Annotated in this window: 46 protein-coding genes (2 of these 46 running past the window's edge); 18 read left to right on the forward strand and 28 right to left on the reverse strand. The window is 61.1% G+C overall.

What is annotated here, in order from left to right; all coding sequences use genetic code 11:
- Positions 1–462, forward strand: partial view of a Glu/Leu/Phe/Val family dehydrogenase gene (locus SSARUM_RS11940; RefSeq protein WP_033648348.1) — the final stretch only. It extends 813 nt beyond the left edge of the window; the window shows 462 of its 1,275 coding nt (coding positions 814–1,275); its start codon lies beyond the left edge, outside the window; it ends in the stop codon at positions 460–462.
- Between the two features lie 39 nt (positions 463–501).
- Here the strand turns inward: SSARUM_RS11940 and SSARUM_RS11945 are convergent, their stop codons facing one another.
- Positions 502–2,040, reverse strand: coding sequence for a long-chain-fatty-acid--CoA ligase (locus tag SSARUM_RS11945; RefSeq protein ID WP_033648349.1), 1,539 nt, complete (start codon positions 2,038–2,040; stop codon positions 502–504).
- 134 nt (positions 2,041–2,174) lie between these two features.
- On the opposite strand from SSARUM_RS11945, the gene SSARUM_RS11950 reads away from it, so the two are divergent.
- The 7 genes from SSARUM_RS11950 (at position 2,175) to SSARUM_RS11980 (ending at position 12,066) form a co-directional block, all read left to right on the forward strand.
- The gene (locus SSARUM_RS11950; protein WP_033634573.1) at positions 2,175–2,744 is read left to right on the forward strand and encodes a DJ-1/PfpI family protein; all 570 of its coding nucleotides are present in this window, start codon (positions 2,175–2,177) and stop codon (positions 2,742–2,744) included.
- A 155-nt stretch (positions 2,745–2,899) separates the two neighbouring features.
- Positions 2,900–4,060, forward strand: a complete 1,161-nt coding sequence (locus tag SSARUM_RS11955) for an efflux RND transporter periplasmic adaptor subunit (protein ID WP_272952115.1) — start codon at positions 2,900–2,902, stop codon at positions 4,058–4,060.
- Positions 4,057–7,215: an efflux RND transporter permease subunit gene (locus tag SSARUM_RS11960; protein WP_060430088.1), complete on the forward strand. Its 3,159-nt coding sequence runs from the start codon at positions 4,057–4,059 to the stop codon at positions 7,213–7,215. The genes SSARUM_RS11955 and SSARUM_RS11960 overlap by 4 nt, the downstream gene beginning before the upstream one ends.
- On the forward strand, positions 7,215–8,693 hold the full coding sequence (locus SSARUM_RS11965; RefSeq protein ID WP_060430089.1) for an efflux transporter outer membrane subunit: 1,479 nt from the start codon (positions 7,215–7,217) through the stop codon (positions 8,691–8,693). Before SSARUM_RS11960 ends, SSARUM_RS11965 begins: the two co-directional genes overlap by 1 nt.
- 62 nt (positions 8,694–8,755) lie before the next feature.
- The gene (locus SSARUM_RS11970; protein ID WP_060430092.1) at positions 8,756–11,311 is read left to right on the forward strand and encodes a heavy metal translocating P-type ATPase; all 2,556 of its coding nucleotides are present in this window, start codon (positions 8,756–8,758) and stop codon (positions 11,309–11,311) included.
- 12 nt (positions 11,312–11,323) lie between these two features.
- Positions 11,324–11,794: a Cu(I)-responsive transcriptional regulator gene (gene cueR / locus SSARUM_RS11975; protein ID WP_049212188.1), complete on the forward strand. Its 471-nt coding sequence runs from the start codon at positions 11,324–11,326 to the stop codon at positions 11,792–11,794.
- A 74-nt stretch (positions 11,795–11,868) separates the two neighbouring features.
- The gene (locus tag SSARUM_RS11980) at positions 11,869–12,066 is read left to right on the forward strand and encodes a heavy-metal-associated domain-containing protein (RefSeq protein WP_170310378.1); all 198 of its coding nucleotides are present in this window, start codon (positions 11,869–11,871) and stop codon (positions 12,064–12,066) included.
- 8 nt (positions 12,067–12,074) lie between these two features.
- Here SSARUM_RS11980 and SSARUM_RS11985 read toward each other — a convergent pair whose 3' ends face one another.
- From SSARUM_RS11985 to SSARUM_RS12010, 6 genes are all read right to left on the reverse strand, one after another.
- A complete protein-coding gene (locus SSARUM_RS11985) occupies positions 12,075–12,434 on the reverse strand; it encodes a DUF1493 family protein (protein WP_060430094.1) in 360 nt (119 codons plus the stop codon).
- 157 nt (positions 12,435–12,591) lie between these two features.
- Positions 12,592–14,034, reverse strand: a complete 1,443-nt coding sequence (locus SSARUM_RS11990; RefSeq protein WP_033634579.1) for an efflux transporter outer membrane subunit — start codon at positions 14,032–14,034, stop codon at positions 12,592–12,594.
- Between the two features lies 1 nt (position 14,035).
- Complete coding sequence (locus tag SSARUM_RS11995; RefSeq protein ID WP_060428050.1) at positions 14,036–17,173, reverse strand: efflux RND transporter permease subunit; 3,138 nt, start codon at positions 17,171–17,173, stop codon at positions 14,036–14,038.
- A gap of 1 nt (position 17,174) precedes the next feature.
- Positions 17,175–18,317, reverse strand: a complete 1,143-nt coding sequence (locus tag SSARUM_RS12000) for an efflux RND transporter periplasmic adaptor subunit (protein WP_060430096.1) — start codon at positions 18,315–18,317, stop codon at positions 17,175–17,177.
- Between the two features lie 215 nt (positions 18,318–18,532).
- The gene (locus SSARUM_RS12005) at positions 18,533–19,213 is read right to left on the reverse strand and encodes a class I SAM-dependent methyltransferase (RefSeq protein WP_033634582.1); all 681 of its coding nucleotides are present in this window, start codon (positions 19,211–19,213) and stop codon (positions 18,533–18,535) included.
- An 85-nt stretch (positions 19,214–19,298) separates the two neighbouring features.
- Positions 19,299–20,429, reverse strand: coding sequence for an agmatine deiminase family protein (locus SSARUM_RS12010; RefSeq protein WP_043147488.1), 1,131 nt, complete (start codon positions 20,427–20,429; stop codon positions 19,299–19,301).
- A 143-nt stretch (positions 20,430–20,572) separates the two neighbouring features.
- On the opposite strand from SSARUM_RS12010, the gene SSARUM_RS12015 reads away from it, so the two are divergent.
- Together SSARUM_RS12015 and ggt are read left to right on the forward strand one after the other, a co-directional pair.
- Positions 20,573–21,436 carry a LysR substrate-binding domain-containing protein gene (locus tag SSARUM_RS12015; RefSeq protein ID WP_033634584.1) on the forward strand — a complete coding sequence of 288 codons (864 nt, stop codon included), beginning with the start codon at positions 20,573–20,575 and terminating at the stop codon, positions 21,434–21,436.
- A 161-nt stretch (positions 21,437–21,597) separates the two neighbouring features.
- Entirely contained in the window at positions 21,598–23,271 is a 1,674-nt protein-coding gene (gene ggt, locus SSARUM_RS12020) for a gamma-glutamyltransferase (protein ID WP_043147489.1), read from the forward strand.
- Positions 23,272–23,443: 172 nt separating this feature from the next.
- Here ggt and SSARUM_RS12025 read toward each other — a convergent pair whose 3' ends face one another.
- Both SSARUM_RS12025 and SSARUM_RS12030 read right to left on the reverse strand, forming a co-directional pair.
- On the reverse strand, positions 23,444–25,369 hold the full coding sequence (locus SSARUM_RS12025; RefSeq protein ID WP_033648359.1) for a DUF3857 domain-containing protein: 1,926 nt from the start codon (positions 25,367–25,369) through the stop codon (positions 23,444–23,446).
- Positions 25,370–25,492: 123 nt separating this feature from the next.
- Positions 25,493–26,062 carry a helix-turn-helix domain-containing protein gene (locus tag SSARUM_RS12030; protein WP_060430098.1) on the reverse strand — a complete coding sequence of 190 codons (570 nt, stop codon included), beginning with the start codon at positions 26,060–26,062 and terminating at the stop codon, positions 25,493–25,495.
- Between the two features lie 129 nt (positions 26,063–26,191).
- Between SSARUM_RS12030 and SSARUM_RS12035 the strand changes: the two genes are divergently transcribed.
- A complete protein-coding gene (locus SSARUM_RS12035; protein WP_039566050.1) occupies positions 26,192–27,085 on the forward strand; it encodes a DMT family transporter in 894 nt (297 codons plus the stop codon).
- 209 nt (positions 27,086–27,294) lie between these two features.
- Here the strand turns inward: SSARUM_RS12035 and SSARUM_RS12040 are convergent, their stop codons facing one another.
- From SSARUM_RS12040 to SSARUM_RS12055, 4 genes are all read right to left on the reverse strand, one after another.
- On the reverse strand, positions 27,295–27,900 hold the full coding sequence (locus tag SSARUM_RS12040; protein WP_060421153.1) for a nitroreductase family protein: 606 nt from the start codon (positions 27,898–27,900) through the stop codon (positions 27,295–27,297).
- Positions 27,901–27,969: 69 nt separating this feature from the next.
- Positions 27,970–29,268, reverse strand: a complete 1,299-nt coding sequence (locus SSARUM_RS12045; RefSeq protein ID WP_060430101.1) for a c-type cytochrome — start codon at positions 29,266–29,268, stop codon at positions 27,970–27,972.
- A gap of 27 nt (positions 29,269–29,295) precedes the next feature.
- The gene (locus SSARUM_RS12050; protein WP_048321597.1) at positions 29,296–31,554 is read right to left on the reverse strand and encodes a xanthine dehydrogenase family protein molybdopterin-binding subunit; all 2,259 of its coding nucleotides are present in this window, start codon (positions 31,552–31,554) and stop codon (positions 29,296–29,298) included.
- The gene (locus tag SSARUM_RS12055; protein ID WP_033634592.1) at positions 31,551–32,024 is read right to left on the reverse strand and encodes a (2Fe-2S)-binding protein; all 474 of its coding nucleotides are present in this window, start codon (positions 32,022–32,024) and stop codon (positions 31,551–31,553) included. The genes SSARUM_RS12050 and SSARUM_RS12055 overlap by 4 nt, the downstream gene beginning before the upstream one ends.
- A gap of 486 nt (positions 32,025–32,510) precedes the next feature.
- Between SSARUM_RS12055 and SSARUM_RS12060 the strand changes: the two genes are divergently transcribed.
- Positions 32,511–33,245 carry a MurR/RpiR family transcriptional regulator gene (locus SSARUM_RS12060; RefSeq protein ID WP_033648369.1) on the forward strand — a complete coding sequence of 245 codons (735 nt, stop codon included), beginning with the start codon at positions 32,511–32,513 and terminating at the stop codon, positions 33,243–33,245.
- A gap of 130 nt (positions 33,246–33,375) precedes the next feature.
- Positions 33,376–34,812: a 6-phospho-beta-glucosidase gene (locus SSARUM_RS12065; protein WP_089185395.1), complete on the forward strand. Its 1,437-nt coding sequence runs from the start codon at positions 33,376–33,378 to the stop codon at positions 34,810–34,812.
- A gap of 70 nt (positions 34,813–34,882) precedes the next feature.
- Here SSARUM_RS12065 and SSARUM_RS12070 read toward each other — a convergent pair whose 3' ends face one another.
- The 3 genes from SSARUM_RS12070 to SSARUM_RS12080 all read right to left on the reverse strand — a co-directional run bounded on the left by SSARUM_RS12070 (position 34,883) and on the right by SSARUM_RS12080 (position 39,150).
- Positions 34,883–36,061 carry a 4-hydroxybenzoate 3-monooxygenase gene (locus SSARUM_RS12070; RefSeq protein WP_060430103.1) on the reverse strand — a complete coding sequence of 393 codons (1,179 nt, stop codon included), beginning with the start codon at positions 36,059–36,061 and terminating at the stop codon, positions 34,883–34,885.
- Positions 36,062–36,065: 4 nt separating this feature from the next.
- The gene (locus SSARUM_RS12075; RefSeq protein WP_043147495.1) at positions 36,066–37,421 is read right to left on the reverse strand and encodes an MFS transporter; all 1,356 of its coding nucleotides are present in this window, start codon (positions 37,419–37,421) and stop codon (positions 36,066–36,068) included.
- A 385-nt stretch (positions 37,422–37,806) separates the two neighbouring features.
- Positions 37,807–39,150: a D-serine ammonia-lyase gene (locus tag SSARUM_RS12080; protein WP_060430105.1), complete on the reverse strand. Its 1,344-nt coding sequence runs from the start codon at positions 39,148–39,150 to the stop codon at positions 37,807–37,809.
- 83 nt (positions 39,151–39,233) lie between these two features.
- Between SSARUM_RS12080 and SSARUM_RS12085 the strand changes: the two genes are divergently transcribed.
- Positions 39,234–39,416 carry a hypothetical protein gene (locus SSARUM_RS12085; protein WP_154611269.1) on the forward strand — a complete coding sequence of 61 codons (183 nt, stop codon included), beginning with the start codon at positions 39,234–39,236 and terminating at the stop codon, positions 39,414–39,416.
- On the opposite strand, the gene SSARUM_RS12090 is transcribed toward SSARUM_RS12085, so the two are convergent.
- The 8 genes from SSARUM_RS12090 to SSARUM_RS12125 form a co-directional block, all read right to left on the reverse strand.
- Positions 39,413–39,886: a VOC family protein gene (locus SSARUM_RS12090; RefSeq protein WP_033634598.1), complete on the reverse strand. Its 474-nt coding sequence runs from the start codon at positions 39,884–39,886 to the stop codon at positions 39,413–39,415. The two genes, SSARUM_RS12085 and SSARUM_RS12090, sit on opposite strands and share 4 nt — an antisense overlap.
- A 10-nt stretch (positions 39,887–39,896) precedes the next feature.
- On the reverse strand, positions 39,897–40,247 hold the full coding sequence (locus SSARUM_RS12095; RefSeq protein WP_033634599.1) for a DUF1428 domain-containing protein: 351 nt from the start codon (positions 40,245–40,247) through the stop codon (positions 39,897–39,899).
- Between the two features lie 104 nt (positions 40,248–40,351).
- On the reverse strand, positions 40,352–41,794 hold the full coding sequence (locus tag SSARUM_RS12100; protein ID WP_033648375.1) for a GGDEF domain-containing protein: 1,443 nt from the start codon (positions 41,792–41,794) through the stop codon (positions 40,352–40,354).
- 433 nt (positions 41,795–42,227) lie between these two features.
- Positions 42,228–43,547 carry an NAD(P)/FAD-dependent oxidoreductase gene (locus SSARUM_RS12105; RefSeq protein ID WP_060430107.1) on the reverse strand — a complete coding sequence of 440 codons (1,320 nt, stop codon included), beginning with the start codon at positions 43,545–43,547 and terminating at the stop codon, positions 42,228–42,230.
- Positions 43,548–43,796: 249 nt separating this feature from the next.
- Entirely contained in the window at positions 43,797–44,486 is a 690-nt protein-coding gene (locus SSARUM_RS12110) for a GntR family transcriptional regulator (RefSeq protein WP_033648377.1), read from the reverse strand.
- 96 nt (positions 44,487–44,582) lie between these two features.
- Positions 44,583–44,888: a hypothetical protein gene (locus SSARUM_RS12115; RefSeq protein ID WP_049196879.1), complete on the reverse strand. Its 306-nt coding sequence runs from the start codon at positions 44,886–44,888 to the stop codon at positions 44,583–44,585.
- Positions 44,866–46,368 (reverse strand): aldehyde dehydrogenase, encoded by a 1,503-nt coding sequence (locus SSARUM_RS12120; protein WP_049212235.1) that lies wholly within the window; start codon positions 46,366–46,368, stop codon positions 44,866–44,868. The genes SSARUM_RS12115 and SSARUM_RS12120 overlap by 23 nt, the downstream gene beginning before the upstream one ends.
- A gap of 9 nt (positions 46,369–46,377) precedes the next feature.
- Entirely contained in the window at positions 46,378–47,280 is a 903-nt protein-coding gene (locus SSARUM_RS12125; RefSeq protein WP_089185396.1) for a dihydrodipicolinate synthase family protein, read from the reverse strand.
- 384 nt (positions 47,281–47,664) lie between these two features.
- On the opposite strand from SSARUM_RS12125, the gene yddG reads away from it, so the two are divergent.
- Together yddG and SSARUM_RS12135 are read left to right on the forward strand one after the other, a co-directional pair.
- The gene (gene yddG, locus SSARUM_RS12130; RefSeq protein ID WP_049233237.1) at positions 47,665–48,582 is read left to right on the forward strand and encodes an aromatic amino acid DMT transporter YddG; all 918 of its coding nucleotides are present in this window, start codon (positions 47,665–47,667) and stop codon (positions 48,580–48,582) included.
- Between the two features lie 216 nt (positions 48,583–48,798).
- Positions 48,799–50,184, forward strand: a complete 1,386-nt coding sequence (locus SSARUM_RS12135; protein ID WP_039566025.1) for an MFS transporter — start codon at positions 48,799–48,801, stop codon at positions 50,182–50,184.
- Between the two features lie 30 nt (positions 50,185–50,214).
- On the opposite strand, the gene SSARUM_RS12140 is transcribed toward SSARUM_RS12135, so the two are convergent.
- Entirely contained in the window at positions 50,215–51,234 is a 1,020-nt protein-coding gene (locus SSARUM_RS12140; RefSeq protein ID WP_043147502.1) for a GlxA family transcriptional regulator, read from the reverse strand.
- Positions 51,235–51,673: 439 nt separating this feature from the next.
- Between SSARUM_RS12140 and SSARUM_RS12145 the strand changes: the two genes are divergently transcribed.
- Entirely contained in the window at positions 51,674–51,841 is a 168-nt protein-coding gene (locus SSARUM_RS12145) for a hypothetical protein (protein WP_223181989.1), read from the forward strand.
- Positions 51,842–51,889: 48 nt separating this feature from the next.
- Here SSARUM_RS12145 and SSARUM_RS12150 read toward each other — a convergent pair whose 3' ends face one another.
- Positions 51,890–54,319, reverse strand: coding sequence for a DUF3772 domain-containing protein (locus SSARUM_RS12150; protein ID WP_048322081.1), 2,430 nt, complete (start codon positions 54,317–54,319; stop codon positions 51,890–51,892).
- A 450-nt stretch (positions 54,320–54,769) separates the two neighbouring features.
- Here SSARUM_RS12150 and SSARUM_RS12155 point away from each other — a divergent pair, with 450 nt between their 5' ends.
- Positions 54,770–56,500: an ABC-F family ATP-binding cassette domain-containing protein gene (locus SSARUM_RS12155; RefSeq protein WP_060430109.1), complete on the forward strand. Its 1,731-nt coding sequence runs from the start codon at positions 54,770–54,772 to the stop codon at positions 56,498–56,500.
- 188 nt (positions 56,501–56,688) lie between these two features.
- Here the strand turns inward: SSARUM_RS12155 and SSARUM_RS12160 are convergent, their stop codons facing one another.
- The gene (locus tag SSARUM_RS12160; protein WP_033634603.1) at positions 56,689–57,321 is read right to left on the reverse strand and encodes a TetR/AcrR family transcriptional regulator; all 633 of its coding nucleotides are present in this window, start codon (positions 57,319–57,321) and stop codon (positions 56,689–56,691) included.
- A gap of 22 nt (positions 57,322–57,343) precedes the next feature.
- Positions 57,344–57,671: the 3' portion of an efflux RND transporter permease subunit gene (locus SSARUM_RS12165; RefSeq protein ID WP_060430111.1), read on the reverse strand. Its footprint extends 2,777 nt past the window's final position; 328 of the gene's 3,105 nt are visible here — the last part of the coding sequence; the start codon falls outside the window, past its right edge; it ends in the stop codon at positions 57,344–57,346.

Raw genomic sequence — 57,671 nt, forward strand, 5'->3', positions numbered from 1 at the left:
CACAAGCAGATCGCCGGCTTCCCTGGCGCCAGCGAGATCGAAAGCGAAGCGTTCTGGTCGGTCGACATGGACATCCTGATCCCTGCGGCGCTGGAAGGCCAAATCACCCGTGAGCGTGCCGAGATCCTCAGCGCCAAACTGGTGCTGGAAGGCGCTAACGGCCCGACCTTCCCAGAGGCGGACGACATTCTGCGCTCCCGTAACATCACCGTGGTTCCGGACGTTATCTGTAACGCCGGCGGCGTAACGGTCAGTTACTTCGAGTGGGTGCAGGACATGGCGAGCTACTTCTGGAGCGAGTCCGAGATCAACGAGCGTATGGACAAGATCATGACCGACGCCATGGTCCACGTCTGGAACAAGGCCGCAGAGAAAGAGTGCAGCCTGCGCACCGCCGCTTATATCGTGGCCTGTGAGCGCATCCTGACCGCACGTAAAGAGCGCGGCATCTACCCAGGTTGATGCCCGTATCCCGGCCTGCCCCGGCAGGCCGGGTTTTCCTCAGCGCAAACAGCGCTTCAACACCTTACCGGTGCTGGTCATCGGCAAACGCTCGACGAACTCGACGATGCGCGGATACTTGTACGCCGCCAGCCGTTCCCGGCTCCAGGCGATCAGCGTTTCTTCCTCGATCGGCTCCTCCGTCTCTTTCAACACCACCACCGCTTTGATCTCTTCGCCCAGCGACGGATGTTCGACGCCGATCACCGCCACCAACGACACCGCCGGGTGGCGAATCAGCGCCTCTTCAATCTCGCGCGGGTAGACGTTGAACCCGCCGCGAATGATCATGTCCTTGGCCCGATCGACGATGAAATAGAAGCCGTCGGCGTCGCGGCGCGCCAGATCGCCGGTGCGGAACCAGCCGTTTTCCAGCACCTCCGCCGTCGCCTCGGGGCGATTCAGATAGCCTTTCATGATGTTGTAGCCGCGCACCGCGATCTCCCCCACCTGATCGACAGCGTCGATCGGCTGCCCGGTGGCGTCGAGCAGGCGCACCTCCACGCCCCAGATCGGCTGGCCGATGGAGCCGGGCTTGGTCAGGCGGTGAGGATGGTTAAAGGTGGCGACCGGGCTGGTCTCAGACAGCCCGTATCCTTCGAGAATGTTGACGCCGAAGCGGCGCGAAAAATCCTCCAGGATCTGCACCGGCAGGCTGGCGCCGCCGGACACTGCCATACGCAGCGTGCTGCGCAAGCTTTCGATATCCGTGTGTTCATCCAGCGCATTCAACAGCGCCCAATACATGGTCGGCACCCCGGCGAAAAAGGTGATGCCGTGCCGTTGCATCAGCGCGATGGCCTGCGCGGCGTCGAAGCGCTCGACCAGCACCAGAGTGGCGGCGGAAGCGAACCCGGCGTTCATCTGCACCGTCGAACCAAAAGTGTGGAATAGCGGCAAGGTCACCAGGTGACGATCGGGGATCGTCTCCGAACCGTCGAACAGCCGCACCGATCCCAAGGCGTTAAGCACCAGATTGGCGTGGGTCAACTCCGCCCCTTTGGCGCGGCCGGTGGTGCCGCTGGTATACAGCACCACCGCGGTGTCGCTTTCGAGCGTCGCGGCCGAAGCGAATTCGGTAGCCTGTGCGGCTATCGCCGCGCTGAAACGTTCCCCCTCGAGCGGCAACCGATCGCCGATGATAAACACCTCACGGCACTGTTCCGCGTTCGCCGCCGCCCGCAGCGCTTCCTCCCCCAGCGGCAGGCCGCTGCTGCCTTCGAAACAAAACAGCGCCACCGCCGCCGAATCCGCCAGGTAATAGTCGAACTCCGCGCTCTTAAGCAGAATATTGAGCGGCACCACCACCGCGCCGCTTTTGAGAATGCCGTAATAGACAGCCGGAAACTCCGGCCGGTTCGGACAGGCCAGCGCCACCCGTTCACCGCGCCGCACGCCGCGCGCGACCAACAGATTTGCCACCCGGTTGGCCATGTCGTTCAGCGCCCGATAGCTGAGCGGTACATCGTCCTGTATCACCGCCGGCCGTTCCGGCCAGGTGCGCGCACTCTCTTCAAGCAAGGTAGCCAGATTCAGCATCGGGGATCCTCCCTGGGTTGAGCGGCGAGAAAAGCGCCGCAGTATCACGAGTATAGATAGGCGCTTCCCGGTTCGCATTCCCAGGGCCGCTGGGCTATACCTTAGGCAATCCCCATCCCGCAGGAGTTGTGATCATGAGCAAGAAAAAGATCCTGATGCTGGTCGGTGACTATGCCGAAGATTACGAAACCATGGTGCCGTTTCAGGCGTTGCAGATGATCGGCCATTGGGTGGACGCCGTGTGTCCCGGCAAAGCCGTCGGCGACTACATCATGACCGCGATCCACGATTTTGACGGCGCGCAAACCTACAGCGAGAAACCCGGCCACCGTTTCACCCTGAACGCCGACTTCGCCACCGCCAAAGAAGAGCACTACGATGCGCTCTTGATCCCCGGCGGCCGGGCGCCGGAATACCTGCGCCTGAATCCCGACGTGATCGCGCTGGTGCAGGCGTTTGACGCCGCGAAAAAGCCGATCGCCGCCGTTTGCCACGGCCCGCAGCTGCTGGCGGCGGCCGGGGTGTTGCAAGGCCGCACCTGCAGCGCCTACCCGGCCTGTGCGCCGGAGGTGCGGCTGGGCGGCGGCCATTATGCGGAGATCGGCATCGATCAGGCGCACGTCGACGGCAATCTGGTCACCGCCCCGGCCTGGCCGGCGCATCCGCAGTGGCTGGCGAAGTTCGTCGAGGTGCTGCAGAAATAGCCGTTCAGGGGATCGCACCAGATAGCGACGACGCGGCATCCCCTTTGCAATAAACCAAAAATCGCTTGACCTTCCCAACGTTGGAAGTCGGATAACGCGGGATGAACTGCTTCCACGCAGTGAATTCCACTGTCGACTTCGGTAGGAAAGGTCAAATGATGAAAGCCAAAACCATAATCCTGATCGCAGCGGCGATAAACGGCGCTTTCGCCGTTGCCGGCTGCAAAGAAAACCCGTCTTCGGCGACACCTGCGCCGCCTCCCCGTGTTCCTGTGGCTGATGTTTTAGTCCGCCCGATAACACCCTTTGCCGAATTCACCGGTTCGCTGGCCGCGGTCAAGCACGTTGAGTTGCGGCCTCGGGTCGCCGGTTATGTGCTGGCAGTAAATGTGCCGGAAGGTCGCCTGATAGAAAAAGGCCACCCGCTCTTTCTCATCGATCCGCGGCCATTTCAAGCCGCGCTGAACGAGGCGACGGCGCGTTTGCAAGAAGCGGAAGCCGCCTCAACGCTAGCCCAGGCCGACTATGTGCGCGCTAAGACGTTGTTCAATAAAAACGTTATCGCCCGCGATCGGTTTGATTCGGCCATCGCCATGATGAAAGCGAGCAATGCGCAGGTCAACGCAGCGAAAGCGGCGCGGGAGGCGGCAAAGTTGGATCTGGAGTTCACCCGCGTCACCGCGCCGATTGCCGGACGCGTAGGCCAGACGCTCGTCACCGAAGGCAACTATGTCACCGGCGGCGTCACGCCGCTCACCACGCTGGTCTCGGTCGATCCACTCCACGTCTATTTCGATGTGGATGAACGCACCTATTTGCAATCGTTGACCGCGTGGCGCAATAAAACGGCGCCACCTGACATTCGGGTATCGGTGGCGTTACTTGCAGACAAAACCTATTCCCGGCGCGGGCGCGTCGATTTCCAGTCCAATACCGCCGACCGCACGACGGGAACGGTGCGCCTGCGCGCGGTGATCGATAACCCGGATGGGCGACTGTCACCTGGGTTGTTCGCCAGAGTCAAGCTGGAAACCGGCGCGCCGCAGGCCAAGATCCTGATCGCCGACCAATCGATTGGCACCGATCAAAACCGGCGCTATGTCCTGGTCGTCGATGAGAATGACAAAACCGAATACCGCCCCGTTGAACTTGGCCCGGTCGTTGAAGGACTGCGCGTGATAGAGCACGGCCTGCGGCCGGGAGAACGCATCGTCGTGAAAGGGCTGGTGCGCCCCGGCATGTCAATCACGCCGCAGCCCGCCGAGATTGACGGCGCGCCTATCGAGCAATTGAACGCTGCGGGAGACGCGACATGACTTTCCCTCGTTTCTTCATTAAACGCCCGATCTTCGCCATCGTGCTCTCGATCTTGACGCTGATCGCCGGCACCGTGGCGTTATTCCAGTTGCCGCTCAGCGAATACCCTGCGGTTACGCCGCCTACCGTACAAGTGACGGCGTCTTATCCCGGCGCCAACCCGAAAGTGATCGCGGAAACGGTGGCCGCACCGCTTGAGCAAGCCATCACCGGCGTCGAAGGCATGCTTTACATGTCTTCACAGGCGGCGACCGACGGCCGAATGACGTTGACCGTCACCTTTGCCCAGGGAACGAATGCCGACATGGCGCAGATCCAGGTGCAAAATCGGGTCGCGCGCGCGTTACCCCGCTTGCCTGCAGAGGTACAGCACCAGGGCGTGGTGACGCAGAAAACCTCGCCGGACATCCTGATGGTGGTGCATCTCCTGTCGCCTGACCAATGCTACGATCCGCTTTATATCTCGAATTACGCTTATCTGCAGGTTCGTGATGAACTGTCCCGCATTCCGGGCGTCAGCGATGTCCAGGTCTGGGGAGCCGGCGAATACAGCATGCGGCTCTGGCTGGATCCGGATCTGATCGCCGCGCGCGGGCTAACCGCCGGCGATGTGATCGCTGCGGTGCGCGAGCAAAACGTTCAGGTGGCGGCCGGTTCCGTCGGTCAGGCGCCCGATTCCAATGCCGCATTTCAGGTTACGGTCAATACCCTCGGCCGTCTGGCCGATGAGAAACAGTTTGGCGATATCATCATCCGCACCGGCAGCGACGGCCGGGTGACCCGCTTGCGCGACGTCGCCCGTATAGAAATGGGCGCCGATGCGTATGCGCTGCGCAGCCTGCTCGACGGCGAGCCGGCCGTCGCGCTGCAAATCATTCAGAGCCCGGGCGCCAACGCGCTGGACGTCGCTCAGGCGGTCAGAGCGACCGTCAAGCGCCTGGAGGGCAACTTTCCTGCCGGACTCAGTTCACGGATCGCCTACGATCCCACGGTTTTCGTGCGGGCATCGCTCGAGTCGGTTGTGACGACCCTGCTGGAAGCGATCCTGCTGGTGGTGATCGTGGTAGTGGTGTTCCTGCGCAGCTGGCGAGCCTCGCTGATTCCGCTGCTCGCGGTGCCGGTTTCGCTGGTCGGCACGTTCGCCATCATGTACTTGATGGGCTTCTCTCTCAATACGCTGTCCCTGTTCGGTTTGGTATTGTCTATCGGCATCGTCGTCGATGACGCGATCGTGGTGGTGGAAAACGTCGAACGACACATCGAAAACGGCAAAACGCCGCAGCAAGCCGCGCGACTCGCCATGGATGAAGTCACCGGGCCGATCGTCGCCATCACCTCGGTGCTGGCCGCGGTTTTCGTTCCAACAGCGTTCCTGAACGGTTTACAGGGCGAGTTTTACCGGCAGTTCGCGCTGACCATCGCCATTTCAACCCTGCTGTCGGCGCTCAATTCGCTTACGCTCAGCCCGGCGCTGGCGGGCATGTTGCTGCGGCCTCATCCGGCGAAACCTCGCGCTCCCGGCCGCATTGGGCGCGTCTTGCAAGCCGCTGTCCGGCCTTTCCAACGCGCGCCGGACGCGTATGCCAATGCCGTGCGTAAAACGGTGCGCGTCCGCGGGATGGCGCTGGCTATTTACGGCGGGCTGCTCGTTCTGACGTTTTTCAGCTTCCAGGCCGTTCCGCCGGGCTTCGTGCCCATGCAGGATAAGTACTATCTGGTCGGCATCGCCCAACTGCCCAATTCGGCCTCGCTGGATCGCACCGATGCGGTCGTTAAACAGATGTCGAAGATCGCGCTGGCGGAACCCGGGGTGGAAAGCGTCGTGGCCTTTCCGGGGCTGTCGATTAACGGCTTCGTCAATGTGCCGAACGCCGCCGTGATGTTCGTCATGCTCGATCCGTTTAAAGATCGCGCCACGCCCGATCTGGCCGCCTCCGCCATAGCCGGTCGGCTGCAGGCGAAATTCGCCGACATTCCCGATGGTTTCCTCGGCGTATTTCCGCCACCGCCCGTTCCCGGTCTCGGCGCTACCGGCGGATTCAAGATGCAGGTGGAGGATCGCAGCGGCGCGGGGCTTGAGTCCCTGGTTGAGCACACGCGGATCCTGATGATGAAAGCCACCGAATCGGGCCAGGTCGCCGGTCTGATGACCAGTCTGGATATCAACGCGCCGCAACTCGATGTGGTTATCGACCGCACTCAGGCGCAAAGTCAGGGTGTCAGCCTGGCGGATGTGTTCGAGTCGCTGCAAATCTACCTCGGCTCGCTTTACATCAACGATTTCAACCGATTCGGCCGCACCTACAAAGTCACCGCTCAGGCCGATGCCGCCCATCGCATGCAGGCCGAAGCTATCGGCCGGCTGCAGGTGCGCAACGCGGCCGGCGACATGCTGCCGCTGTCTTCCTTTGTCACCGTTACGCCCGGCTCCGGCCCGGATCGCATCATTCGTTACAACGGCTATCCATCGGCTGATATTTCGGGCGGTGCGGCGATGGGCGTCAGTTCCGGTCAGGCGGCTGCATTGATGGAGCGCTTGGCGAAAGAGACGCTGCCGGAAGGCATGACCGTCGAATGGACCGATCTCACCTATCAGCAAAAGCTCGCGGGCGACGCGGCGCTGTTCATTTTTCCGCTGTGCGTGCTGCTCGCCTATCTCATTCTGGCCACGCAATACAACAGCTGGCTACTGCCTTTGGCCGTGCTGCTGATCGTGCCGATGTGTCTGTTGAGCGCCATGATTGGCGTCTGGCTGCTGGGCGGCGACAACAACGTTTTCGTGCAAATAGGCCTCATTGTGCTGGTCGGCCTGGCCGCCAAAAACGCCATTCTGATCGTCGAGTTCGCCCGCAGCCTGGAGGATGAAGGCGCCAACGCGCTCGAGGCGGTGATTAAGGCCTGCCGGCTGCGATTAAGACCGATAGTGATGACTTCAATCGCGTTTATCGCCGGCGTTATTCCGTTGATCTTCGCCAGCGACGCGGGGGCGGAAATGCGCCATGCCATGGGGGTGGCGGTCTTCGCCGGCATGCTGGGCGTGACCTTGTTCGGCCTGTTCCTGACGCCGGTCTTTTATGTCGTGATTCGCGGCCTGGCGACCCGATTCGAGCAATATCGTGCCAAAGCCAAAGCCAGCCGTAAGGAGCGAGTCTGATGAAAAATCTTCGTAGAACCTTGTTATTGCCGCTGAGCGCGCTCGCCTTGCTAACCGGATGTGCGGCGGTGGGCCCCGATTACTCGCCGCCCGTCGCCCGTCACCCTGCCGGCTTCGGCAAACCACCGGCTGGGTTGAGTGCCGGAAATGTCGAGCTAGCATGGTGGCGCCTCTTTGACGATCCTGCTCTCACGGATTTGGTTCAGCGCGCGTTGGCGGCGAACCATGATGTCGGCATCGCCGTCGCCCGAGTAGACGAAGCCAGAGCCCTGTTGCGTGAACAGCGGCAGGATTTCCTGCCGCGCGCCGGTGCCGCGCTGAGTTATGAGACGCGTCGACTGGGTGAAGCGGAGAAGCTGGCCGCCCAGCCACGCCATACGCAAACCTATCGCGGTGCGATTGATTCGACATGGGAAATCGATCTCTTTGGACACGTTCGGCGCTCGATTGAGGCCGCTCAGGCGCTGGCGGGAAGCCGCGAAGCGTTGCTGCGTGGCGTTCAGGCGGGCGTCGCTGCGGAAGTGGCCGCCACCTGGCTAGAACTGCGAGGTTTAGACGCCGAACTTAAGATGGTCGCCGAAATTAGCCACAGCCAGCGTGAAAGTTTGGTGCTGGTAAAAAAACAAATGAGCGCCGGCGCCGCCAGCGAATTCGACCGATTGCGCGCCGAGGCGCTATTGCGCAACGTCGAAGCGGCGACGCCAGAGCTGGAACGCCGCCGAGCCGCCGCCGTCAACGCATTGGCGACGCTGCTTGGCGAAATGCCCCAGACATTCCGCCCTCCTTCCGCCGAATGGGGAAGCCAGCCGCCAGTGCTGCGGACGATCGCCGTGGGCACGCCCGGCGCCCTGCTCGCCCGGCGCGCCGACATTGTGGCGGCTGAACGGGCACTTGCGGCAGCCACCGCCATGATTGGCGTGGAAACGGCGGCGCTCTACCCGCGCATCGAAGCGCGAGGTTCGATCGGGCTGGTCGCCGGCAACCTCGATGCGCTGACTGGCGCCGGTGCGTTCTCCGGTGTGATCAGCCCAGTGATTCGCTGGGCATTTCTCGATATCGGGCGCGTACGCGCCCGGATCGCCGCCAGCGAGGCGCGAACACAACAGGCGCTGTTGATTTACGAGCGGACGGTGCTGAGCGCGCTGCGCGAAACGGACGATGCTTTCAAAACCTATGCTGAGGCGGTCAGCACGTTGGATCTGCGGTTACTTGAGGCGGCGGCGAATCGCGAAGCGGCCCGGCTCGCCCAGACGCGTTTTGCCGCGGGCGAAGGCATTTATCTGGAGGTGCTCGAGGCAGAACGGGCCGACTTCGCCAGCCGGCGCGCATTGACGCAGGCCGGCACGCGTCAGCGGCTTGCCGTGGTGGGCATCTACAAAGCGCTCGGCGGCGGCTGGGAGACGTGCGCGGCGGCAAAAAACGATTGCCGCGGCGCGACCGGTTCGTTCATGACGGCAAAAATCGGCGATGCACCTTGACCTTCCCCCGATGGGAAGCTCTAGCCTTGCTGATACCAGCCACTCCTTTAAGGGCACATAACATGAATTCATCCAATGCCAACTTCCCCCAGCCTTCGTCCGCGCGTCTGAGTCTGCCGGTTGAAGGCATGACCTGCGCCTCCTGCGTCGGTCGCGTCGAGCGGGCCTTGACGGCGGTTCCCGGCGTGCAGGCGGCAACGGTCAATCTCGCCACCGAACGCGCCGATATCACGTTTACCGGCCAGGCGAATCCGCAGGCGGCGGCCCGCGCCATCGAAGGCGCCGGCTATACCGTGCGAGAAGAAACCACTGAGCTGGCGATCGAAAATATGACCTGCGCCTCCTGTGTCGGGCGGGTGGAGAAAGCGTTGAGCCAGGTCGCCGGCGTTACCGAAGCCAATGTCAATCTGGCGACCGAACGCGCGCGGGTGCGCTATCTGGCCGGCACCGTATCCCTGGAAGACCTCGCCGCTGCCGTCACCCGCGCCGGTTATACGCCTCGCCGCCTGACGGCGGATAGCCCCAGCGCGGACGACCAGGCCGCCGAACGGCGCGAAAATGAGTCACGCGCGTTGCGGCGCGCCCTGTTCGGCGCCGCCCTGTTCACCCTGCCGGTATTCCTGTTGGAAATGGGGTCGCACCTCATTCCCGCCATACATGAGTGGGTCATGGAGGGGTTGGGCGTGCAGACAAGCTGGTATATCCAGTTTGTCCTCACCACCTTGGTCTTATTTGGCCCCGGCCTGCGCTTCTTCCGCAAAGGCGTTCCTGCGCTGCTGCGCGGCGCCCCCGACATGAACTCGCTGGTTGCGGTCGGCACGGCGGCGGCCTACGGTTATTCGCTGGTCGCCACCTTCGCCCCCGGGGTGTTGCCGCAGGGCACCGCCAACGTCTATTTCGAAGCCGCCGCCGTGATCGTCACGCTGATCCTGCTCGGACGCGTGCTGGAGGCGCGCGCCAAGGGGCGCACCTCACAGGCCATCAAACGGCTCGTCGGCCTTCAACCCAAGGTCGCACGCGTTGAACGGCATGGCGAAACGGTTGAAATCCCTCTCGAACAGGTGGTTGCCGGTGATGTGGTCTTCGTCCGGCCGGGGGAGAAAATCGCGGTGGATGGCGAAGTTCTGGAAGGCGCGTCTTATGTCGATGAAAGCATGATCACCGGTGAACCGGTGCCGGTCGAGAAAACCGTGGGGGCCGATGTGGTCGGCGGAACCATCAACAAAACCGGCGCGTTCAGTTTCCGGGCGACAAAAGTCGGCGCGAATACCGTCCTGGCGCAAATCATTCGATTGGTGGAGGAAGCGCAGGGTTCCAAACTGCCGATTCAGGCGTTGGTCGATAAGGTGACGATGTGGTTTGTTCCGGCCGTCATGGCGGCGGCGGTACTGACCTTTCTGGTTTGGCTGTTCTTCGGGCCGTCGCCCGCGCTGACCTTCGCGCTGGTGAATGCGGTCGCCGTGTTGATTATTGCCTGCCCTTGCGCCATGGGCCTGGCGACGCCAACCTCTATCATGGTCGGCACCGGGCGCGCCGCCGAGCTGGGCGTGCTGTTTCGCAAGGGCGAAGCGTTGCAGGCCCTGCGCGATGTAGGCGTTATCGCCCTCGACAAAACCGGCACGCTGACCAAAGGCCGCCCCGAGTTGACCGATCTGGTGCCCGCTGACGGTTTCGAATACCACGAAGTACTGGCCTTGGTCGCTGCGGTCGAGACACGGTCCGAACACCCCATCGCCGAAGCTATCGTCGCGGCGGCAAGAGAGCAGAATCTTACGCTCGCCGCTGTCGACAGTTTCGACGCCACACCCGGTTTCGGCGTAACGGCGCGCATCGGCCAACGCCGGATCTCCGTTGGCGCAGATCGCTTCATGACCAGGCTCGGGCTTGATGTGACACGTTTTCAGCCCGTCGCCGAGCGCCTCGGCGCCCAGGGGAAAAGCCCGCTTTATGCCGCCATTGATGGCCGTTTGGCTGCGGTGATCGCCGTTGCCGATCCGATTAAGGAAACAACGCCGGAAGCTATCGCTGCGCTGCATGCGCTTGGGCTCAAGGTTGCGATGATCACCGGCGACAATGCCGCGACGGCGGCGGCGATCGCCCGGCAATTGGGGATTGACGAAGTCGCGGCCGAAGTGCTTCCCGAAGGCAAGGTGGCGGCGTTGAAATCCTTCCGCAACAGCGGCGCGAAAGTCGCCTTCGTCGGCGACGGCATCAACGATGCGCCGGCACTGGCGGAGGCGGACGTTGGGCTGGCTATCGGTACAGGCACCGATGTGGCGATAGAAGCGGCCGATGTGGTGCTGATGTCGGGCGACCTGCGCGGCGTAGCCAACGCCATTGCGCTCAGTCAGGCGACGATCCGCAACATCAAGCAGAACCTGTTTTGGGCCTTCGCCTATAACGCCGTCCTGATCCCAGTGGCAGCCGGCGCGCTTTATCCCCTGAACGGCACGCTGCTTTCGCCTATTTTCGCCGCGGCCGCGATGGCGCTTTCCAGCGTTTTCGTCCTTGGCAATGCGCTGCGGCTCAAACGTTTCCAGGCGCCGATGGCCGTCGAGAGCCGCGCTGAAGCGGCGGCGGCAACCGCGCAACCCGGCGGAATATCGGCATCATCGTAACAGGAGGACAGGATGAACATCGGACAAGCAGCCCGGTTATCCGGCGTTTCGGCGAAGATGATTCGCTATTACGAGCAAATAGGCCTGATCCCGAGAGCGGCTCGCTCCGATGCGGGATACCGCCACTACGGCATGTCGGACGTGCATGGCCTGCGTTTTATCCGGCGCTCACGCGACCTGGGTTTTTCCGTTGAGCAGATATCTGCGTTGCTGATGCTGTGGCACGACCGCGAACGCGCCAGCGCCGATGTTAAAGCCGTAGCGCTATCCCATATCGCCGTGCTGAAAGCCAAGATTGCGGAACTGCAGACGATGGCGCAAACGCTGGAACGCCTTGCCGGCCATTGCCACGGCAATACGCGCCCCGACTGCCCTATTCTGGCGGGTTTAGCGCAACCGGTGGCGCTCATCGCGCCGCGCCAAACGCCGCATTTCGGGGTGATGCGCGAGCCGAAACCACGACGACCGCGTGAATCGTCATAAAAAGAGTTTGACCCTGTCACGCTGGCAAGCTTTACCGTTATCAAACACCGTAATCGACGAGGAGAGTAAAAATGATTCGTTTTCATATTCCAGCCATGACCTGCGGCGGCTGCGCCAGTTCCGTCACCCGGGCGTTGCTGAACGTTGACCCGCAGGCGCGTATTCAAACCGATCCGGCCAGGCGGGAAGTGCTCATCGACAGTGCGTTGCACAGCGATGCCTTCGGCGCCGCGCTGGACGAAGCCGGTTTTCCTCCGGCCGAGCCGGATTAAGCGGCGCGTCAGGCCTGGCGCAGCTGTTCGATAAGAAAGTGGATATCGTACAGCCAGCGTTTGGCGCGCGCGGAACGCACCAGCATCGACACGCACAGCGGCCGGGGGTGTTCTTTGCAGGCGGAGGGGGAAAACCAGCGGCCGGTGTTGACCGGCGGTTGGAAATACAGCTCGTGGTTATAGTTGCCGCTGTCGACGCCGAAGGTATCGAAGTAGCGGCGCATCAGCGTATTGGAATCGCTGAACGACAGGTTGAGCGCGGTGTTGATCTCGGTTTCCGGGGTGATGACCACGCCCTTCTTCAGCCGCCCTGCTGCGTTGAAGGTGGCGATAAGCGCGATGACCTGTTGCTGAATGTCTTCTGCCATGACGACCTCGAGCCGGTATGAATAAAAGAGGAATGCGGTTCTCTGTCTGACTCTGCCTGCCCCGGCGAGTTCTGGCCGCCGGCCGGGTTTTCCGTTTCTTTACACTTTCCATAAAAAAACCGCGCGCAGCCACACTCCCGGCGCGCGCGGTTGACGGTTAGCGGCTGAGCGTCGTCTTGTCGGCGATGACGCCGTCCCCCTGCCGCTCGGCGGCAACGCCGCCGCCCAACACTTTATACAGGGTGGCCTGATTGTCATACGCGGTCTGCTGCGCGGCGATCAGCGCCTGCTGCGCCGTGTACAGCGTGCGCTGCGCGTCCAGCAGCGTCAGGTAGCTGTCAACGCCCTGGCGGTAACGCAGCTCGGCCAGGCGATAATATTGCTGCGCCGCCGCCACATAGCCGGTCTGCGCCGCCAGCTGTTCCTGCAGCGTGGCCTTGCGCGCCAGCGCGTCGGCGGTTTCCTGAAATGCCGTCTGCACCGCTTTCTCATAGGTGGCGACATACAGGTCTTTCTGCGCCTGGGTGTAGTTCAACTGAGCCGTGTTATAGCCGCCGCTGAAGATCGGCAGGCTGATGCTCGGTGCGAACGACCAGACGCCGGCGCCGTGGCTGAACAACGAGGAGAGTTCACCGCTGCCCACCCCGCCGCTGGCGGTCAGGCTGATCGACGGGAAGAACGCCGCCCGCGCCGAGCCGATATTGGCGTTGGCGGATTTCAGGTTATGCTCGGCCTGCAGCACGTCCGGCCGCTTCAGCAACACTTGCGAAGAGACGCCGGCCGGCAGATCGCGCATGATCCCGCCGAGCGCCTCGATGCCGCTCGGCAGCAGGCTTTCCGGCACGCTTTGCCCCACCGCCAAATCCAGCGCGTTTTTCGCCTGCGCGGCGCTGGTAGCGTAGCTGGCGGCGTCCGATCGCGCCTGCTGATAGACGGTTTCCGCCGACGCCACGTCAACCAGCGACGCAATCCCGTGCTGTTGATTGTTGCGCGTGACGTCCAGCGACCGTTTGGCGCTCGCCATCGTCTGCTGCGCCACCGCCAGATTGCTGCGCTCGGCCGCCACCGCCACCCAGTCGGTGACGATATCGGCGATCAGCGTCAGGCGGGTGCTTTTCGCCGCCTCCGAGTTCGCCAGATAGGTTTCGAACGCCGCGCGCGACAGGCTGGCGTTTTTGCCGAACAGATCCAACTCGAATGCGCTGACGCCGGCCGCAGCTTCGTAGCTTTGGCTCAGCGCGGTGGCGTTGCCGCTGCCGGTCAGTGCCCGCCCGCGGCTGCCGTCGGCGGTGGCATTGATTGTCGGGAACAGCGCCGAGCGCTGCTCGCCGTACAGGGCGCGCGCCGACGCGATATTGGCGATCGCCTCGCGCAGATCGCGGCTGCCGTTCAGCCCCAGCGCCACCACCTGGCGCAGCCGGGCGTCCTGGACATAGTCGCGCCAGGCGACGTCCGGGTAGCTCAGCGCCCGGTTGCCGCCGGCCTCGCCCTGCGGCAGGTTGGCGGGCACCGGCGCCGCCGGGCGCTGGTAGTGCGGATCCAGCGACAGACAGCCGGTCAGCAGCAGCGGTAAAGTTAACATCATGACTCGTTGCAACACGTTATTCTCCTGCCTGTGACGGCGGGTTGGCGGGCCGACGGGTAAACATGCGGCGCACCAACACATAAAACAGCGGGACGAAAAAGATCGCCAAGGCGGTGGCGGTGATGGTGCCGCCGATGATGCCGGTGCCGATGGCGATGCGGCTGTTGGCGCCGGCGCCGCTGGATACCGCCAGCGGCAGCACCCCGGCGGTGAACGCCAGCGAGGTCATCAGGATCGGCCGCAGGCGCATGCGCGCCGCGTGGACCGCCGCGCCAATCAGCGTTTCGCCCCGCTGGTGCATCTCCTCGGCGAACTCGACGATCAAAATGGCGTTCTTCGCCGACAGGCCGATGATGGTGAGCAGCGCCACCTGGAAGTAGATGTCGTTTTCCAGCCCGCGCAGGGTGATCGCCAGCAGCGATCCCACCACGCCCATCGGCACCACCAACATCACCGCGAACGGAATCGACCAGCTCTCATACAGCGCCGCCAGGCACAGGAACACCACGATCAGCGAAATGGCGTACAGCGACGACGCCTGGCCGCTGGTCAGCCGCTCCTGATAGGACAGCCCGCTCCAGGAGTAGCTGCTGCCGGCGGAGAATGTTGCCGCCAGCTTCTCCATCTCGCTCATCGCCGTACCGGAGCTGACGCCGGTGGCGCCCTGCCCGGTGATCTCGAACGACGACAGCCCGTTATAGCGCGACAGGTTTTCCGGCCCGTAGATCCAGTGCGAAGACGCGAAGGCGGAGAACGGCGTCATGCTGCTGGCGCCCGACGCGTTGGTGCCGCGCACAAACCAGCGGTCGAGATCTTCCGGCTTGGCGCGGTACTGCACATCGCCCTGCATATAGACTTTTTTCACCCGGTTGCGATCGATAAAGTCGTTGATGTAGGTACTGCCGAACGCGCTGCTGAGGGTGCTGTTGACGTCGGCGGCGCTCAGGCCGAGCGCCTGCAGCTTGCCGTTGTCGATCTCCACCTGCAGCTGCGGGGTATCCGGCAAGGTGTTGGCGCGCACCGCCAGCAGCGATGGATTGCCGGCGGCGGCGGCAACGATCTGGTCGCGCATCGCCTGCAGCTCGGCGCGGGTGGTCGCCCCTTTGGCCTGCAGCTCGAAGGTGAAGCCGTCGGACTGGCCGAAACCGTCGATCGCCGGCGGGCTCATGGAGAAGACCTGGGCGTCGCGCAGCGTGGCGAAGTGCGCCATGGCGCGTTTGGCGATGGCGTCGGCGGTGTTCTCGCTGCCGCTGCGCTGGCTCCAGTCTTTGAGGCTGACGAACGCCATGCCGGCGTTTTGCCCGCTGCCGCTGAAGCCGAAACCGTTAATGGTGAAAATGGTGCTGACGTTGGCCTTTTCCTGGTCGAGGAAATAGGCGGTCACCGCCTCGCTCACCGCCGAGGTGCGCGCGTTGGTGGCGCCGGCCGGCAAGGTGTACTGCACCATCACCGTGCCCTGATCCTCGTTGGGCAGAAAGCCGGTCGGCAAGCGCAGGTACATCACGGCCGCGGCGATCAACAGCAGGCCGTACAGCAGCAGATAGCGCGTCGGCCGGTGGATCACCCCGCCGACCTTGTCGGCGTACTTCTCCTGCAGCCGGTCATAGCCGCGGTTGAATTTGCCCAGCCAGCCCTTGTCGGTCTGCGCGTCGTGCGCTGGCTTCAGCAGCGTGGCGCACAATGCCGGCGCCAGTGTCAACGCCAGCACCACCGACAGCACCATCGAGGAGACGACGGTGATCGAAAACTGGCGATAGATCACCCCGGTGGAGCCGCCGAAGAACGCCATCGGCAGAAACACCGCCGACAGCACCTGCGCAATGCCGACCAATGCGCCGGTGATTTCACGCATCGATTTCTCCGTCGCTTCGCGCGGCGGCAGCTTATCCTCCCGCATCACGCGCTCGACGTTTTCCACCACCACGATGGCGTCGTCCACCAACAGCCCGATCGCCAACACCATGCCGAACAGCGTCAGGGTATTGATTGAATAGCCGAACGCCGCCAGCACGCCGAAGGTGCCCAGCAACACTACCGGCACGGTGATGGTCGGGATCAGCGTGGTGCGCAGGTTTTGCAGGAACACGAACATCACCACCACCACTAACGCCACCGCTTCGAACAGCGTTTTCACCACCTCCTCGATCGAGATATTGATAAAGTCGGTGCTGTCTTTCGGGTAGGCCACCTTGTAGCCCTGCGGCATCGCGCTTTGGTATTCCGCCACCTTGGCCTTCACCAGCTTGGCGGTGTTGAGGGCGTTGGCGCCCGCCGCCAGCTTGACCGCGATCCCCGCCGCCGGGTGGCCGTTGAGGTGCGCGCTGGCGGAGTAGTCCTCGTTGCCCAGCTCAATTCGCGCCACGTCGCCCAGCCGCACCAGCGCGCCGCTGCTGTCGCTTTTCAGGATGATATTGCGAAACTGTTCCGGCGTTTGCAGCCGCGACTGCGCCTTTACCGTGGCGGTCAGCTGCTGATCGGCGGCGGCCGGCAGATCGCCGATCTTGCCGGCGGACACCTGGGTGTTTTGCGCTTCGATCGCCGTCTGCACGTCGGAAGGCATCAGCGCATAGCTCGCCAGCTTGGTCGGATCCAGCCAGATGCGCATCGCGTATTCCGAGCCGAACACCTGCACGTCCCCCACGCCCTCGATGCGCGACAGCGGATCCTGCAGGTTGCTGACCAGATAGTCGGAGATATCGGCCATCGTCGCCTTGTCGCTTTCGTCATACAGCCCGACGATCAGCAAGAAGCTGCTCTGGGATTTCTTGACCGTCACGCCCTGCGCGGTAACCGCGCTCGGCAAACGGCTTTCCGCCTGCTGCACCTTGTTTTGCACCTGCACCTGAGCGATATCCGGATCGGTGCCCTGATCAAAGGTGACGTTGATGCTGACCGAGCCGCTGGAGCTGCTGGTCGAAGAAAAATACAGCAGGCCGTCCAGGCCGGTGAGCTGCTGCTCAATCACCTGCGTGACGCTGTTTTCCAGCGTTTCCGCGTCCGCGCCCGGGTAGGTGGCGGAGATGGAGATCTGCGGCGGCGAGACGTCCGGGTACTGCGAAACGGGCAACGAATTGATCGACATCAGGCCGCACAGCATGATGATGATGGCGATCACCCAGGCGAATACCGGCCGCCGGATAAAGAACTGCGCCATATCACTGCTCCCCGAGTTGGGTTTTGTCGACCGAAACCTCAACCGGCTTCACCGCGGCGCCGATCGTCACCTTGCTGGTGCCTTCGACGATCAGGCGATCGCCTTCGTTCAGCCCGCTGCCGATCAGCCAATTGCTGCCCACCACCCGTTCGGCGCTGACGGTGCGCTGCGCCACTTTGTTCTGTTCGTCCACCACCAACGCGGTGGCTTCCCCTTTGGCATTGCGGGTTATGCCCTGCTGCGGCGCCAGAATGGCTTTGGGATCGACGCCGTTAGCCACCGTGGCGTGGACATACATACCGGGCAACAATTCATGTTCGGGGTTGGGGAACACCGCGCGCAGCGTGACCGAACCGGTGGCTTCGTCCACCGCCACCTCGGTCAGCTCGAGCTTGCCGGCGTGAGCATAAGGCGTGCCGTCCTCCAGCTTGATGGCGACCGGCGTGACCGCGCCGCGCTGTAACGCCGCCTGCTGGCGCCGCAGTTTAAGCAGCTGGGCGCTGGACTGGGTCAGATCGACATAGATCGGGTCGAGCGCGCGGATGGTGGCTAAAGCATCGCTCTGGCTGGCGGTGACCAGCGCGCCCGGCGTCACCGACGAGATGCCGATACGCCCGGCGATCGGCGCCCGCACCTGGGTATAGGCGAGGTTGATGCGCGCCGTCTCCAGCGCCGCCTGATATTGGGCCACCGACGCCACGGCCGCCAGATAGGCGGCTTTGGCATCGTCCGCATCCTGCTGAGAAACGCCGTTCTCTTTCACCAGCGCCGCATAGCGCTGCGATTTGAGCCGGGTGGATTGCACCGTGGCCTGGGCGTTTTTCAGCTGGGCCGCGGCCTGATCGTAGCTGGCCTGATAGCTGGCAGGGTCAATTTGATACAATACCTGCCCGGCCTTGACCTCGGCCCCTTCGGTAAACAGCCGCTGCTTGATGATGCCGTCGACCTGCGGCCGCACGTCGGATGTCATGGTGGCGTTGACCCGGCCGGTCAACTCGCTGCTCAGGGTCACTGACTGGCCGCGCAGCGTGACCACGCCGACCTCCTGTTCTGCGCCCGCGCCGGCTGGCGCACCGGCGTTTTGCCCATCGCAGGCGGCCAACAACAGCGACAGCCCGAGCACCAAAAGCGTTTTCCTCTGCATTGCAATACGATCCTGTTGAGAATGACTATTCTCAATATATCGAATGCCGACATTCGCTTCTGAAAGGGTTGCGTAAGGATTCGGTAAAATCTTGTCGAAGCGGGAAACGGTGGAGCAATATCGCTTCAGCGTGGTTTCAGCAAACTGGCGCAGCGGTTTTTAGCCAATGCAAGAAAGCGCTCCACTTCAGCTTGGGGCTGCGCCACGTAGGATTTTTAGGGTTTAACCAGCCTGAACACCGTTTTGGTGTGCCAATAGTAGTCGATTGCCGCTGCGATATCCGGCATCCACCCGTCCGGCTCATAGGGCACGAAGCCGGAAAAGCCCAGCCTGCGGGCAGAGACCTGGAACCCCGCGGCGGAGAAAATGCGCGCATAGTCGGCCAGCGACCGATCCTGCACCACGGTATGGGTATCTGCAGCCACCCGTTCACGCCACTGCGGCCACAGCGGGTTGCCGGTGTGGCAACCGGTCACCGCATAGTAAACGCCGCCCGGCTTCAGCACCCGCAGTATATCGGCAGCATGCTGGGCAATATCGTCGATCAGATAGATGACTTCATGACTGAAGGCGATATCGAAATGGTCGTCCCAGCCGTTCAGCCGCGTATCGGTTTGATAAACCACCGGCAGATGCCCTTTCAGCCGGTTGGCTTCATCGACGGACCGGCGAGCGATATCAACGCCAAGCCCCTGCTGAAATGGGCGGAGCTGGTACAGCAGGCGCAGAAAACCGCCCTGATTGCAGCCGAAATCCAGCACCTTCACGCCGGACAGTTCGTTTTCCGGCACCAGGCCGATAAGATGCCGCCAGATGGGCGCATGGCCATCGGCCATGGCCTCTTCCGCGCGCGGATCCCGATACCAGGTGGGAATGGTCGAGGGTGAATCGGTCATGATTTTCTCCTTGTGTCAGCGCTAAGCCAACCACAGCCGATCGTGACAAACAACCCGGTGCGCATTTTTTGAACATTGCGCGGTATTACCGGCCATGCCTTGGCAGTTGGCTGGTCACGCAGTGAATGCCGCCGCCGCCGGCGGCGATGGCGTCGATCTCCAACTGCACCACCTTGCGCTGCGGATAGAGCGCCGTCAGCAGCGCTAGCGCCGCCCGATCCGCCTGCGGATCGCCAAACTCCGGGGCGATCACCGCGCCGTTGATGACGAAATAGTTGATGTAGCCCGCCGCAAAATCCGGGTTGTTGCGGCTGAATCGGCTGTCGCGCGGCGCCAGCGGCGGCGAAAGCGTATGCACCTGCAGCCGGCGGCCGTCGGCGTCGGTCGCCGCCTTGAGGATCGCCAGATGTTGCTGGGTAACCGCATGGTCATAAGAGGCCGGATCGGTGTCCAGATTGGCCACTACCACGCCCGGCCGCACGAAGCGGGCGTAAAAATCGACGTGGGCGTCGGTGATGTCCCGGCCTTTAATGCCCGGCAGCCAGATAATTTTGCGCAGGCCGAGCATCGCTTTCAGCTCCTGCTCCACCCGGTCCCGGCTCCAGCCCGGATTACGGTTCGCATTCACCCAGCTGCTTTCGGTCATGATGCCGGTGCCGTGCCCGTCTACTTCGATACCGCCGCCTTCGCCTGTCAGTGCGCTGCGGCGCAGTTGGGCGGCACCGTAGCGGTTGGCGGCAAACGCCGCCAGGCGCGCATCCCTGGCATGCCGCTGTTTATTGCCCCAGCCGTTGAAGTTGAAATCCACCGCCCCGAGTTCGCCGGCGCCGTTGACGACGAAATTGGCGCCGAAATCGCGCACCCAGATGTCATCCAGCTCGGTGACGACATAGCTGACGTTGTGACTGCCGCAGGTGGCCTCGGCCAATTGCCGTTCATTGCCGCGGCAAAATACCGTCACCGGCTGAAACTCGGCGATGGCGCGGGCGATACGCCCCTGCGCCGCCTGCACATCCGCCGTGAATTCGCCCCAGATGGCCCGCTGCGCGCCGAAGGCGAGAAACGCCCGCTGCTGCGGTTCCCCTTCGTCGGGCATCCGCCAGGCCGGATTAAGCGCAGCTTCTGCGTGACTGCGTAACGGAATGCCTAACGAGGCCGTCAAACCGACCCCGGCAACGGCGGAAAGCTGTTTAATAAACACGCGACGAGTTGACATTAAAGACCTCTTTTAATCATTTATAATTCAAAAGGTTAAACGAATAATTCACGTTTATTCGGTTGAATCTTATGCTAGTCTTCCCCTGGCACCGCGACAAACGATATATTTAGCGGATATCTGATTAGACAGGCTTATCGATAATGTTAAAACACTGGCCCCCTTTGAGCGCGCTGCGCGGTTTCGAAGCGGCGGCGCGCCTGGGCAGTTTTCATCAGGCTGCCGAAGAGCTGCACCTTACCCAGTCGGCCATCAGCCAGCAGATCCGCAGCCTCGAAGCGTTTCTGGAGCAGCCGCTGTTCTTCCGCACCGGCCGCAGCGTGGCGCTGACCGACGCCGGCCACGATCTGTTCAGCACCGCGCAGGTGATGCTGCAACAGCTGGCGGTCGGCATTCGCCGTTTGGATCAGTACCGCAAACCCAACCAGCTGATCGTCAACACCACCCCGGCTTTCGCCCGCCACTGGCTGACGCCGCGGCTGGGCGACTTCAATCGGCAGCATCCGCAGGTCGACCTGTGGCTGTTCACCAGCTTTGAACCGCCGAATATGGCGACGGACAGTATCGATCTGGCGATCCGCGACGATCTCAGCGCGCAGGCGGACTGCACCTTTAACCTGCTCTGCAGCGACCGGCTTTATCCCGCCTGCCACCCCAGCCTGCTGGCGTTGGCGGCGGAGCAGCGCGTGACCCTGCACGGCGAACGGGAGATGGACTGGAGCCACTGGACGGTGGCGGGCGGCGCGCACGTCGGCCAGCGCGACAGCGGGCTGAACTTCTCCGATCCCGGTCTGCTGCTGGACGCCGCCTGCAATGGCCTCGGCATCGCGTTGGTCAGCCAACTGCTGGCGCAGCACGCGCACGACGCCGGGCTGCTGCAACCGTTAACCGAGCAACGCGTGCGCGGCGCCAACTGGGCGTGGCTGCTGCACCGCGACAGCGAACACAACCCGCTCGCCCGCCACTTCTGCCAATGGCTGCAGTCGGCGCTGCCCGCCGGCGCATAACGCGCCACGTCACGATTCGCCACTCTGGTCAGGCGGCCCCGCCTGACCGCTGCTACCTTCAATAAAGCGCCGCAACAGCCCGAAGAAAACGCGCTAACCTGCTGTTTCAAAATAATTAGTTGAATTCACCTGATAACTGAACATCGCTAAAAGGATCGTCTATGTCTGCCGGTTTATTGAAAATGATAGCTCTGAGCGTGGCCCTGGCCTGCCCCCTTCCCGCCGCCTTTGCCGCCGATCTCACCGCCGGTGCGGTCGCCGCCCCGGATCGGTATGGCGCTAACGTCGCCGCGCAGATTCTGCGGGGCGGCGGCAATGCGGTTGACGCAGCGGTCGCCACCGCCTTTACCCTGGCGGTCACCTACCCTGAAGCCGGCAATATCGGCGGCGGCGGCTTTATGACGCTGTACGTCGACGGCAAACCCTATTTCCTCGACTACCGCGAAGTGGCGCCCAAGGCCGCCGGCAAAACTATGTATCTGAACGAGAAAGGCGAAGTGATCGAAAATCTAAGCCTGGTGGGCAGCCGCGCCGCCGGCGTGCCGGGCACCGTGCTGGGGTTGTGGGAAGCGCATAAACGCTTCGGCAAGCTGCCGTGGGCCGAACTGCTGACGCCGGCGATCGGCTACGCCCGGCAAGGTTTCACCGTGGCGGATCAGCAGTATCAGTACCGTGAAGACGCCAACAAGCTGTTCGCCGGTAAAACCAACTTCGGCGACTATTTCGGCGCCATGAAGCCCGGCGCGGTGTTCAAACAGCCGGAGCTGGCGGCCACGCTCGAGCGCATCGCCAAGTCGGGCGCCGACGATTTTTATCACGGCGAAACCGCGCGCCTGCTGGTGGCGCAAATGCAGCGCGACAATGGGCTGATCGGCGCGGCGGATTTGGCCGACTATCGGGTGAAATGGCGTGAACCGATGCGCATCAGCTGGCGCGGCAACACCGTCTATACCGCCCCGCTGCCCAGCTCCGGCGGCATTGCGCTGGCGCAGCTGCTGGGGATAAAAGAGGATCGCGCCGCCGATTTCAAGGGGGTGCCGCTGAACTCGGCGCGCTATATCCACCTGCTGGCGGAAATCGAAAAACGCGTGTTCGCCGATCGCGCCGACTACCTCGGCGACCCGGATTTCACTCACGTGCCGGAAGCGCAGCTGATCGCCCCCGACTATCTGAAGAAACGCGCCGCCGAGATCAACCCGACGGCGATCTCGCCGACCGAACGGGTGCGGCCGGGGCTGGAAACCCACCAAACCACCCACTTCTCGATCGTCGATGCCGCCGGCAACGCGGTCAGCAACACCTATACGCTCAACTGGGACTTCGGCAGCGGCGTGGTGGTCAAAGGCGCCGGCTTCCTGCTCAACGACGAGATGGACGACTTCAGCGCCAAACCCGGCGTCGCCAATGCCTTCGGCGTGGTGGGCAGCGACGCTAACGCCATCGAGCCGGGCAAACGCATGCTCTCCTCGATGAGCCCGACCATCATCACCCGCGACGGCGAGGTCAGCCTGGTGATCGGCACGCCGGGCGGATCGCGCATCTTCACATCGATCTTCCAGGTGATCAACAACCTCTACGATTACCATCTGCCGCTGGCGCAGGCGGTGGCCGCCCAGCGTGTGCACCATCAGCTGTTGCCGAAGGACACCCTGTACTATGACAGCTTTGCGCCGCTGACCGGCAAACCGGCGGACGAGCTGAAAGCCATGGGCTACACCCTCGAAGACCAGGGCTGGAACATGGGGGATATTCAGGCCATCCGCATCGATGGCCGCACGCCGGAAACCGCGTCCGATCCGCGCGGCCGCGGCGTCGGCCTGGTGGTGAACAAGTAACGCCCCGGCGGCCCGCCTCCGGTTAGACGGGCTACGACTAATCGGTGCCGATCCGCGTGATGCTGAGATCCAAAGAGGTACGCGCGGTCAACATCGCCTAGCAGGAACGCTACGGGCCCCCAAACTCTTGTCTGGTTGGGGGCCATTTTTTTATCCAGCTACGGGCAGCGGCTTACTTGCCGGTGGCCAATTCGCCGTACACCACTTGGCCGCGGAAACCGCGCCGCACCTGCTGGAACAGCTCGCGGAACGCCGGGTAATCCTGCGCCTGGCACAGCGCCTCCTTGCCGCGAATGGCGTTCACCTGCAGCTGATGATTGACGATCACCTGCTGCCCGTCGCGCCGCCACGCCACGCGATAGTCGCCCGCCGCATTGCGGAACTGCCTGTCTTGCGGAATGGCGATGATCGGCACGTTGGCCGGCAGCTGCAGACGGTAGGTTTCGTCGTAGCGCTGCGCGCTGCAGTAGAACGGCGTTTCGTTGCCCGGCGCCGCCGTGGTGGTGTACAGCGTGCGGAACGATTTGCCGCCGGGCGGATTGGGCAGCGTCATGCCACCCACCACGCCGAAATCGACGTAGTCGTCCGCCTTGAAGCGGAAGCGGTAACCGAACTGTTTTTTGAGATCCAGCGGATCGCTGTTCATCGCCACCTCGCCGCTGCCGTCGATGCCGGAGGCGGACATGATCGACGCTTCGGCCTGCGCCCGGTTCTGCCGGTTGATCTGCGAGAAGTAGCCCCGCAGGTCAATCTCTTCCACTTCGCTCAGCCGACGCTCGGTTTGCCCGTGCAGATTACCCGCTTTGTCGAACACGAAATCGACGCTCAGCGCGCTCTTGACCGGCTGCTCGTCGCTGCCCGGCGTGCGCGCCAGCTTGGCGTCGCGCGTCAGCAGCACCGGCGCCCCCAGATCGCCTTCCGGCAGTTGCCCGAAGCGCGCCCACGGATTGGTGGAATCCAGGTACAGTTTGAATTCCGGCACGTAGGTGATGGCGTGATTAAAGCGGCTGAGCAGCGGCACTTTAGGCAGTATCGGGCCTTCGTCCATGCCGATCAGCACCGGCGAGCTTGCAATGCCTTTGGCGGCGAGCAGCGCCTCCAGGATCACCACGTGATCCTTGCAGTCGCCGTAGTGGTTGTCGAGAATGCTCTGCGCCGAATTCGGCTCCAGCCCGCCGTTGCCCAGATACACCGCCACGTAACGAATGTTTTGCGCCACCCAGCGATAGAGGGCCTCCGCCTGCTCGCGCCGATCGCTGATGCCGGCGGTGATGTTGTCCGCCAACGCCTGGATGCCCGGCGTCACCTTCGCCGCCGCGCCGGCCTTCAGCTGGTAGGCCTTGGCCAACTGCGGCCACTCGCGGTAGGTGCTGGCCATGATGGTCGGGCTGAAGGTCCAGCTGTCCGCCGCCCAGTTTTGCGATTTCATCGGCGCGCTGCGTGAATAATGCCAGCGCCAGTGCGCCTGCCCGTCGCGGATCTGCGGCTTGTCTCCGCCCGCCACGCCGCGCGTGAAAATATGCATCGGCAGCTTGGCGGGCGCCTGCAGGGTCACTTCGGCATCGTCGAACTGATCGAAAACGCTGAACGTCTCCCACAGGCCGAAATAGTCGGGGAAATACGGGGTGTTTTGCGTGCGGCGCAGCTCATACACCACGCGCGATCCCGGCGCCAGGTTGGAGAACACGATGACGCGCACTTTGCGGTCGGCATACAGCGGCGCCGTGGCGCTGGAGTAACTCTCCTGGGTATAGATGCGATCGGGCGCCACGTCGTGGCGCTGGCCGTCGGCGGTCAGCGTATAAGCGGCGACCACCTCCAGCGTTTCCATTTTTTCGCTGTAGCTCAGGCGGATCTGGCTGAATTTCTCGACCGCCGCCTTGGTCTTCAGCAGCACTTCGTAGCTTTCCGTCTTCACGTTGGTGGCGTTGGCGTTGACGCGGTAATCCGCGCGATAGCGTACGAAGCTGAAATCGTTGTTGGCCGTGTCGTTCTGGCCCTGATCCGCTGCGGCGGGCGGTGCGACGGCCAACACGGTGGCCGGGTGCGTCGCCGTCAAACCGGCGAATAACAGCAGGGAAGGAATAGCGATTTTCATCTTCGGTCCTTGAAGGGCAATAAACGGCGACGCCGGGCTACGCGCCCGTCCCGGCGTCAAAACAGGCGGGCACACTAATATAATTGAGAATCATTTTCAATAAACGAACCGTCAACGCCCAGGTTAGCCCTGTTCGATCAGCATCACGGCGGTGGTATCCGGCTCCAGCGCTTCGAAAACGTGCTCGCGATCGGCGGAATAGCTGATGTAATCGCCGGCGCTCAGCTCCTGCGGCTGGTCTGCCGGCCCCAGGCGCGCGCGCCCGCTGCTGATAATCACATGCTCGACGGTGCCGGGAGGATGCGGCCGGGAAAGCTTGGCTTCTCCGGGCTGCACCCGCAGCCGGTAAATGTCGCGCTGCGCCCCCGGCGGGCAGGTGGCCAGCAGCGTGGCGGCGTAGTTGCCCTGCTCCGACAGTGTCGGCGTTCCCTCATGGGCGCGGATCACCTGCACCTGCCTGCTCGGCTGTGAAATCAGCCGGCTGACCGGCACATCCAGCGCCATCGCCAGCGCCCATAGCGTTTCCAGGCTGGGATTGCCACTGCCGGCTTCCAGCTGCGACAGCGTGGACTTGGCGATGCCCGCGCGCTTCGCCAGTTCGGTGACGGACAGGTTCACTCGCTCCCGCTCACGGCGGATCGCCGCCGACAAGAGGCCGATTGGCGTGATGTTCTGCATTAGGCTATCGCTCATTGTTCGCTATACCATCCATTTGTTCGACTTGACGAACACTCGTATTCATGTTCATCATAATGTTCGATTGTTCATTTTAATGATTGCACCGCTTTGCCGCAAGTGCGGGCAGGCAACGAGGGAAACCACATGAAAACGAAAACGCGCGGCGCAGTGCAAATGATCCTCGCCATGACCATCTCCGGTACCGTGGGGTGGCCGGTGCTCGTTTTAGGGCAGCCGCCCGCGACGGTGGTGTTTTGGCGCTGCGCGTTCGGCGCGCTGGCCATGCTGGCGACCTGCGCCGCACTCGGTCAGCTGAAATCAGGCGCGATCAACCGGCGCCAGCTGAGCTTCGCCATTCTGGGGGGAATCGCCCTGGTGCTCAACTGGACGCTGCTGTTTGCCGCCTATGCGCATGCCTCGATCGCGGTCGCCACCGTTACCTACCACGTTCAGCCGTTCATGTTGGTGGCGCTGGGGGCGCTGCTGTTCGGCGAAAAGCTGACGGCTAATCGGCTGGGCTGGCTTCTGCTGGCGTTCGCGGGAATGGTGTTGATCGTCACCGGCCGGCAAAACGGCGGCGGCGATGACTATCTGCTCGGCGTGGCGCTGGCGTTGGGCGCGGCCCTGATGTACGCCATTGCGGCGGCGATCGTCAAACAGCTGGCCGCGCTGCCGCCGCAGCTGATCGTGTTGATTCAGCTTACCGTCGGCGCGCTGGTGATGGCGCCGTTCGCCGGCCTGGCCACGCCGCCTGCGGCCCCGATCGACTGGCTGCTGCTGGCGACCCTCGGCCTGGTGCATACCGGCTTGATGTCCACGCTGCTGTACGGCGCCATTCAGAAGATCCCCACCTCTCTGGTCGGCGCCCTGTCGTTCATCTACCCGGCGGTGGCGATCGTGGTGGACTGGGCGGCGTTCGGCCACCGCCTCAGTCTGTTACAGCTGCTGGGCACGCTGGCGATCCTGGGCGCCGCGGCGGGCATGAACTTCGGCTGGCGGCTCTCGCCGGTCGCCCGGCGGGCTGATAAAACCGGTTAATCCCGTCCGGCGGGCAAGCTATGCACAATAAGGCATTCGTCTTGCGCCCGGCGCGGTGTTATTTATTTACACCGTGTAGGGTAGAAGGAGTTGGCCATGTGGTATCACCGCCTGCAACGGCGCATCCGTTTCAGCTACTGGAACGAACTGTGCGTCGCAAAAAAATAAGGGAAGGCGCAAGCCTTCCCTTTTGTCATTCACCGCTCAGCTCAGAAACGATCGGTTTTCACCACCTCGTCGAACGGCAGTTTGCCGATGCGCGGATAAGGCTGCCCCGCCGCCTTGCCGATGGCGACCATCAGCGCGATCTGATAGTGCGCCGGTTTGTTGATGATCTCTCCCACGGCGTCGAAATCAAACCCGTCCATCGGGCAAGAGTCGTAGCCCTGCGCCTTGGCCGCCAGCATCAGCGTCTGGGCGAAGATACCGCTGCTGCGCATCACTTCGTCGCGCTGCACCTGCGGCTTACCGCGATAATACTGATCGACGGCCGGGATCATGAACTGCTGTACCGGCTCCGCCGCCTCGGCCCAGACGTTTTTTACCTGTGACTCCCAGCTCGACAGATCGCCGCACAGCACGACCAGCATCGACGCGTCGGTGACCTGTGCCTGCCCCCACGCCGCTTCGCGAATTTTCTCGCGCTGGGCGCGATCTTCGATCAGCAGCGGGCGCCAGTGCTGCAGGTTAAAAGCGCTGGGTGCGCCCTGCAGCGCGATAGTCAGCAACGCTTTTTTCTCTTCGAGCGTCATCACGTGCTGCGCATCAAACTGTTTGGTGGCGCGGCGCTGGCTGATTGCGTCTAACGTATTCATTTTACTGCCCCTGTCCATGTGAAAGATCCTATTGTCGCCAACGCGACGCGGCTGTCCAGCCCCCGACGGCTATTTCTGCGCGGTTTCGGCGCGCAAACGGCTGACCTGCGCGGTCAGCTCGGGCCACGGCGCCTGACCGGCGTAGTGCTGCCGCAGATAGTTGAGCAGGATGGCTATCTGCGCGTCATCCAGGTTATGGCGGAAGCCCGGCATATAGCCCAGTTCGGCGTTGGCCGGCCGCTGTATGCCATCCAGCACCACGCGAATGGCGTTGTCCGGCGCCTCGGCGAACAGGTTGGTGTTCAGCGCCAGAGAAGGCCGCACCCCCGCCATCTGCGCGCCCTTTTCCTGCGCATGACAAGCCATGCAGGCGCCGGAAAACAGCCGCGCGCCTTGCGAGCTCAGGGGCTCGACCTGCCGCTTCGCCTTAGCGTTCAACGTGGCCGCCGTCGCGCCCGCCGCCGTTTCAGGATGATAGCTGCGCAGATAGACGGCGATCGCCTGCAGATCCGCCTGCGGCAAGCGGGACAACCCTTCTTCGATCACCGGCGCCATTGGGCCGGCGGCCACGCCGTGGTTGGCCGAGTAGCCGGTACGCATGAAATCGACCAGATCCTGCTGCGTCCAATCGAGCGGCGCGGGCGAGCGGCCGGTCAACGCCGGCGCCGTCCAGCCTTCCGCCACGCCGCCGGCCAGGTGGTCGCTACCGGTTTTCTCGCCGAACAACACGTTGCGCGGCGAGTGGCAGGCACTGCAATGCCCCAGCCCTTCGGCCAGATAAGCGCCGCGGTTCCAGGCGGCGCTTTGGGCCGGGTTTTCCTGCATCGCGCCCGGCGTCAGGAACAGCAGGTTCCAGGCGAAGATGCCCTGGCGGATATTGAACGGAAAGTGCAGATCGGTGGCCGGCGGCCGATAGTTGACCGGCGGTTGCGACATCAGGTAGGCGTACAGCGCCTGCAGATCGTCGTCACTCGTGCGGGTAAAGGCGGTATAGGGAAACGCCGGATAAAGGTAGCGGCCCTGGCGATCGACGCCGTGGCGCATGGCGCGTTCAAACGCCGCGTAACTCCAGCTGCCGATGCCGGTTTCCACGTCCGGCGTGATGTTGGTGCTGTAAATGGTGCCGAAGGGGATCGCCATCGCCAGCCCGCCGGCGTTGCGCTCGCCGCCTGAGCGGGTGTGGCACACCGCGCAATCGCCGAGATCGGCCAGCGTTTTGCCGCGCGCAATCTGCGCCTCGCTAAAACTGTGCGTCGCGTCGGCGGCGAGCGGCGCGATTTCCGGTTGCCAGCTGGCGACAACGCCGGCCACCACCACGGCGAGCACCGTAACCCCGCCCCACCCGGCGATCTTTTTCATCTTACTCATCTTTGCTGTCCTTGATCGTGACGGGGATTAATGGCCGGCCTGGGCGCGCAGCGCGGCAAGCACCCGCGCCGGCGTAAACGGCACCTCGCGCAGCCGCACGCCGAGCGCGTCAAACAGCGCGTTGCCGATCGCCGCCGCGCTCGGCACCGAGGCGGATTCTCCGGCGCCCATCGGCGCTTCCTCCGGGCGATCGATCAGCTGGATATCGATCTGCGGCAGCTCGTCGAAACGCAGGATCGGATAGCCGCCCCAGTCCAATGACGTCACCCCCGTCTTGTTGAAGGTCACGAACTCTTTCAGCACCCGGCTGGCGGACTGGATGACGTTGCCGTGCACCTGATGGCGCACCCCGGCCGGGTTGATCATGCGGCCGCAGTCATGCGCCACGAAGATTTTATCGAGCGTGATCTGCCCGGAGCGGCGGTTGACGCTGAGATCGCACACCCAGGCCGCCCAGGCGGCGCCGAAGCCGGGGAATTTGCTGTGAAAATAGCGCGCATAGGCGAAGCCGCGGCCGCTCACCACTTCGGCGCCGGCGGCGCGCGAGCGGTGCGCCGGGCCGTCTTGCCAGTTCGCCTGCCGTTTCAGCGCTTCAATCAACGCCACCGCGCGCGGATCGTTCAGATAGCGCAAACGAAACGCGATCGGATCCTCGCCGGCGCGCCAGGCCAGCTCGTCGATCCAGGACTCATGGGCGAACACGTTGGGCAGCGCCGAAACGCCGCGCATCCACGAAGCCCGCACGATCGGCGCGGCGTCCTGACAGACCACCCGCATGTGCGGATACTCGTATTGCGGAATGGCGGTGCGATCGCCCATTTGCTGCACGTCGCCCCGGTTGGCCACTTTGCCGGTCAACACCAGCGGCAAGGTCACGGCATTGTTGGAGGGGTAGCTGGTTTTCAATTCGTAGGCCGCCACCCGGTTTTGCGCGTCGAGGCCACCGCGCACCCGAATCAGCTGGCCGGTGCCCTTCGGCTCCCAGCCGGATTCCTGTTCGCGCATCAGCTGCACGCGCACCGGCCGGCCGGTGGCCCGCGCCAGCAGCGCCGCGTCCGCCGAGACGTCGTCGGCGCAGTTGCGGCCATAGCAGCCGGAGGCCTCCATGCGGGTGATGTGCACCTGCCCAGGCGGCAGCTCGAGCAGCCTGGCGATGTCTTTGCGCAGATCGTGCGGGTTTTGCGTGCCGGACCACACCTGCGCCCGCCCGTCTTTGACTTCCGCCACCGCGCAGGAAGGGCCGATCGAGGCGTGCTGATGGTAAGGCCAGACATAGTCGGCCTGCACTGCGGTATGCAGCAATGCCAGCGCGGCATCAGTGCCCGCGTCGTCGCGCAGCACGCGGTCGGTTTTCGGATTGGCCTCCAGCGCGGCGGGCAGCGCTTCCGGCGACAGATCCGGCAACCCGGCCCAGGGTTTCCATTCGGTTTTCAGTTGGCGCATGGCGGCGATCGCCTGCTCCTCGCGCTCGGCCACGATGCCGATGAAATCGTTGATCACCACCAGTTTCACGATGCCCGGCAGGTGCGCGATCGAGCTTTCATCCACCGACAGCAGGCCGCCGCCCAACGGCGCGCTGCTGTCGGCGCCTACGTATGGCGGGCGCACCACGCGGCCATGCAGCATGCCGGGCAAGCGCAGGTCGTGGACGTAGGTCAGCCCACCGCTGACCTTGGCCGGAATATCGACCCGGGGCACGGCGCGGCCCACGTAGTGGTTCTGCCGTTCGCTGTTCAGCTGCACGTTTTTATCCAGCATCACGTGCAGATTTTGCCCACTCGCCAGCTGCGCATAGCTCAGCGAGCGCCCTGGGTTCCTGGTCACAAATACCTGCCCCGCCGCCGCCGTCAGCTGTTCGGCCGGCAGTTCGAAGGCTTTGGCCGCCAGCGCCGTCAGCAGGTGCCGCACCTGCGCCGCCGCCTGCCGCAGCGGCACTGAGGTCACCTGAAGGGTGGCGCTGGCGATGGTCGGCCCCTGATCCGGCGTGCGTTGCGTATCGCCAAGGATCATCGTGACGTGATCAAACGGCACGCAAATTTCATCGGCGACGATCTGCGCCAGCGCGGTGCGAATGCCGGTGCCCAGATCGACGTGGCCGTTGAACGCCGTCACCCGGCCGTCGGCGGTGAGGCTGATAAAGCTGTCCACCCGATCCAGCGGCAGATCGGCGGGCGATGCAACCGACTCGGCGGCGAAGGCGCTCAATGGCGCAGGCAGCAGGCTGCTGACCATCACCACACCGCCGGCCTGCAGCAGCTGGCGGCGGGTCAGTTCGAGGCGGCTCATGCTTGCCTCCGCGCGGCCAGCAGATCGCGGGCGCGCTCGGCGGCGTGCAAGATCTCGATATGCGTGCCGCAGCGGCACAGGTTGTAAGCCAATTCTTTCTTGATGGTTTGTTCGTCGGCCTGCGGCTCGCGTTCGAACAGCGCGACCAGCGTCATGATCATGCCGTTGGCGCAGTAACCGCACTGCGCCGCCTGCTCATCGATAAACCCTTGCTGTACCGGATGCGGCGCTTCCGCGGTGCCCAGGCCTTCCAGCGTGGTGACGGATTTGTTTCCTACGGCGGACAGCGGCATTGAGCAGGAGCGTGCGGCGACGCCGTCGATCAGCACCGTGCAGGCGCCGCACTCCCCCAGGCCGCAGCCGTATTTGGGGCCGTTCAATTGCAGATCGTTGCGTAAAACATACAGCAGCGGGGTCTCGGGCGAGATATCGCCGAGTGGAACCACCCGGCCGTTAACATTGATTTCCATGGTGAAACTATCCCTTAAGCAAACGGATTTAATCCGTAACATCACTGCGATGAATAATTTCGCAGCGTGCTAATAATTATCATCAAAAGACTTGATAATGTTAAGGGAATGTGGCCGTCATGGCTTTAACGAAAAATGGGTATTTTCTATAAATTTCCTATAGATAAGCCCGGTTTTATGATTGCGCGCCGCGATTATTGGCGTTCGTCAACGCGGCCTCGGCGCCATAACTTTGCCGATCTTTCACTTTAGAAAGCAGAAACCGGCATTTTGCCGCCGGGATCCGCTGACTTATGCTAACCCGGTGTGATGAAACGCGTTTTCATGGCATGTCTTCCGGAACGTTTTGCTTTATTTGTTCGTCGTGAACCCTGGGCCGCGCCTGACTGGTGCGGCTTTTCTTTTTGCCCGGCAGTGCCAGCGGCGGTGAATTTTGCTATGTTAAGCCGCAGATAAGCTTCCCGTTTTCAGCCGCCGGACCGACTCATGTTTACCCATAAAGCAATCGCCGAGCTCAACGCCCTGGAGCTGATGGTTTATAACTACGTCAGCAAACACAAGAATCAAGTGATGTACATGACCATCCGCGAGCTGGCCGAGGCCGCCGGCGTGTCCACCACTACCGTGCTGCGGTTTTGCAAGAAAATGGGCTGTGACGGCTATTCGGAATTTCGCATCCGTTTCAAGCTGTATCTCGAACAGAGCGATGCGCCGCCGGTCGATTCCGGCATCGGCGAAATCCTCAGCTTTTTTAAAAGCGTCAGCAACGATGAGTTTAATCAGCTGATCGATCAGGCGGTGCAGCATATCGCCGCCGCCGAGCGAATTATTTTCGTCGGCATCAGCACCTCAGGCGCATTGGGGAAATATGGCGCGCGTTTTTTTTCCAACGTCGGGAAATTCAGTACCCACATCGACGATCCTTATTATCCCGTCAACAGCGACATGTATAAAAACGCGGTGGCGATCGTGCTGTCGGTTACCGGCGAAACCGAAGAGATCCTGCGGCTGGCCAGCCAGTTCAGCCTGCACCACTGCAAGATCATCAGCATTACCAACAACGAAACCTCTTCGCTGGCGCGGCTGGCGGACTTCAACCTCTCCTACCACGTTCCGCAGCATTTGATCGGCGGGCATCACAATATCACCACGCAGATCCCCGTGCTTTACATTATTGAAACCATCGGCAAACGGCTTGGGCATATTAATTCGGCCAAATAAAACAGGCTGTTTTTTTATTGTGACAAATCACTTTCCACGGTGATTTGTTATATCGTGACATTTCTTTCGCTCTTGCTACTCTATTCTCAACGCAGCGTTATTACCCTTCATTAAATAAACCGATGAGACATTGACGATGAAACAGTTGCCGAAGGATTTTCTGTGGGGGGGCGCGGTCGCCGCGCACCAGGTTGAAGGCGGTTGGGATCGGGGCGGCAAAGGGCCCAGCATCGCCGACGTGCTGTCCGGTGGTTCGCACGGCGTGGATCGCGTGATGACCGACGGCGTGCTCGACGGCTATCGCTACCCCAACCACGAAGCGGTGGATTTCTACGGCCACTATAAGCAGGACGTGGCGCTGTTCGCCGAGATGGGCTTCAAATGCTTCCGCACCTCGATCGCCTGGACGCGCATCTTCCCGAACGGCGACGAAGCGGCGCCGAACGAAGCCGGCCTGCAGTTTTACGACGACCTGTTCGACGAACTGCTGAAATACGGCATCCAGCCGGTGATCACCCTGTCCCACTTCGAAATGCCTTACCATCTGGTGAAGGCCTACGGCGGCTGGAAAAATCGCCGGGTGGTGGAGTTCTTCGTGCGCTTCAGCGAGGTGGTGATGCGCCGCTACCGCGAAAAAGTGAAGTACTGGATGACCTTCAACGAGATCAACAACCAGAGCAACTACCGCTATCCGCTGTTCGGCTACTGCTGCTCCGGCGTGGATTACACCCGGGAAGACAACCCGGAACAGGCGCTGTATCAGGTGCTGCACCACCAGTTCGTCGCCAGCGCGCAGGTGGTCAAACTCGGCCATCAGATCAACCCGGAATTCAAGATCGGCTGCATGCTGGCCTGCGTGCCGTTCTACCCCTATTCCTGCAAGCCGGACGACGTGATGTACGCCGTCGAGGCGATGCACCAGCGCTATCTGTATACCGACGTGCAGATGCGCGGTTACTATCCAAGCTACCTGCTGCGCGATTGGGAACGCAAAGGGCTGAAGATCGAGATGCAGCCGCAGGACGCGCAGATCCTACGCGAGGGCTGCACCGACTACATCGGCTTCAGTTATTACATGAGCAACGCCCTGCAGGCTAACGCGGTGGACGGCAGCGACGGCATGTTCGGTTTCCCGGGCAACGTGCCGAACCCGCATGTCAAGGCCTCCGACTGGGGCTGGCAGATCGATCCGGTCGGGCTGCGCTATTCGCTGAACGTGCTGTATGAGCGCTATCAGAAGCCGCTGTTTATCGTGGAGAACGGCTTCGGCGCCTTCGACAAGGTGGAAGCGGACGGTCAGATCAACGATGACTACCGCATCGACTATCTGCGCGCCCATATCGAAGAGATGAAAAAAGCGGTGATTGAAGACGGCGTAGACCTGATCGGCTACACGCCGTGGGGCTGCATCGACTGCGTGTCGTTCACCACCGGCGAGTACAGCAAACGCTACGGCTTCATCTACGTCGACAAACACGACGACGGCACCGGCACGCTCGAGCGCTCGCGCAAGAAGAGCTTCGACTGGTATCGCCGGGTGATCGCCAGCAACGGCGAACAGCTGTAACCGCACGCAGGCAATCAGGGGACCCTGCTCGCCGCACGCCGCCCATGCCTCACGGCATGGGCATTTTCGCTTATAGTGCCGGGAATGGCGCCCCGACATAATTCTCCGCCAGCATCGTCATGGCGCTGCGCGATTTCACCGTGTACTGCAATTCTGACAGTTGCAGCCGATGCTCGAAAGGCGTCCCGTCCCGACGGGTATGCAGCATGTGGGTCATCCACCAGGAAAAATGCTCTGCGCGCCAGACCCGCTGCAAAGCGGTGTCGCTGTACTCGTCCAGCCGTTGCCAGTCGCCTCGCCGGTAAAACGTCTCCAGCGCCTGGGACAACAGGCAGACATCGGCCATCGCCAGATTCAGCCCTTTGGCTCCGGTCGGCGGCACGATATGCGCCGCGTCGCCCGCCAGCAGCAGGCGTCTGTAGCGCATCGGTTCTGTAACGAAGCTGCGCATGCCGACCACGTTTTTCTGGAAGATACGGCCCTTTTTCAGCGCCCAGCCTTCATGGTTTTCCAGCCGCTGTTCCAGTTCGTGCCAGATGCGATCGTCCGACCATTGATCGACCTGTTCCGCCGGATGGCACTGAAAATACATGCGCTGTACGCCGGCCGAACGGGTGCTGATCAGCGCAAAGCCGCGCGGATGGCTGGCGTAGATCAGCTCGTCGCTGGAGGGCGGCGCTTCGACCAGAATGCCGAACCAGCCGAACGGATAGATGCGGGTGTAATCCTGCCGCAGCCCGCCGGGCATCGCCGCGCGGCTGATGCCGTGGAATCCGTCGCATCCGATGACGAAGTCGCAGCGGAGCTGGCGCGGCTGGTCTGCGTGACGGTAGTGAACCTCGGGCTGCGCGCTGTCCAGCGCCTTCAATTCAACCTGCTCCACTTCGAAAAACAGTTGCCCCTGCGCCGCCACACGCGCGGCGATCAGGTCTTTCAAGACTTCGTGCTGGGCATAAACGGTGACGGCGCGGTCGGTCAATCCCGCCAGATCGATGCGGTGCTGGCGGCCACCGAATGCCAGCCGGATGCCCTGATGCCGCGCCCCTTCCCGCCGCATCCGCTCTCCCAATCCGACCTGGTTGAGCAGATCGACCGTCCCTTGTTCGAGCACCCCGGCGCGAATGGTCGATTCCACCGCCGCCCGGCTGCGCGTTTCCAACACCACCGATTCCACGCCATGCAGATGCAGCAGATGAGACAACATCAAGCCGGCCGGGCCGGCGCCGATTATCGCAACCTGTGTGCGCATAGTATTATTCCCTCACAGCATTTTTATTGAGCGGCGCCGGCAGCACCGGGTAGCCGGAAAGGTGCTTGGCGATCAACGCCAGCGCCGCGATCAGCGCCGGGATGGCCAGCAGTGTGAATATGGTGCTGAACGACAGCTGCATCTGCATCAGCGCACCACCGCTCATCGCCCCCAGAATGCCGCCAAAACGCCCGAGACCGAGCATCCATGCCACGCCGGTCGCCCGGCTCTGGGTGGGATAAAATCCGGCCGCCAGGGCCGGCATGGATGACTGCGCGCCGTTCATGCAGGTGCCGGCGATGAACACCGTGATCGCCATCAGCGGCGGGTAGCTATAGACAAAGCCGATGATGCCGACGAACAGGCCGGTGAGCAAATAGCCGACGGCCACCACCTTGTGCGGGTTCATGCGATCCATCAACCAACCGATAATCAATACGCCGAGCCCCCCGCCGAGCGGAAACAGCGCGGTGATCAGCGACGCCTGCGTGACGGAAGCGCCGGTTTCACGGATCAACAGGGGCAGCCAACTGGTCAGCAGATAGAAAATCATCAACCCCATAAAGTAAGTCAGGCACAGCATCAAGGTGCCCAGCAGATAGCGACGGGAAAAAATCATCCCCAGCGGCGAGGCCGCCTTTATCTGCCCCTCTTCCTGCAACATGAAATGCGGCGTCTTTGGCAGTGGCGCAATGCGCTTCAACACTTTGGCGATGCGTTCTGCGGCATAGCCGCGCGCAACCATAAAGCGCGCGGATTCAGGCAAGGCGGCGATCAAGACCAGCGCCAGCAGCAGCGGCATGACGCCACCCAGCACCATCACGCTCTGCCATCCGAAATGCGGGATCAGCCAGGCGGAAGAAAAGCCGCCCAGCGATGAGCCGAGAGGAAAACCGCAAAACATCAGATTCACCATCAGAGCCCGGCAGCGCTGAGGCGCATATTCCGACATCAGCGTGGCGGCATTGGGCATGGCCGCCCCCAATCCCAGCCCCGTCAGGAAACGCAACAGCGTCAGCGTTGACAGCGAGCCGGCGAAGGCGGTCAGCAAACTGAAGCCGCCGAACAGCAGCAGCGAGATCACCAGCACTTTCTTGCGCCCGATACGATCCGCCAACGGCCCGGCGGCCAACGCGCCCACCGCCAGGCCGACCAAAGCAGCGCTCATCACCGGCCCCAGAGAGGTTTTTTCTATTCCCCACTCCTGCACCAGCGACGTGGCAATGAAACCGATAATGGCGGTATCGAAGCCGTCCAGCGCTACCGCCAAGAAACACAAAACCAGTATCAACCACTGGTAGCGAGAAAATGGCTGGTCATCGATAAACCCTCGGATTTCTACGTTGTTATCGTGTGGCATGGCTTGCTCCTCAGGGGGTGCGGCAACCCTCACCGCACAGAACAGCCGGCTGCGTACCGGCAAGAGGGTTAATTTGTGCGATTATCGGAACATAGTTCGTTAATCGACAATTAAATCAAACCACCCCACGGCGAATGCTTCAATATTGTTAAAACAATAAGCGTGCGATAAACGAACATCAGAGGACGGTAAATAAAATAATTTTATTTACTATTAATGGGATGGGGTTGTTTTTTCCGTTACCACAGAATGAGGGTTTGTGATTCAATTAACATTTTAGAAACATTGGCGCTACCCTGTTTGGCGCTGACCATCGGCCTGAAGGCACAGACGCTTTTCGAACGGCGCTCGCCCTCTAAAAAGGGAGCGAGCGCAAGAAACGCCCTTATTGACTCAGAGACGCCTGCCCGGCGGCGAGGTACTTCGCCATTTCCGCCGGCGGCACCATGCCGCCACCGGTCGCCCACACCAGGTGCGTCGCCTGCGTCAGGCTCTCTGTGCTCACGCCTTGCTCGCTGAGCTGCCGCGCCTGGGCCGCAACGCGCCACGGCCCGGCCATGCCAGCCAGCGCGGACGGCTCCAGCTGGATATGCTCGTGCTTGTCCAACAGCCCGAGCAGCGCAAACATCTCTTCGTCGCTCAGGGTGTAAAATGCGCTCAACAGGCGCTCCATCGCCCGGCCGACAAAGCCGGAGGCGCGTCCCACCGCCAGCCCGTCCGCCGCGGTGCGGTTATCGATGCCAAGATCCTGCACCGCAATGCCGTCGTGCAGCCCGCTGTAAACGCCGAGCAACATGCAGGGCGAATGGGTCGGCTCGGCGAAAACGCAGTGAACATGGTCGCCGAAGGCCAGCTTGAGGCCAAACGCCACGCCGCCCGGCCCACCGCCGACGCCGCACGGCAGATACACGAACAGCGGATGCTGTGCGTCCACCACGATGCCCTGTTGGTCAAACTGCCGCTTCAGGCGGCCGCCGGCCACCGCGTAGCCGAGAAACAGGGTTTGCGAGTTTTCATCATCGATAAAGAAACAGCGCGGATCGCTCGCCGCCTGCTTGCGCCCCTGCTCGACCGCCACGCCGTAATCTTCGGCGTACTCCACCACCGTGACGCCGTTGTCGCGCAGCTTTTGCTTCTTCCACGCCCGCGCGTCCGCCGACATGTGGACGCTGACGTCAAACCCCAGTCGGGCGCTGATGATGCCGATAGAGAGCCCCAGGTTGCCGGTCGAACCGACGGCGATGCGGTACTGGCGGAAGAATTGGCGAAACTCGTCGGAAAACAGCCGGGCGTAGTCGTCGCCGATCTGCAGCAGCCCCGCCTCCAGCGCCAGCTTCTCCGCGTGCGTCAGCACCTCGTAGATGCCGCCGCGCGCCTTGATTGAGCCGGAGATCGGCAGATGGCTGTCCTTTTTCAGCAGCAGCTTCCCGCCAAGCCGCAGCCCATAGCGCCGCTCCAACGCCTGCTGCATGGCGGGGATCGCCACCAGCTCGGATTCGATGATCCCCTTTGTCGGCCGGGTTTCCGGGAAGGCCACGGCGAGATAAGGCGCAAAGCGCGCTAGGCGCTGCTCCGCGGCGGCGACGTCGGCGGCGGTCAGGCCGACATGGGGCAAGCCTGCGGCCAGCGTTGTCGCGCGCGGATTGAACCAGGTGATAGGCTCGAGGGCGACCATTCGTTGCAACAGCGGGTGCTGCGCAACCCACGGTTGAATCTGTGATTTTTGCATAAGTGTCCCTGACTCTGATTTGGCGTTGCCGTCACCATGCCGCGAACGCCGGCGGCTGACAAATGATAAATACTGAGCTTGAGATGCAACAGATTGATGCAAGCGCGGCGCTACCCGGCCGCGACGCCAAACCAGATCAGAATACCCGCCACGCCCGGCAAAATCGGCGCACCGCCGGTTTTCGCGGCGGTGCCGCCAGGAATGCCGAGGGAAACCAGCGCCGATGCGTTAAGTGCTGCGCTCTCGATGCATCTTTTATCCGCTAACCCCGCGCCGCCGCTTCCAGGCCGGCGATGTCGATTTTGCCCATCAGCAGCATCGCTTCCGTGACCCGCCGCACGCGCGCGGCGTCGGGATCGTTCATCAGCTCGGTCAGGCGCCGCGGCACGATCTGCCAGCACAACCCCCAGCGATCGCGCAGCCAGCCGCACTGCTCCGCCTCGCCGCCCACGCACAACGCATCCCACAGCCGGTCGACCTCCGCCTGATCGTCGCATTCCACCATCACGGAGAAGCTGTGGTTGAACGGATCCAACGGCCCGGCTTCGATCGCCGCATAGCGCTGGTCGCCCAGGGTGAAGGAAGCCAGCTTCACGCTGCCGGCCGGGCCGCTCGGCGTATCCGCCGGCAGATCGGAAAACCAGTTCACGGACGAACCGGGGATCAGCGCGACATAGCAATTCAGCGCCGCCTCCATGTCTTTTTCAAACCACAGATGTTGCGTAATTCTGGCCATCTGCGCCTCCTTAGGTATCGAGGATCGGCGCGAACCCGCCAAAGATCATGCGCTTGCCGTCAAACGGCATCTCGCCCAGCGCCTTCATGCGCGGATCGTTCATCATTTTCTCGTTGGCGGCGTCGCGCACCGCCTTGGAGGGGTACTCTATCCAGCTGAACACCACCACTTCGCCTTCCTGCGCCTTCACCGCGCCGCGAAAGTCGGTAAGTTTGCCGTCGGGCACATCATCGCCCCAGCACTCCACGACGCGCGTGGCGCCAAACTCTTTAAACAGCGGCGCCGCTGCGGCCGCCAACCGGTGATATGCCTCCTTATTGGCGGCCGGCACCGCCACCACAAACCCGTCTACGTATTTCATTCTGATATCCTCTTGTCTGATTAAGGACAGTCGGTTCAGCGCGGGCAAAGTAGTCCGCGCCCCCTACCAGTTTAGACGGCGGGCGTGCGGCACGGATCGGAAGTTCAGCGGTCAGGATCGTTCGGCGGGCAAGATTCCGGCGTGGCGACCCGGTTACGGCCGGCGTTTTTCGCTTTGTATACCGCCAGATCCGCCAGTTTGAGCAGGTCGGCCAGGCTGTGGCCGGAACCGCCCGGGCAGGTTACCATGCCGATGCTGACGGTGATCTGCAGCGGATGGCCGGCCGGCATGGTGATCGATTCCGCCTCAATGCGTTGCCGCAGCCGTTCGGCCAGCTGCACCCCCTGCTGCGGCTGGCCGAGCGTCGAGACGATGGCGAACTCTTCCCCGCCCATGCGGCCGAACAGATCATCGACGCTCAGATCGGCGGCAATCGCACGGGTAAACGCCATCAGCGCCTGATCGCCACCGGCGTGGCCGAAACGGTCATTGATCGATTTGAAGTAATCGATGTCGAGCATCATGACGCACACCAGCTCGCCTTTCTGGTCTATCACTCGCTCGCCGCGCTGCATAAACGCATTGCGCGTCAGCACGTGGGTCAACGCATCGTGACTCGCCACGTGCTCCAGCGTGCGCAACAGCGCGTTGCGCGCATAGTTCATGCTGGCGACGGCAATCGGCCCCAGCGCCAGCAGCGCGATGCCCAAACGCATCGATACCGTGTTCTGCAGCACCTTCATGTCGAGCGTGGTGCTCAGTAACCCGAAATCGATCGCCAGATGGCACCACAGCACATAAACCAGCACCGCGATCATGGTGCTGAACAGCGAAAAGGACATCGCCAGCCACAGCAGCACCGGCATGGGAAAGATCACCGCGCCGGGGCCGCCGATCAGCACGCTGCAGACCGCCGCCAGCGCCAGCAGCGCCAACACCGCCATTTTCCGCCCCGCCTGCGGCCATTGGCTGCGCTGCGTCAACATGGCGCAGGCCACGCGCAGGCGATAGCGCCAATCAGCGGGAAACACCAGAATAAACGGCATCAGCGTGACGTAGTTGGTGAATTCGGACGAGAACCACAGCGCCAGCGAGGTTAAATAGGGCCTGCCGAACAGCCACTGCGAGACTCCCGCGCCCACTACACCGGTCGCGGCGGCGGCGGCCAGGCAAATACCGAACAGGTACATACTGGAGGCGCCGCGCTGTAGCATGCGCGCCGGCGGCGACAGCCGCATGAACAGCAGATACCCCACCACCACGCCGGTCAGATTGGCAGCGTTCAGCAGCAACGCCTTTTGCAGCGAGCTGCCGGTCAGCAGATCCGCCGCCAGATACCCCAGCACCGCCATGCCCCAGCCGGCGCGCGTAGCCCACTGCGGGCAGCGCACCAGAACCGCCAGCAGTACGGCGTTGACCGGCCAGAATACCGCCAAAAATCCGACGGGACGGCTGACGATGCCCAGCAGGCAAGCCGCGAACACCAACAAAAAGACGGTGAGTGCGGGCCAGATTTTCCGGGTATCGGACAACGAGGTGGTTTGCATCTTGGATCCAGAGACTTCTGCTGTGTAAGGTGACAATCTGTTCGTGTCACAACCGTCGACGATGAGGAGAAGATAAGCGGCCGACCCGCCTATTATTGCCAGTTTTAGCGGCCCGAGCACCTGTTTATTCATCAAGGGAAAATATATTTGTGTATCAATGTATTGACGGCAGTTGCTCGTCTGGCGCAGAAACTGCTGAAGCAGCCGCGCCCCAGACGGCCTGACACCGGCAAAAACCGCCGTCTTGTTCCTAAAAAGTAAAATAAGATTGGGCGATGTGCGGAGATTTTTTCCCCCCACGTCAAAGCGCCTTGCGGTACATCACAAAACCGGGGCGCTCCGCCATCTGGTCATACAGCCGCATGGCGGTCTGGTTGGTTTCGTGGGCATTCCAGTAAACGCGCGGCAACGATGATGGTTCGGGTGAGAAAGACTAAACTTCTGAACCTGCTCTATATTGCCCCCATTTCAGTACTGAATTAACGCCGATGGAGAGGAACGGCTCCGGCGGGGTTTTATTCGGGCCCGGTGACGCCACAAGGAAGTCGATCAACTCATTGCGCTCACCGGCAATCATATCCGCCAGCAGTTTGCCGGTAGCCGTGCCGCGCGTGATACCCAACCCGTTGCAGCACAGCGCGCCGTACACGTTGGGTGCCAGCTGGCCGAAGAAACCCTCATGATTCTCCGACAGACAAATAGCCCCACTCCAGGAATAGGCGAAATCAACCTGGTCAAGCGTCGGAAAACGGCGCTCAAAGGATTTACGGTGGTTAGCGATAAAGTTCTTCAGATGGTGCTCGCGCGGACGACCATCTGGGTGGAAGCTGAAGCTGTTGCGTACCAGTATGCGGTTATCTACCGTCCGGCGTACGGTGCTGCCAAACGGATGCGCGGGGATAACGCCCCAGACCGGTTTGCCGCCCAGCCGGGTCTGCTCATCGGCGGTCAGCGGGCGGGTCAGGCTACCGTACAGGAAGGTCGGCAGCAGGCGTCCGCGCAGGAAGCCAAAGTGCGCCGCAAATGCGTTGTTCGCCAGAATCAACTTATCTGCCGTGATGCTGCCTTTGTCATGCACCAGCGTCACTTTGTCGCCATAATTAATAGCCGTGATCGGCGTATACTCGTAAAGCGTCACGTTCGATGGCAGATTGTTCGCCAGCCCTTTCACCAGCGCCGACGGTTGCAGCAGGATGGTGCCGGGAATATAAAGCGCCTGTTTGTAGTAACGGGTGCCGATGTGGTCAGGTAGATCCTTGCCCGTTATCATCTGCGTTTCGCGGCCAATCTTCTCTAGCCCGCGGCGGTAGGCCTCAAGAATCGCCACGCCCTGCTCGCCCACGGCAGCTTGATATTTCCCGGATTCTGACATCTGACACTCAATTCCGTGCTCCTGCACAATAGCACGCAGATAGTTCTGCCCCAGCGTATTGAGCTGCAGGATAAGCCTGGCGGTTTTGACATCGCCGATGTAGTCCCTGGCGCCGATATCGTGCGGCACATCAATGGCAAAACCCGCATTGCGCCCGGCAGGGCCATAGCCCACTTCCTGCGCTTCAATCAGTACAATTTCATCGTCAGGAAAGTGGATCGCCATCTGGCGGGCGGCTGCCAGCCCGGTTAACCCGGCCCCCACAATGGCCCAGCGAGCGTGTTTTTGCCCCACGTGAGCAGGCCGCGGGGGGCGAGATGGGCTGGTGTGATACCACCCTGGCAGGGCGTCATCAGCAGGGAGAGAAGTGATCTTTTGCACGCTGTTTACTCCGGTTCGCTGTTATTTTTCTTTTGCGCTTAGCAGGTCAGTAAGCGCGGTATGAACTCATGTTATCCATGTCGAAAAAATGAATACGTGATGAATATCTCATGTATACAACAAGTATAAAAATAGTTAAATCCAGGTTAATTTGGACGTGGAAAAGCCCCGAGCGAGTAACGCTCAGGGCGTGTTACGATTTGAAAGTAGCCCCCAAGCGAATGCCTGGGAGCACGCCATCAGGTGGGGTTATTCAGGTGACTGGATGCGCTCATCGGCCTTAAGTCCCTGCGGCGCAATAAAGATCTCCATGTTTTCCCGGGAGAGTTCCCAGTGTTCGAACACCAGATCCACTACCGCCTGCTCATCGTGCGCTTCCAGTGCGACGATAAACGCATCGTGATGATCGGCAGCCAGTTGTAAACGCCGTTCCATGTCATCATTACGTGGACGGAAAAAGGTGTGACCGATACGGCAGTGATCGATCAGCAAGCGTCCGAGGCTCGGTTGCAAATAGGGGTTAGCCGCCATTTCCCCCATGATCTCGTGAAAGCGGTTGTTCTCCAGAGCCAACGCTTCGACATCATGGCTCTGAACCGCTTTGCGAAAGCGCTTTTGAGTTTCTTTTAGCGCCTTCAACTGCGCGGGTTTGTAGTGCTGAGCTGCAAGGCGCCCGGTGGCCGCATAGATCATCGGTGCCACCAGAAAAAAGTTGCGCAGCGTGGCATGGCTCATGGGAATCACGCGTACGCCACGCTTTTCAACGATCTCGAGATACCCTTCACCTGCCAGGCGCTGAAACACTTCGCGCACCGGTGTCCGTGACAGGCCGTACTGAGCGGTCAGACTGGCTTCATCCAACAGCTCATCCGGGTCGAGTTCCATCGTTAAGATAAGCCGCTTGAGATCCTCGTACAGCGCTGTCTTACCCGTTCTCATTACCGCCTCCTGAAAATCGACCCGTGATGCTTAACTATGATGCTGCTTAACCTACAGATAAAGGTAAGCTACGGCAAAATTTATCCGCAACGGCGATCACGTTCTGTGCATTTTACTGGCTGTCCGGTAAATCAGCATCAGAACCGGTTCCGGGTCCCGATCGGGCGAATGACGCAGGATCTCCCCACGCAGCCAGACAATTTCACTGTCGGCGCACTGATGGAAAGATCCCATCTCCCGAGCATTCTTTAGCCATTTAATAATAAAGGCATTTTTTTGCCGGTTGGAGGTAATGCGTCCCAGCTTCTTCGACAGCCCCACCGCCACCAGAAGACAGAAATAGAAATGGATTCTGTCTTCCAGGCCACGAAGCACGGCTTCAGGCGTCGTCTTCAGCAACATCAACCCAGATGGTCTTCAGCTCGGTGTACTGGTCAAGCGCAAACACTGATTTATCGCGACCGCCAAAACCGGACTGCCTGTAGCCGCCAAACGGCGTGGTTGCGTCCCCCTCTCCGAAGCAGTTCACGGTCACTGTTCCGGCGCGAATAGCGCGAGAAACGCGGATGGCGCGATTAAGCTTGCCGGTATAAACCGACGCCGCCAGGCCGTATGGGGTGTCGTTGGCCAGCGCGATGGCCTCGCCTTCGGTTTTAAACGTGGTGACGCACAGCACCGGGCCGAAAATCTCCTCCCGGAACAGCGCGCTTTCCGGCGTCACGCCATCGATGAGGGTCGGCTGCACGTAAGCCCCCTGCTTCGTGTTACCTCCGTGCAGAATAGGTAACCCTTCCTGGCGCGCGATATCAAGATAGCGGCTCACCTTACTAAAGTGCTCAGGAGAGATCATCGCACCCAGCCGATTGCGCGGATCGAACGGGTTACCCATCGTCCAGTTACCGATTTGCTTCGCCATCTCCGCCAACAGCGCTTCCTTCACATCTTCCTGCACCAGCAGGCGCGAGGTCGCGGAGCAGTTCTCGCCCATGTTCCAGAACGCACCGTTAAGCACATGTTCGGCAACCGCAGCGATATCGTCGGCATCGTTAAACACCAGCGCCGGGTTTTTGCCGCCGCACTCCAGCACGACCTTTTTGAGATTGGATTCCGCCGCATAGTGCAGGAAGCGACGTCCGGTGGCGGTGGAGCCGGTAAAGCTCACCATATCAATATCCGGATGCAAACCAATCGGCTCGCCGACTTCTTTTCCGGTACCGGTCACAATATTCAATACCCCCGCAGGAACGCCCGCTTCAAACGCCAGTTCAGCCACGCGCAGCGACGTCAGAGACGTTTGTTCAGCCGGTTTCACCACCACCGAACACCCTGCCGCCAATGCCGGGCCAATTTTCCAGGCGAGCATCAGCAGCGGGAAATTCCACGGCAGAACGCAGCCCACCACGCCAATCGGTTCACGCACTATCAGCGCCATCGCATTATTGCCTACCGGCGCCGTGTGGTCGTAAAGCTTGTCGATGGCTTCCGCATGCCACTTCAGCACATGGATAGTCTCCGGTACGTCCACCGCCAGACACTCGCTGACCGGCTTACCGCTGTCGAGGCTTTCCAGCACAGCCAGCGATGCGAGCTGCTGTTCCATCAGCGCCGCCAGTTTTAGCAGCACCGCCTTGCGTTCGCCCGGAGCCAATTTGCTCCAGCTTCCGGCCTCAAAGGCTGTGCGAGCCGTGCTCACCGCCGCGTTAACGTCGGATTCATCGCAGGCAGCAAGATTTACGATGGCTTCACCGGTCGCCGGGTTGTACGTCGTCAAGGTTTTACCGGAACGCGCCGGGGCGAAACGGCCATTGATAAACGCCTTGTCCGGAAGCGTAAGTTCATGCGCCAAGCGCGTTACATCGTTGAGTGTCTGAAGCTGTTTCATTCCGCCCCCTTACGCCGCCGTGGCCGCAGCCACGTTGCGTTTCACCCCGGCAATCACCGCTTTCAGCTGTGCTTTCTCTTCTTCGTCCAGACTTTGCAGCGGCGCACGCACCTGGCCCGAGGTCAGACCGTTCAACTCGCAGCCATAGCGGATGGACTGCACAAACTTTCCGCAGTCGAGGAAGTTCATCAGCGGCATCATGGCGGCCATAATTTTGCGGCCTTTCGCGAAGTCCTTTTCCACTACGCAAGCCTCATACAGCGCCACGTGTTCACGCGGAATAAAGTTAGAACCGGCGCACACCCAGCTGCGTGCTCCCCAAGCAAAGAACTCCAGCGCCTGATCGTCCCAGCCGCAGGAGAGCGCAATGTTCGGAAATTTACAGGCCAGCAAATGCAGGTTATTGAAATCGCCCGAGCTTTCTTTAATGGCGACCACGTTGGACGAGCGGCTTACCTCGCGGAAGTAGGTTTCACCCATGGTGATCCCCATACGGCCTGGGTAGTTGTAGAGCATGATCGGCAACTGCGCGGCTTTATCCACTGTTAGCGCGTGATGGGCATTTTCCTGCTCTGTAGGCAGCGCGTACGGCGGCGAGGTCACCAGAATAGCGTCGGCTTTAATCTCGCGGGCATGCTTCGCGTAGTCCACCGCATCTTCGGTACGGATTGCCCCGGTTCCAACAATCAGCGGCAGACGGTTGCCAATGACTTGACGCGCATGCTCGGCCAGCGCCTTACGCTCTTCGGCGCTCTGGGCATAGTATTCGCCGGTTGAACCGCCAATGATGATGCCGTGAACTCGAGCTTCAATCAGGGATTCCAGCACATCCGCAAAGCGGGCGAAATCAATACTGCCATCGGCCGCGTAAGGGGTAATTGCCGGGGTGTAGATACCTTCAAATGTCAACACGATAACCTCCAGGGGGGGATTCACGACCGCGATGGTCTGTTCAGCAGCTCGAGGCTGCGTTTGTTAAGAATTTGCACACAGATGTGAAAGGGGTCAATGAACGAATATTTTTTGTATACATTAAAAATACAACGTAAATACCGATGAGTAGTAAGATCCTACACCGATGTTATTTTTAATCATTAATAATCAATAAATTAAAAATTAAATTTTGATGTAGTAATTTCATACATGATTTCAGATAACGATCACATTCCGGAATTTTTGCCTCCAGAGACATATTTACAGCACCAATACGGAGGCATAGCTTTAAGTCTGGATTTAACCAGAATTTAACAGCAAGCCGGTTCGGTTGTGATGGAAATGTAAATAGAGGTACAGGGTATGCCCCAGAAAAAAGCGACGCTCATCGGACTGATAGCCATCCTGCTGTGGAGCGCAATCGTTGGGTTGATTAAAAGCGTGAGCGAAGGTTTTGGCCCGGTGGGCGGTGCGGCGCTGATCTACACCTGTAGCGCAGTCCTGCTGTTATTCACCGTTGGCTTCCCGAAATTGCGGCTGTTTCCACCGAGCTATCTGATCCTCGGCAGCATCCTGTTTGTCTGTTATGAACTCTGTCTGTCGCTGTCGCTGGGCTTCACCCATTCCGGCCGTCAGGCCATTGAGGTCGGGATGGTGAACTATCTCTGGCCGAGTATGACCATATTACTGTCGGTTATCGTGAACCGACAAAAGACCAACCCGCTGATTATTCCGGGCGTCATTTTAGCCGTCGCCGGAATTTGCCGGGTATTAGGAGGCGAACAGGGTTTCTCTTTCACTGAGATGACCCATAACGTAATGGAAAATCCGCTCAGTTATGGCCTGGCATTTAGTGGCGCCATTATTTGGGCAATATATTGCGTGGTCACCAAAATCATCGCCAATGGCAATAACGGCATTACCCTGTTCTTTATTTTGACCGCACTGACGTTATGGGGGAAATACCTCACTTCCCCGCAACCAGAATTTATTCTCTCCTGGCATACATGGATAAGTTTATTGCTGGCCGCCATCGCCATGGGGTTTGGTTATGCCGCCTGGAACGTCGGCATTCTACACGGCAATGTGACAGTGCTGGCGGCCGCTTCGTACTTTATCCCGATTATCTCGGCGGTACTGGCTGCGGTTATGTTGAAGTCACACCTGAACATCGCGTTCTGGCAAGGCACTGCCATGGTGAGCCTGGGCTCGCTGCTCTGCTGGTGGTCTACCCGCAGTTCTGCGCCGAAAGCCTTACCTGTAATAAAAGAAAGTAAGTAAGACCCTAATAATAAAAAACATCTTACCCGACCATCCTGCACCGGAGGAGTATTTATAATGAACGACCAAAATTAGCAGAAAAAATATTCATTACGTTCGATTTAACAATATTACCTGACCTACATTTAAACCGCGATCGTCGGATTAGCGGCAATGGCTTCGTGTACCCGTTGCAGGCCGTTAATCCGACGACATCGGGGAAAGACAGGAGTTACCATGTCAAATACCATTTCTGTAGAAGACGTTCCCCTTAACCGCTTTCACCGGTTGCTGACCGTGCGTTCGGGAGGTGGATCCTTTGTCGATGGCTACGTGCTCAGTATTATCGGCATCGCCATGATGAAAGTCTCACCTGCACTAGGTCTGAGCGCATTCTGGGAAGGATTGATTGCCGCCTCGGCGCTGATCGGTATCTTCTTCGGTGGTTTTATCGGCGGTGCGCTGACTGACCGTCTTGGCCGCCGCGTACTCTATTTCGTTGGGCCGACGCTGTTTGTCGTCTGCTCTCTGGCGCAATACTGGGTGCAAAGCGGTGAAGTGCTGTTTGCGCTGCGCTTTATGAATGGCGTTGCCGTCGGGATTGAATACCCGGTCGCGACCGCTTTCCTGGTGGAATTTCTGCCGAAGAAAAACCGCGGCCCCTGCCTCGCGACGCTGACCATCCTCTGGTTCGCAGGCGCAGCCGTGGCGTACCTGGCCGGCGAAGCCATTCTTAATTTTGGTGGACCTGACGCCTGGCGCCTGACGCTGGCGAGTACGGCCGTCATTGGCGCTCTGCTGTTCATCGTGCGTCTGGGCACCCCGGAATCCCCGCGCTGGCTGTTAAGTAAAGGCCGCCATGCCGAGGCAGAAGCGATCATCCGCCGCGTTTACGGCCCTGAGTTTGGTCTGGATAACTTACCGGTACAGGCTGAAAGCAAAAACCTTTCTTTTGCCAACCTGCTCCATTCCGGTTACGGCAAGCGCATGGCGTTTGTGGCGATTTTCTGGACCTGCTCCGTCATTCCGGTATTTGCCGTCTATGCCTTTGCCCCTAAGGTGCTGGATGCGCTGCACCTCAGGGGCAACTGGGCATCCTATGGATCCGTTGCCATTACCCTGCTGTTCGTGGTGGGCTGCGTCATCGCGACTCGCCTGATTAATGTCCTGGGACGCCGTAAGCTGCTGCTGCACAGTTTCCTGTGGTCAGGCCTTGCGCTGTTGCTGCTAGGCTTTCTGCGTGATGGTCCGTCTGCGGTGATCCTGCTGATGTTCGGTCTGTACGCGCTGTTCATCGGAGGGGCGCAGGTGCTGCAGTTGGTCTATCCCAATGAGATCTTCCCGACTGAAATTCGCGCCGGTGCCGTAGGCGTAGGGACGTCGCTGTCGCGCATCGGCGCGGCGGTGGGCACCTGGCTGGTGCCGCTTTCGTTGCAGAATATTGGGATTGGTCCGACGATGTATATCGCTGCAGCGATCACCTTCTTTGGTCTGATAGTGTCGTGGTTTATGGCACCGGAAACCAATGCACGCAGTCTGGAAGACGCCTCCTCATTAGAGGAGGAACCTCCGCGTAACAAGGTTTCAATGCAGGGGGTCATGCCGAAACGACACTCTCTTTGATTCACCGGGGCTGCATAACTGCAGCCCTATTTACTCCTTCACCAACTTTTCCACTTCCCTGCGTCGCTTGCGGAACGAACTCGGTGTCTCACCGTATTGCTTACGAAACCACGAAATGAGATGCGACGCGTCCGAAAATCCGGTCGCGGTGGCAATTTCGTTAATACTGTTACTTGAATCGGCCATCAGCTTTCGCGCCTGCTCCAACCGCATACTGCGCCAGTAAACGGCTGCTGAGTGGCCAGTGCATTTGGTGAATATCAGATTGAGCTGACGAAAGGTCACACCCGCAAAATCCGCCACGTCGGCGAGCGGGATCGGTGAATCAAGGTGCTGTTTCATAAATTCAATGACCTTACTGACCCGTTCGTTCTCATACACATCCGGCGCATTAAGCGGGGCTTTCTGCTTCGTCTTTCCGGCAGGTTGTGGCGCGTCCATCAGTAGATATTTCAGTACCTTCTGCGAGCGTACCAGGCCGCAATGCTGACGGATCAGATCGGCCGCCAGGTCAATTGCCATGCCGCCCGGACAGGAGATAATCCCGCCGTCTTTAATATAGGTTTTGTCGATTACCGGAATGGCTTTTGGAAAACGAAGCCGAAACTCGTCGCGGGTAGTGAAGTGGATCGCACAGTGATGATTATCCAGCAGCCCGGCGTTACCGGCAACGAACGCTCCGCTGCACAGCGTAATGATTGGAATATTGCGGGCGTGCAGATCCCGCAGCGCCTGTAACAACCATTCTGGCGGGTTGCGAGTCTCTTCGAGCAATCCGCCAGCGACCACGAAATAATCCCAGTCTCTGGAAAAATCGAGCTTCGCAGTCGGTGATACCGGCAAACCGCAGCTGGCAGTGACCGGCCGATCGTCGCAGGTCATCCACTCCCACTGGCAAAAAATCTGCCGGCTGGAGAAGGATTCATCCGCCGCAAAGCGCAGAGATTCCACCAGGCCGGCAACCGAAGCCAGCGTAAATTGCTTCATCAGCAAAAAACCCATTGTCAGGTCGGGTTTTGGCTCGATGTTTTTTTCATAGGCGTTCTTCATCAGACTCCTGCAATCCTCCAGCTTGTTCAGAAGACATTACGGATCGGCGATGTCCCGAGTATTTAGACCAACGGCGATCGGCTTCTCGGCGCTATTGCCCAACTTTTAACTGGTCGCATAACGTTTTCCACCAGTATGGCGTACTACCCTGCACGGCGCTTAGGTGCATTAATGGACAATCACGGAGCGATAGCAGAGAGACAGCCAGGAGCCGAATGTGCAGATTTACACACATATTGCGAACGGTACAACCGTTGTATAGCAAAGTGATCCGTCTTGTGTGTGACTCCACCCGCGGACTTATGGTCTGCTGTATCGCGTAAGTCATCAGGAGATATCAGGACACTACCGATACCGCTGTATAGATCGCACCGGCGAGCGGTGCCGTTCGCTTTCCCGACATATACTTAAGGGAGGAATCGCAATGGAGGACGGTGAGATGAAGAAGATTACTCTCGTGTTTTTGATGCTGATGCTGAGCGGGTGCATCGGCGGCGGAGGCGGCCCGTCGAATGCGCCTCCGGCCTCGCCGAATGAGCCTTATACCTGCACCAAATCCAGCGCCAACAGCGACTGTTCGCAATCGGTGGAGCCGTCGATGTACTAGCCGCATTCGGCGGGCCGTCGCTTAACGGCCCGCCGCCTCAGGGCTGAACTAGGAGGAGTGTTCCTCTTCGTTGGCCTGATATCGCGTCGCCTGCTGCTTCATAAACACCACTTCCTGCGGGCTGGACAGGCTGACACGCTGCGCGCGCAGCAGCTTGAGGATGTTGAACAGCAGTTCGCTCTTGGTCGCGCCGACCATGCGCGGGCTCGGCACATAGCCGGTCACGCTCAGGATAATGCCGTCCGGCCCCAGCTGGCTGAAGCGCACGTAAGGCGCTGGCGTTTCCAGGATGTTTTCGTATTCGTGGTAAGCGTTAAGCAGAATATTGCGCACCTGCTCCGGATCAATGTCGGTCGGAAACGTCAGCGCGATGGTCACCACCCCTTGCGCGTTGCCCATGGTGGCGTTGCGCACGTTCTGCGAGATCAGCTGCGAGTTCGGTACGATCATGGTGGAGCGGTCGCTGAGCTGGATTTCGGTGGCGCGCACGTTGATGCGCCGCACGTCGCCTTCCACGCCGCCGATGCCGATCATATCCCCCACCTTCACCGGGCGCTCGGTCAGCAGGATCAGGCCGGAAATAAAGTTCTTCACGATCTCCTGCAAACCGAAACCGATGCCGACCGACAGGGCGCTGACGATCCACGCCAGGTTGCTCCACTGGATGCCCAGCGCCGCCAGGGTGATCAGTATCACCAGCACATAGCCGATATTGCTGAACAGCGTCACCAGCGAGGCGCGGATGCCGACGTCCGAGATGGTTTTCGGCAGCAGTTCAGATCCCAGCCAGCGCCGCACCGCGCGCAGAATATAGATGCCGATCGCCAGGCAGATCACGGCGTTGAGCAGGTTGCCGGGCACGATGTTGAAACGCTGCAAGCCTTCACCGGTCAGGATGGAGACGATTTTCTCCATCAGCGAACCCGGCGTGGTGCTGCCGAACGAGCCGTTGAACAGCGAGACAATCATCAATAGCAACAGCGAACATTTGGCCAGCGCGGTGGTGATGATCGCCATCTGCTCCAAATGGCGATCCTTGAAGCTGAGCGTTTTCTTCAGCATCTTGCCGCTGACGGTCTGCGGCGAAAACAGCGCGGCGCACAAATCGGTGGCGAACAGCACCATAAAATAGAACGCCATCAGCACCAGCACCACCCAGATCAGTTGGTAGGTCAGGAAGCGGGCGAAGGCGATGTAGCCGATAAGCAGGGAAAACAGGATCACCACCGAACAGACCAGGGTGACGAGGTGCACCAGCCCGCTGACCAGCGTGCGTTTTTCCAGGTGCGCGCCCTGCTGTTCCAGCCGGCGCCGAATGCGCTGGCCGCGCAGCGGCGCCGCCAGCAGCACCATGCCGATCAGCCCCGCCACCAGGCCGTTGCCGAAGATGGTGGTGGCCAATGAGGCGCTGACGACGTTGTTGATCAGCTCCACGGTGCCGAACGCCAACGCCAGGCCGGCCAGCAGCGGCGAGAAGTAACGCAGCCCGGCGGCCACCTCGTTATCCATGGAAGCCAAGCGCCACGACGGGCGATTCAGCGACAGCGCCGCACGCCCCAGCCCGGCGATCAGCGCGCAGAAAATCCCCAGACGGTTAAAGCCTTCGGCGAAGTCCTCCAGCATCACCGGCAGCGGCTGCACGCGAACAAAGACGTAATACAGCAGGTTCAGCGCGATAGAGGTGGTGATCACCGTCACCACCACGGTGACGAGCGCCATAAAGCTGCGGCGCAGACGCCCGTCCGGCAGGAAACGGATGCTGACCCAGGCGAGGAAACGCTCGGAGAAATAGCGCCCCCAGGACCAGACAATCACCGCCAGCGCCAACAACGCCAGCGTGCCGTAACGCCACTCGTCCTGCCAACTGGCATCCCAGGCCGCTTTCATCTCGGCGTTGAACTGATCCAGCCGCTGCACGTCATTTTCGGACGGCTGCAGCACCGGCGCCCAGAATTTGATGCCCAGAATGCTGCCGGTATTCAGCGCCAGCTGGGTTTTAAACGCCACCCGGCGCAGATCGCCGATCTGTTGCCCGAGCTCGAAGGCGCTGGTCTTGATGGCCTGAGCGCGTTTTACCGCATCGTCCAGCTGTTTCTTGCTGTTGTTCAGCGCGTTGCGCTGCTGGGCCACCGCCGGGGTTTCAGGCAGCGCGCCGGCCGCCGGGGCCGGCCCCAGGACGTCCAGCTGCGCTTTCAGTTTGTCCTGCTCGGGCTGCAGATCGGTGGCGAGCTTTTCCATGCTGGCGACCAGATCGTCGGTCGCCAGCCGCAGTTTGCTGAGCTGGTTATCGGTGGTCGCTTTGGAAACCAGCTGCTTCATGCTGTCCAACTGCTTTTGCGCGGCTTTCAGCTGCGTAGCGGGATCGGGCGCGCTTTCGGCGGCGGGATCATCCTGGGCGGCGGCGACGGCGCCGAACGGCGTCAGTTGCAAACCAAACAGCAATAACAACAACAGCAGGAACGGGCGAGGCTTTAACATAAATTCAGTGCTCAGCATCATTATCTGATAGACAGACGAACAGGCGGCGGATGAACCGTCGCTTAACCATAAACGCTAATTATAATAGCTGCTTAATGTCGGCCGAAATACAGTAATTATTCCCATTGTGTGCCACGCGCGCGCGCCCTCCTTAGCCTGCTGATTATTCAGGCGCTTTTACACTGGCGATACGGCACAAGGCGCTCTATACTCCAGCCACCGATTAACCTGCAACCAATAAAAGGAGACTTACTATGCTGACGTGTGAATTGTTTTTTCACTCACACTTCTTTGGTAATCGTCGCCGCTCAAGCATTACCGGTATCGTGCTGCGATAACCCAGCTTGAGCGAAGCTTACTAAAATCCAGGATCTTCCCTCCGGCTTACCGGGTTGTCGTCAGCGATGTTTGACGATAGGCATTGTCATGCCTGTAACTCTTGAGTAAGCAATGAGCACACTACTGTCTACACAATCTGTCGGTTACGACAACGCGTTCGGCGTCCTGCTGAGCGAGATTTCCTTCACCCTGAAAAAAGGCGATCGCATCGGTTTGATCGGCGACAACGGCTGCGGCAAAAGCACCCTGCTGCAACTGCTCAGCGGTGCCCTGCCCATCCACAGCGGAACGGTGACATTGTCACAACAATGCCTGATGGCGCGCATCGAACAACACCTGCCGCCCGAGCTGCACGCCTGCACTCTGCTGGATGCGGTGCTGGCGCGGCTTCCGGCGAGCCAACACCTCAGCGAACGCTGGCGCTGTGAAGCGCTGCTCGCCGAGCTGGGGTTTGAACCGGCGAGCTGGACGTTGACCGCCGGCACCCTCAGCGGCGGCCAGCACACCCGCCTGCTGCTGGCGCGCGCGCTGATCCGTCAGCCCGATCTGCTGCTGCTCGACGAGCCCAGCAACCACCTGGATCTGCCCACGCTGCTGTGGCTGGAGCAGTTCTTGCGCAGCTGGAACGGCAGCTTCGTGCTGGTGTCGCACGATCGCTATCTGCTCGATCAGGTGACCAACTGTACCTGGATCCTGCGCGACAAAACGCTGCAGTTTTTCCGCTTGCCCTGCTCCGCCGCGCGTCAGGCGCTGGCTGAACAGGACGCTGCGGACGAGCACCGCCGTCGGGCCGAGCAAAAAGAGATAGACCGGGTGGAAAAAAGCGCCAAACGTCTGGCGACCTGGGGCAAGGTCTATGACAACGAAGATCTGGCGCGCAAAGCCAAGCAAATGGAAAAGCGCGTCGATCGGTTGAAGGAAGAACAAACCACCCTGACCGCCGGCAGCCCGTGGCGGCTGCGACTGCAGGGAGAGGCGCTGGACGCCGATCGCCTGCTGGCGCTGCCGCAATGGGCCGTGCGCCCGGCGCCGGAGGCGCCGGTGCTGTTCAGCCTGGCACATCTGCGGGTGAAAAGCGGCGATCGCATCGCCATCGTCGGGCGCAACGGCTGCGGCAAATCGTCGCTGCTGCGCTTGCTGTGGCAGGCGTATCAGCAGCCCACGGAACGCCCGGCGATCTTCCACCCGCGCGTGCGCATCGGCTATTACGATCAGAGCCTGCAACAGCTGCGCGATGAAGACACGTTGAGCGAAGCGCTGGCGCAGTTTGCGCCGCTGACCGAGGAACAGCGGAAAATGGCGCTGATCGGCGCCGGCTTCCCTTACCTGCGCCATCATCAGCAGATCCGTTCGCTGAGCGGCGGCGAGCGTTCGCGGCTGCTGTTCGTCGGCCTGACGCTGGCCAACCATTCGCTGCTGCTGCTGGACGAGCCCACCAACCACCTGGATATGGCGGGCAAAGAAGAGTTGGCGGAAACGCTGCGCCAGTTCGCCGGCGCCGTCATGTTGGTCACCCATGACCGGATGCTGATCGAACAGAGCTGCAACCGCTTTTGGCTGATCGACCAGCAAAAACTGGAGGAGTGGCACGATCTGGCGCCGGTGTATCAGCGCCTGGCGGGCGAAGCGCCAGCGCTGCCGACGGCGGGCAAGGCCACCGCAGACGGCCCGACGCCGCACGAGCGGCTGGAAGACGAAGAAGCGCTGTTGGCCGCGCTGTTGGCCCTAGAAAGCAAACTGGAGGACGACCTGGCGCGCAAGCCCAAGCACCAGAAACCGGCGCTGCAGGCGCGCTGGCGCCGCGAGATTGCCGACATCACCGCCCGGTTGAATCTGGGCTAACCCCACAGGCCGCCGAACGGCGGCCTGTTTATTGATGTATTGATGGAAAGCAGCTTGTCGCTTTCCCTTGGTTCTCACGGCATCCCGATTGCTGGTCACTGTCGGCCAGCCAGGATAATCCGCGCGGGCGGCGATACCGGCCGTGGCTTTGCGTATGCAGCAAAGCGCCAGGATCACGTTCTCTTTCGTTATTCGGTAATGGCAGGCGGCGAATATCGCCAGGCTAAAAGAAACGCGGTGATAGCCGCTTCGGCCATCTGTTGCAACTGTTCCGGCGTCGGCCACTGGTCGGATAACAGAGCCGCCGGCAACGGATACCCCATCACCGCGCCCAGAAATGCCATAGCCTGAGGCTGCGCATCAGCAAATTGGACTTGCCCATGTTGCCGCGCCTGTTCCAACATTTTCACAAATGCCTGCAGCACCCGTCCGGCATTGCGTTCACGCAACGTGGCGTACAACTCAGGTTTCTGCAACAGCAGTTGCACCATCAGCCGCTGAAAATGCACGTTATCAACGCTGAAAAAATGCGCCTGCACCACCGAAGCGAAACGCGCCAGCACCTGCGGTAAATCCATACTCTCCTGAGCCAAAATGGCGGCGATCGGCGGCTGCATCTTCTCGATAAGATGGTTGAACGTCTCCAGCACCAAGGCGTCTTTGCTCGGGAAGTGATTATATAAGGTTTGACGGGTGGTTCCCGCCTCGTTGGCTATCTCGTCCAACGAGATATCCAAGCCCTGCTGCAAAAACAGAACGCAGGCGGTTTCCAGTATCCGTGGCCTGGCCTTCATCGGCCGTCCCGGTTGGCGGTTGATCATGCTCTCTCTCCAGCCCAGAGGCTCATTTTCGCGCCTTAAGTCGTGCCAACCCTTGTTTGGTCAGAACAAAAAACAACGGTACGAACAATAATGTCAGCAGTGTGCCAGAAATCATGCCGCCGATCACCGCAATCCCGATTTCGCGCCGGCTGGCGGCCCCGGCACCGACAGAAAGCGCCAGGGGGATCACACCCGCGACAAACGCCAATGAGGTCATCACGATGGGCCGCAGACGCATTCGCGCCCCTTCCAGGGTCGCCTGCAACAAAGCGGATCCCGCTTTGAGCTGTGTTTCAACAAACTCGACGATCAGGATAGCGTTTTTCGCCGACAGGCCAATCGTCGTCAAC

It is taken from the genome of Serratia sarumanii (assembly GCF_029962605.1).
GTDB classification, from domain to species: Bacteria; Pseudomonadota; Gammaproteobacteria; order Enterobacterales; family Enterobacteriaceae; genus Serratia; species Serratia sarumanii.

Bases quoted from the DNA above. Each gene is read 5' to 3' on its own strand.
- SSARUM_RS11945 (WP_033648349.1), bottom strand. From the start codon at position 2,040: ATGCTGAATCTGGCTACCTTGCTTGAAGAGAGTGCGCGCACCTGGCCG.
- SSARUM_RS11950 (WP_033634573.1), top strand. From the start codon at position 2,175: ATGAGCAAGAAAAAGATCCTGATGCTGGTCGGTGACTATGCCGAAGAT.
- SSARUM_RS11955 (WP_272952115.1), top strand. From the start codon at position 2,900: ATGATGAAAGCCAAAACCATAATCCTGATCGCAGCGGCGATAAACGGC.
- SSARUM_RS11960 (WP_060430088.1), top strand. From the start codon at position 4,057: ATGACTTTCCCTCGTTTCTTCATTAAACGCCCGATCTTCGCCATCGTG.
- SSARUM_RS11965 (WP_060430089.1), top strand. From the start codon at position 7,215: ATGAAAAATCTTCGTAGAACCTTGTTATTGCCGCTGAGCGCGCTCGCC.
- SSARUM_RS11970 (WP_060430092.1), top strand. From the start codon at position 8,756: ATGAATTCATCCAATGCCAACTTCCCCCAGCCTTCGTCCGCGCGTCTG.
- cueR (WP_049212188.1), top strand. From the start codon at position 11,324: ATGAACATCGGACAAGCAGCCCGGTTATCCGGCGTTTCGGCGAAGATG.
- SSARUM_RS11985 (WP_060430094.1), bottom strand. From the start codon at position 12,434: ATGGCAGAAGACATTCAGCAACAGGTCATCGCGCTTATCGCCACCTTC.
- SSARUM_RS11995 (WP_060428050.1), bottom strand. From the start codon at position 17,173: ATGGCGCAGTTCTTTATCCGGCGGCCGGTATTCGCCTGGGTGATCGCC.
- SSARUM_RS12000 (WP_060430096.1), bottom strand. From the start codon at position 18,317: ATGCAGAGGAAAACGCTTTTGGTGCTCGGGCTGTCGCTGTTGTTGGCC.
- SSARUM_RS12005 (WP_033634582.1), bottom strand. From the start codon at position 19,213: ATGACCGATTCACCCTCGACCATTCCCACCTGGTATCGGGATCCGCGC.
- SSARUM_RS12010 (WP_043147488.1), bottom strand. From the start codon at position 20,429: ATGTCAACTCGTCGCGTGTTTATTAAACAGCTTTCCGCCGTTGCCGGG.
- SSARUM_RS12015 (WP_033634584.1), top strand. From the start codon at position 20,573: ATGTTAAAACACTGGCCCCCTTTGAGCGCGCTGCGCGGTTTCGAAGCG.
- ggt (WP_043147489.1), top strand. From the start codon at position 21,598: ATGTCTGCCGGTTTATTGAAAATGATAGCTCTGAGCGTGGCCCTGGCC.
- SSARUM_RS12025 (WP_033648359.1), bottom strand. From the start codon at position 25,369: ATGAAAATCGCTATTCCTTCCCTGCTGTTATTCGCCGGTTTGACGGCG.
- SSARUM_RS12030 (WP_060430098.1), bottom strand. From the start codon at position 26,062: ATGAGCGATAGCCTAATGCAGAACATCACGCCAATCGGCCTCTTGTCG.
- SSARUM_RS12035 (WP_039566050.1), top strand. From the start codon at position 26,192: ATGAAAACGAAAACGCGCGGCGCAGTGCAAATGATCCTCGCCATGACC.
- SSARUM_RS12040 (WP_060421153.1), bottom strand. From the start codon at position 27,900: ATGAATACGTTAGACGCAATCAGCCAGCGCCGCGCCACCAAACAGTTT.
- SSARUM_RS12045 (WP_060430101.1), bottom strand. From the start codon at position 29,268: ATGAGTAAGATGAAAAAGATCGCCGGGTGGGGCGGGGTTACGGTGCTC.
- SSARUM_RS12050 (WP_048321597.1), bottom strand. From the start codon at position 31,554: ATGAGCCGCCTCGAACTGACCCGCCGCCAGCTGCTGCAGGCCGGCGGT.
- SSARUM_RS12055 (WP_033634592.1), bottom strand. From the start codon at position 32,024: ATGGAAATCAATGTTAACGGCCGGGTGGTTCCACTCGGCGATATCTCG.
- SSARUM_RS12060 (WP_033648369.1), top strand. From the start codon at position 32,511: ATGTTTACCCATAAAGCAATCGCCGAGCTCAACGCCCTGGAGCTGATG.
- SSARUM_RS12070 (WP_060430103.1), bottom strand. From the start codon at position 36,061: ATGCGCACACAGGTTGCGATAATCGGCGCCGGCCCGGCCGGCTTGATG.
- SSARUM_RS12075 (WP_043147495.1), bottom strand. From the start codon at position 37,421: ATGCCACACGATAACAACGTAGAAATCCGAGGGTTTATCGATGACCAG.
- SSARUM_RS12080 (WP_060430105.1), bottom strand. From the start codon at position 39,150: ATGCAAAAATCACAGATTCAACCGTGGGTTGCGCAGCACCCGCTGTTG.
- SSARUM_RS12085 (WP_154611269.1), top strand. From the start codon at position 39,234: ATGCAACAGATTGATGCAAGCGCGGCGCTACCCGGCCGCGACGCCAAA.
- SSARUM_RS12090 (WP_033634598.1), bottom strand. From the start codon at position 39,886: ATGGCCAGAATTACGCAACATCTGTGGTTTGAAAAAGACATGGAGGCG.
- SSARUM_RS12095 (WP_033634599.1), bottom strand. From the start codon at position 40,247: ATGAAATACGTAGACGGGTTTGTGGTGGCGGTGCCGGCCGCCAATAAG.
- SSARUM_RS12100 (WP_033648375.1), bottom strand. From the start codon at position 41,794: ATGCAAACCACCTCGTTGTCCGATACCCGGAAAATCTGGCCCGCACTC.
- SSARUM_RS12110 (WP_033648377.1), bottom strand. From the start codon at position 44,486: ATGAGAACGGGTAAGACAGCGCTGTACGAGGATCTCAAGCGGCTTATC.
- SSARUM_RS12115 (WP_049196879.1), bottom strand. From the start codon at position 44,888: ATGTTGCTGAAGACGACGCCTGAAGCCGTGCTTCGTGGCCTGGAAGAC.
- SSARUM_RS12120 (WP_049212235.1), bottom strand. From the start codon at position 46,368: ATGAAACAGCTTCAGACACTCAACGATGTAACGCGCTTGGCGCATGAA.
- yddG (WP_049233237.1), top strand. From the start codon at position 47,665: ATGCCCCAGAAAAAAGCGACGCTCATCGGACTGATAGCCATCCTGCTG.
- SSARUM_RS12135 (WP_039566025.1), top strand. From the start codon at position 48,799: ATGTCAAATACCATTTCTGTAGAAGACGTTCCCCTTAACCGCTTTCAC.
- SSARUM_RS12140 (WP_043147502.1), bottom strand. From the start codon at position 51,234: ATGAAGAACGCCTATGAAAAAAACATCGAGCCAAAACCCGACCTGACA.
- SSARUM_RS12145 (WP_223181989.1), top strand. From the start codon at position 51,674: ATGAAGAAGATTACTCTCGTGTTTTTGATGCTGATGCTGAGCGGGTGC.
- SSARUM_RS12150 (WP_048322081.1), bottom strand. From the start codon at position 54,319: ATGTTAAAGCCTCGCCCGTTCCTGCTGTTGTTGTTATTGCTGTTTGGT.
- SSARUM_RS12155 (WP_060430109.1), top strand. From the start codon at position 54,770: ATGAGCACACTACTGTCTACACAATCTGTCGGTTACGACAACGCGTTC.
- SSARUM_RS12160 (WP_033634603.1), bottom strand. From the start codon at position 57,321: ATGATCAACCGCCAACCGGGACGGCCGATGAAGGCCAGGCCACGGATA.